The following is a 57,671-nucleotide window of genomic DNA, read 5'->3' on the forward strand; positions in this document are numbered from 1 at the left end:
ACGCCAGGACAACGAGCCGGCCGGCGGCGCACAGCCACGCATCAGGAGTCTCCGGTGACCGACATGACCCAGCGGATCGCCGCGCTTCCCGCACAACGCCGCACACGATTCCTGACGCGGCTGAAAAAGCACGCCCACGACACGGCACAGCGCGGCCCGGCGTCACGCGGCGACACCGGCCCCACACCACTCGCACACGCACAGCAGACCCTGCGCTTCCTCGACCACCCGGTCTCCGGCACCCCGCTGTGCCTGCGCCTTCGGGGCAGGCTCGACGTGGAGGCGCTGCGCGAGGCGCTGGCCTCGATCGTGGCCCGGCACGAGGCGCTGCGGACCACGATCGTCGAGCGCGAGGGCGCACCGATGCAGGTCGTCGTCACCGAGGTTCCGGTCGACCTGCCGCTGACCGAGGCGGAGAACATCGCGGCGGCGCGAGCCCTCGTGAAGCGACGGGCCGCCGAACCGTTCGAGCTGGGCCGTACGCCGATGTGGCGCGCGGCACTGATCAGGGTCGAGCCGGACGACCACCTGTTCCTGTTCGACCTGCCGGCCCTCGTCTGCGACACCCGCTCGCGCGGGGTGCTGATGCGCGAACTCGCGGCGGTCTACTCGGCCTTGGTCGACGGCGATGCGCCCCGCCTGCCCGGTCTGCCGGTGCAGTACCCGGACTACGCCCGGTGGCAGCACGACCGGCTCGGCAGCGCCGACCTGGACAAGATCGCCGCCTACTGGCGCGACAAGCTGGCGGGCGCCGAGGTCCTGGAGTTCCCGACCGACCGGCCGCGCGGCGAGACCCGCACCTTCGCGGGCGACTGCGCCCGCTTCACCGTCGGGCGCGAAGCCCTGCGACGGGCGGATCAGTTGGCCCGGGAGCTGGACGCGACCCCGTACGCCGTCCTCGTCGCCACGTTCTGCACGCTGCTGCGTCGGTACTCCGGCCTCGACGACCTGGTGATCGGTTCGCCGGACGAGAACCGTCGCCACGACACCGTGTCCTCGGTGGTCGGGCGCTTCACCGATCTGCGGGTCCTGCGCGCCGACCTCTCCGGCGATCCGACCTTCCGCGAGCTGGTCCAGCGGATCGCGCGCGTGTCAGCGGAGGCCGACGCGCATGCGGGCCTGCCCTTCGACAAGCTGGTCGAAGCGGTGGACCCGGTCGTCGACCCGTCGCGCTCTCCCGTCTTCCAGATCGTGTTCGGCGTGGCGGACGCGGAGTCTACGGACACCTCTGCCGCCCTGCGCGGCATCGACACCTCGTGCGAGGACACCCCGACCCACACCTCTTGCTTCGACATGAGGTGGAGCCTGATCCGGCAGCCGGAGCCCGGGTCCGACGCGCTCCTCGCCGTCGAGTTCAACACCAGCCTGTTCGACGCCGAGAGCATCGCCCGGCTCGCCCGGCACTACGACGGGCTGCTGCACACCCTGACCGCAGACCCGGACGCCCCGCTGTCCGCGGCCGAGATGCTGAGTCCCGCGGACAAGGCGTTCCTCACCGAAGCCGCCCGGGGCCCGGTGCGGCCCGTTCGTGAGTCCACCGTGGTCGCGGAGTTCGAGGCGCGCGCGGCGGAGACTCCGGACGGCGTGGCCGTCGTCGTCTCCGGTGTCGAGACCAGCTATGCCGAGCTCAATGCCCGGGCGAACCGGCTCGCCGCCCTGCTGCGCGAGCACGGTGTGCAGCCGGGCGCGCGGGTCGGTCTGTGTCTGCGCAGGACCCTGGACCTGCCGACCGCGATCCTCGCGGTGCTCAAGGCCGGCGCGGCCTACGTGCCGCTCGACACGGCGCATCCCTCCGGGCGCGTCGCCGAGATCGCGGCCGACGCTCAGCTGCGGGTGGTGCTCGCGCACGCCGAGGCCGGCAAGGCCGTCAGTGAGGTCGGGGCGCCCGTCGTGATGCTGGACGAGGTCCGCGACGTTCTGGCGGCACTGCCGGACGACAACCCGCCGCTCGCGGCGGATCCGGGCGACATCGCGTACGTCATCTACACCTCCGGCAGCACCGGCAAGCCGAAGGGTGTGCTCCTCGAGCACCGCGGAGTCGTCAACTTCATCGATTCCACGTGCGAGTTGTTCGAGCTGACGCCGGCCGACCGGGTGCTCGGGTTCGCGTCGTCGACCTTTGACGTCTCCGTCTTCGAGACCTTCTCGGCGCTGCTGACCGGGGCCGGCCTGTGCCTCGCGACGGATGAGGAACGGCTGTCGATCGATCGGCTCCAGGCGCTGATGGAGCAGGCTCGTATCACCGTCATCGACCTGCCCCCGACCGTGATGCCGCTGCTGACGCCGGAGAACTTCACCGACCTGCGCATCGCGTTCGTCGGCGGCGAGGCGTTCAGCGGTGAGCTGGTGAACCGGTGGAACCCGGGGCGGCGCCTGTTCAACGGCTACGGTCCGACCGAGTGCACGGTCACGATGATCGTCGAGGAGTGCGGCGGCACCTGGGACGCGTCCCCGCCGATCGGCCTGCCCATGACCAACCACGTGGCGCACGTACTCGACCCCGAGCTGCGCCAGGTCCCCGTCGGCGTGCCGGGTGAACTGGTCATCGGCGGCGCCGGTTTGGCGCGCGGCTACCTCAACCGTGATGAGCTGACCGCCGAGAAGTTCGTCCCCGACCCGTTCGGCACCGCACCCGGCGGCCGCCTCTACCGGACCGGCGACCTGGTGAAGCGGCTTCCCGACGGACGCCTCGTCTTCCTCGGCCGCATCGACCAGCAGGTCAAGATCCGCGGCCTGCGGATCGAACTGGGCGAGGTGGAGTCGGCGTTGACCGGCTTCGAGGGGATCGGGCCGGTCAGCGTCCGGGCGTGGAGCGATGACAACGGGGACAAGCACCTGGTCGGCTATCTGACCGGGGTCACCGAGCAGCAGGTGCCCGCGGTGCGCGAGCATCTGAGCGCGCTCCTGCCCTCGTACATGATCCCGTCGTTCTTCGTGGTCCTCGACGAGCTGCCGCTGACCAGCAGCGGCAAGGTCGACTGGCGCCGACTGCCCGCCCCCGACCTGAGCCGGGCGGACGAGGGGCGCGGCAACGGGTCGCTGACCGAGACCGAACGCAGGCTGCTGCGTGACGTGATCACCCCCCTGCTGCACGACGAGCGGATCGGCGTGCACGACGACTTCTTCCTGGCGGGGGGCAACAGCCTCCAGGCCGTCCAGCTGATGTCGGCGATCAACCGCAGGTTCGGTGTGGAGATCACGCTCGGTGACTTCTTCGCCTCTCCCACGGTCGCGCATCTGGCCTCCACCATCGACACCGTCCGCGCCGCGAGCCGCGATGACGACGGCGATCCGTTCGACGTGCTGACGACCCCGTCCTGGCGGGAGCCCGGCAGGGCGCCGGTGGTGATGCGCGAGGCGGGCCCGGCACAGGTGATCCTGCTGCACCCGTCGGGCGGTGAGCTGTTCTGCTACGTCCCTCTGTCCAGGGCGCTGCGCGGCGACATCGGCGTGACCGGTTTCGCCGCCGACCCGCGGGACACCGAGGTGCCCGCGCAGGAGGCCATGGCGGCGACCGCCGCACGGATCGCGCACTCCCTGATCGAGACCGGCCTGCCCGCGTCGTGCTGCCTGGCCGGCTGGTCGTACGGGGGTGTGCTCGCCTTCGAGGTCGCACGCCAGATCGAGGAGAAGACCGGGGAGAAGCCGCCGGTGGTCCTGCTGGACGCCGCCTACGACGAGGACTCCGTGCCCCTGGACGAGGCGACGGTGCGGCAGCGGTTCGTGCACGACGTCGCACGGCTGACCGGACGCGAGGGCCCCGAGGTGGCCGCGGTCCTCAACGACCCGGCCGCAGGGGTGGCCGACGTCCGGGAGACCCTCACCGGCCTCGGCGTCGAACTGGGGATCACGGAAGAGGAGTTGGCCGGCCGCTTCGCGACGTTCAGGTCCTCCGCCCTGTCCATGCAGGCCTACCGCCCACCGGCCCCGTACGGCGGACCCGTCACCGTGCTCGTCGCCTCCCCGCACATCGCCATGGAAGAGCAGTGGCGGGCGGTATGCACGGGACCGTTCCGGGCCGAGCGCGTGCCCGGCGACCACTACACGCTCTTCACCCAGCCGGCGATCGCCCGGGTCGTCGCGGCGATCGAAGACACGCTCGCCTCTTGAGGAGACACACATGCGGTTCGGCTTCACAGAGGATCAAGAACGGTTCCGGGCGGACGTGCGGAAGACCCTGCGCTCTGCCGAAGTACAGGCCGAGGCGGCCGCGGCCACCGGCGCGTTCGGCGTCGAGCCGGATGCGCGCCCGCTCTATCGGCTGCTCGGCGAGCTGGGTCTGCTCGCCGTGCATTGGCCCGTCGAGTACGGCGGCCGGGGCGGCTCGCCGACCGACGCCGCGATCGTCGCCGAGGAACTGGTGCGCGCAGGTGTGCCGGACACGTTCCACGTCAACACCGTTCAGATCGTGGGCCAGTTCCTGCTGATGGCCGGCAGCGACGAACAGAAGCGGCGGTACCTGCCCCCCATCGCCCGCGGCGAGAGCTTCGCGTCGGTGCTGTACACGGAGCCCGACGCGGGCTCCGACCTGGGCGGGCTGCAGGCGGTGGCCGAGCCGGACGGCGACGGCTACCGGATCACCGGCACCAAGGTGTTCAGTCTCAAGACCCGCTTCGTCGACCTCGGCCTGTGCGCGGCCCGTACGACGCCGGGCGCGGGCAAGTACCAGGGCATCAGCCTGTTCCTGGTCGACATGCGGGCTCCTGGTGTGACGGTGTCGATGATCCCCAGCATCGGCGACGAGCACTTCCACCGCGTAGACCTCAACGCGGTCGCGGTGCCGGGCACGAACCTTCTCGGTCCGCGTGACGAGGGCTGGCCCCTGCTCAACGAGGCCCTGGCCATCGAACGCACCGGTCTGGACTACTACTTGAAGGCGGAGCACTGGTTGGGCGCCGCCCTCGAAGCCCTGGTCGACGACGGCGACCCGGAGGACGTGCCCGGCGACCGCCTCGAGCAGATCGGCCGCTGGCACGGTGCGCTCACCGCCGACCACGTCCTGGCCTGGGAGGTCCTCACCGGTATCGCGGCGGACCAGGTCGACCAGGTCTCGACAGCCGTTGCCAAGTACCACAGCAGCGAGCTCGCCCAGTCGATCGCGGTCTGGGCCGCCGACATACCGAGCCCCGAGCAGCGGGCACACCGCACCAGAGCGGCCGTGACCCTGGAGTCCGCTTACCGGGAGGCTCCCGGACTCACGCTCTCGGCAGGAACCTCCGAGGTGATGCTCCAGATCATGGCCGCCTCGTTCGACTCCATCGGACAGGGAGACTGACATGGACCTCACCCCCGACCCGCTCGCCCTCCAGCTGCGCAAGGCCCTGCGTGCGGGACTCGCCGGCATCCCCGCCCGGATCGAGCTGCACGGCGCCCCGGTAACCGACGGCGCCTGCGGCCCGACCCGTGCGGTGCTCGACGCGCTGGGGGCGGCGGACTTCGAACGCCCGGCCGGCGCCGACGGGCTCGGCCTGGGGCTGAGTGCCGGGGTTCTGGTCAGCGAGGAGCTCGGCCGCGCGGCGCGCGGCAACTCCTACCGGGCCGACGCGTTCGCCGCCGACCTGGGCGTCGACGCGCCGAGCGCGGCTCTGGCGGGCCTCGAAGCCCTGCCCGTCGGCAGCGGGATCACCGCGACGCCGCGCGCCGACGGCTGGGAGCTGACCGGCACGGCCACCGTCGACGACCTGGGCGCCGACCTGTTTCTGGTGGCCACCAGGGTCGACGGCGATCCGGTGCTCGTCGCCGTGGAGCGCGGGGCGGACGGCGTCACCCCGCAGGACGGGAGCTGGCCACCGGTCGTCCGGTTCGAGGCGACGCCCGTCATCGCGGCGGGCGTCGTCGGTGCCCTGGACGATGCGCCCACCGGCCCGCTCGCGCGCGCACGGCTGCGGCAGGCCGCGTACCTGCTGGGCATCGCCGACGGCGCGCACCGCATGGCCGTGGAATACGTCGGCTTTCGCCGGCAGTTCGGTACCCGGCTGCGCGACCTGCCGGCGGTGTCGTTTCCTCTGGCCCGCGCGATGGTGGCGTTGCGTGCGACGAGGGCGGCGGTCCACCGAGGGGCCTGGCTGGTCGACTCCGAACCGGACGCCGTCGGCACTGCGCCCCTCGTAGCACTGGCCATGGCGTCCGAGACCGCGCGTGATGTCGTGCGCCTGAGCATGCAGAGCTGCGGGGTGCGCGCGATGACGTCGGAACTGGGCTTGCACCGGTACTTCCGGCTGGCCGCGGCAGAGGCCACCCGGTACGGAGATCCCGCCGCGCTGTGGCGGATGGTCGGCGCCGACCGCGTCCGTACCGCCCGGCGTGCCGCACCCCGAGCGGAGCTCCGGGCTGCGGCGGCAGCCCCGCCGGGGATCAACTGACCCGCAGGCGTCCCAGCGACAGCTCCTTCTTGTCGTCTCGGGTGTGGGCGGCCGAGTGGATGAGTCCGGTCCGGTAAGCCAGGGACACGAGCTCGGCACGGTCACGGACGCCGAGCTTGGTGCGCACTCGGTAGAGATGGGTTCTGACGGTGGCTTCGCCGATGATCAGTTCGCGAGCCACGTCCTCGGTGGACATGCCCTGGGCCACCATCCGCGTGACCTCCCGTTCCCGCGGAGTCAGTTCGGTCACCTCCGGACACGCCTCGGCCTTCTGAGGCTCAGGCTGCGCACGGAACCAGGAGACCAGACGCTGCGCGATGTTCGGCGCGAGCACGGTCTGGCCGGCAGCCGCCCCGTGGATCGCGGTGATCAGCTCCTGAGGGCTCACGTCCTTGCCGAGCAGACAGCTCGCGCCGGCGTGCAGCACGTCGCTCACCGTCTCGTCGGTGTCAGCCGCGGTGAACACGACGATGTTGGGCGACTCGTCCTCCTGGCCGAGTCTGCGGATCATCTCGAGACCGGAAATGGTCTGGAGGTTCAGATCCGTGACCACGACATCGGGGCGCATGGTGCGCACCATGACGATGGCTTCCATGCCGTTGTGAGTCGTGCCGATCACGTCGATGTCCGGCACCGCGTCGAGGAGGGTCCTGAGACCGTCCGCGATCACGGGCAGCTGGTCACAGACGAGCACCCGAATGGTCATTGTGTTGCCCCCGGCAATGAGTTGGAGAAAAGCCCCGCTGTCATCAATGGTTTGACGCGCACGGAGATCGCGAGCCTCGCCCTCCCAGTGCTCGTTCGCCTTATGGGCGCGACGAGCGTCTACACGTGTGTGGCGAGGACGGGCCGGGCGCGGGCGGTGCGCCGCAATCAGCGCCTACGGCCCATCTGCTCAACCGTTGCCGTGGTCATCCATGGGCGCGGCCACGATCGCGTCCGCCGGGAGGTCGGAGGCGACAGCGCGGTGCTGGACCGTCTGCGCGTCGGCGTCGGCGGCAGCCGTGAGTCCACCCAGAACGGCCCCGAGAGCGATGACGGAGGCGGCGACAGCAGAGGTGAAACGCATGTGGATACTCCTTAGAAGAGACACGCCGTTTCGGCTCCGCTGATCTTCGCAATCGCTCTTCCCCCCCGGTTCCCCTCCGGGCACCCGCCCGGTCCCCGCGCCGGGGAGTGCCGGAGACACGGTGCTCACCGTACGGTCGCCGGCACTTTCATGAGGGAGAAGAGGTTGTCCGCCGCTGAACGGTGCTCGCGTGCCATCTGCACATGGCCCTGGGCCTCGGTGGTACGGGCGAGGTGCCACAGCGCGCAGGCTTCGTCGTAGCGCAGCTCCATCCGGCAGGCGATCTCGTGGGCCAACCGCTGCTGAGCCAGCGCCGTGTCCAGATCCCCCTGCGCGTACCGCACGAGCCCGGCCGAGAGGTGCACCGTGGCGCGGTTGATGTCGTCCGTGCTGCTGGCGGCTTTGGACAGGGCATGGTCGGCGCTGTCCGCCGCCTCGTCCAGCGCTCCCAGGCGCACCAGCACGTCGGCTCTGCGGGCCAGTACGAGCGGCAGCGCCGCGGGCATGCCGATCTGCTGGCACCGTTCCAGCGCCGCGTCGGCCCGGGCGAGTGCCTCCTCGAAGCGGCCCAGGCCTTCGAGCGCCTGGGAGAGATAGCTCAGGGCGGTCACAGAGAGCTGAATCTCATCGATCGAGTCGAAGATGGCCACGGCCCGCTCCGCGGACCGCATGCCCTCCTCGAACCGCCCGAGCCGCACCAGAATCAGGCCGAGCATGCTGAGCGAGGACCCGTCGAGGCGGGTGAAACCCAGCTCCTGGGCGCGTCTGCTGACCTCTTGGCTCAGTCGTAGCGCGTGCTCGAGCTCTCCCAGGCTGCTGTACGCCTGACCCAGCCGGGCCTGGCACTCCGCCTCGCTGTACTTGTCCGCCATCTGCCGGGACAACGACACGGCTTCTTCCAGCAGGCCGACCGCGTCACGCAGCTGCCCGAGGCGCCACTTGCCCATGGCCAAGTTCATCAGGTTCAGCCGGGTCAGCGAGCGGTCCCCGAGCTGCCGTGACGCGCTGACCCCCTTCTCCAGCGCCACGTTGGCACTGGAGTCGTAGCCACGGATGCTGGAGTGGAAGCCCAGCTCACGCGGCAGCCGCGCGGCATGCCACAGCATTCCCCCGTCGTGCGCGGCGTCCACCGCCGCCAGAAGGCTGCCACGGTGGTGGTCGAGCCACCGAAGTGCCTTCTCCTTGTGGTCGAACTCGCTGTCCACCCGGTGTTCGCCGTCGTCCTTGATGCCCCGCCGGCCGGGAAACACCACGTCGCACGCATGTTTCGCCATGCCCAGGTAGTGGTCCAGGAGCCGCCGCATCGCCGGCTCGTCCCCCGGCTCCCGCGATCCCTGTGCGATCCGCTGCACGAAGCTGCGCACGAGATCGTGCAGGGCGTACACGCCCGGTTCCCTGGCCTCCAGCAAACGCGCGTCGACCAGTTCTTCCAGCAGGTCCTCGGCCGTCAAGGCGTCCGTGTCGAACAGGGCGGCGGCTTCGTGGGTGTCGAGATAGCGTCCCGGGTGGTGGCCCAGAAGCCGGAAGGCGGATTGCTGGTCACGGGGCATGGACTGGTACGACAGCAGCAGCGCGCCGGCGACCCCTCGTCCCTCGCTCGTCAGTTCGTCCAGCCGCCGGTTGTGGTCTCGCAGGCGTTCGACGAGTCGCTGCACGGTCCAGTGGGGACGGTTCGCCAGCCGGGCGGAGGCGATCCTGACCGCGAGGGGGAGACCTCCGCACAGCCGCACCAGTTCAGAGGCGGCGTCCGGTTCCCTCTCGACGCGTTCGGCACCGAGGGTGGCGCGCAGGAGCTGGTCGCTGTCTCGTTCCGGAAGAGCGCCCACGGAGAGCCATTCGACTCCGTCGAGCCCGGTCAGCCTCGGGCGGCTGGTGATCAGGACCAGGCTGTCGGAGGAGGCGGGAATCAGCGCGCGCACCTGCTCGGAGGAGGCGGCGTTGTCCAGGATCAGCACCATGCAACGGCCCCGCATGTAGGACTGCCATCGCGCGGCGCGCCCCGCCGATACCGTAGGCACCTCATCGCTCGGGATGCTGGCGGCGGCGAGCAGGTCACCCTGCGCGTGGGACGCGCTGAGCGGCGCCTGTCCCGGTGTGAAGCCGTGCAGGTCGATGAAGAGACTGCCGTCCGGATACTGGTCGGCCAGCTGGTGCGCGGCGCGCACGGCCAGCGCCGTCTTACCACTGCCGCCCATGCCGTCGAGCGCGATGACCGTGGGGGCCCCTTTCGGGGCGCGCCTGGCCACGTCACAGACCCACTCCAGTTCAGAACGGCGGCCCGAGAAGTCGGGCACGTCGAACGGCAGTGTGTGAGGGACCTCGGCCACCGGCGGCGTGACACGTGTAACAAAATGCTCCGGACGGACGAGCGACGGGTCCTGCCGCAACATGCGCTCATGCAGTCTGGTGATCTGCGCGCTGGGGTCTATGCCCAGCTCATCCGCGAGGTGATCGCGTACGCGGGCGAACTCGTCCAGTGCCGCGGCCTGCTGCCCGGAGTGGTAGAGGGCGAGCATCAGCCGGCTGCGCAGCGTCTCGCGCAGGGGATGCTCGTCCACGAGGCCCCGCAGTTCGCCCGTGATCTCGGCCGCCTCGCCCGCATCGATGCGCAGGTCGTAGAGCTGTTCGGCAGCGCTGAGCCGCTGCTCCTCCAAGGCGGTCGAGGCCGCGTCGATCATCTGGCCCCCGGAACCGGCCAGCACCGGCCCCCGCCATAGCGCCAACGCCTCGCGCAGCTGTGCGACGGCGCGCTCCGCCCGCCCCGCGTCCAGCGATTCCCTGGCCTGTCGCATCAGCTGCTGATGGCGGAGCAGGTCGAGCTGCTCGGTCGTGACGACCGCGCGATACCCGGGCCCGTCCGTGACAATGATCTCGGGGCCGTGGGGGATGCGGCTGCGCAGCTTGGCCACGGTCTTGCGCACCTGATGCTCGGCGCTGTCCGGCGGTTGCTCGTCCCAGCCGGCCGTCACCAATCGGGAGACGGGCACCACGCGCCCGGCATCGAGGAGCAGGGTCACGAGGACACGACGTTGCAGTGCCCCGTTGACAGGTATCAGGGCGCTGCCGCTGCGTACCTCCAACGAGCCCAGGACGGCAAATTCCGGGCGGAAGTTCGCATCGTCTTCAGTAGGTCTCGATGTCACCATTCATGCCCCCCGTCCTCCCCCTTGGCCAACGCTCACCCCGACACTAGATGATTCCGGTCCAGGTCAGGCAAGCATGCATAGCATATGCCGACGACATCTCCGGTCGCCCTGAACGGCTACCGGAGGGGTCATCGAGCGGTGTGGCGAATGACGGTGACGAGATCCTTTCGCGCCCTGGCAATCCGGTCGCGGGTGAGTTCCGGTGTGTCACCGTCGACGGCCACATAAGCGCGCCGGGAGCGCGGGTCGCCGATGGGAGCGATCCTGTCGCCGACGTCGTACGGAAAGCGGGCTCCGTGAACCCACGGGGTCACAGCGATGTCCTCCGTGCCCGTGTACGTCTCCAGGCGCCCCTCGGGCAGGAGGAAGAAGCCGGCTTCCGCATACCGGCGCGGGCCCGGCACGACCGGAGGGCCGCCTTCGAGGCCCGTGAAGACCGCTGCCTCCATGTCGAACCCGCGCGCGATCTCGACGAGCAGGGGGATGCGGTCGCCACCCAGGTGTGTTCGGCACGACACGATCCGCGGTCCGTACGGCAGCAGCGCCACCTGCGTGTGGGCCGGGCCGGAGTGGTATCCGATCGACGCCAGTCGCTCTTCGACCACTGCCTCGATCGCCGTTCGCTCCTCGTCGGTCAAGGGCGCCGGGTGAAGGTAGCCCGTGACGAAGAAGTGCGGTGACCCAGTGGTGCGTTGTGCGGTGACCCCCACGATGTGATGGGTCCCGTTCACGGTCAGGGTCTCGACGCTCACCCTGGGAGCCTCTGCGGGGGCCCAGTCGTCCCCTTCACACACCTGGAGCCGTTCGTACACCGCCGGAGGGTTCGCGGACAGGCCCAGCCTCCATGCCTCCCGGACCACCGGCAGGACCGAGTCGCCGTGTCCGCAATGCAGCACGGCGTCGATCCCGTGCTGCCGTGCGGTTCGCTCGATGGCTTCGCGCAACCCGGCTTCGTCGGCGAAGTCGGTGAGCAGCAGCTCCTCTGAGGCTTCCTCGAGCCTCTGCGCAAAGTCGGTCTCAAGCTGCTCCGGATCCCACATCGACCAGATCCGGAACCCCAACTCAACGCCTTTGCTGACCAGTTGATGGCTCGGCATCACCAGGAGCAGTCTGGGCTGGGTACTTCTCGGGGAGTGTGCACGCATATGGCCCACTGTGCAGTGCGGCCTTCCCACCCTGCTCCCCTTCTCTTCCCCCCTCGCCGAGGCCGTAAGCGAGGCGCGCAGACCGGCAGCGGAGCGTCCACGAACCGCGTACGGGCGGCTGAACTTGACGCGGATGCGCAGTGTGCCGATCCGTCCGTAGCGTCCGTCGTACTCGCTGGGACGGTCAGCGCAAGTAGTCCCGATCTCAAGGGTGATGACACGCCAACCGATTTGCCGAGCCTGACGTCGAGATGCCCGAGTACTTGTGCACCCGTGAGATATCCCGAGAACCAACGCGCCGAGCACTGCGCTCTCTTTAATGGCGAACGCACACAAAACAGGGGTACTTCTGTGCACAATGACTGGATAGTTAAGCCGGTACGTCTGCCGCTCATCCGCCGCCGTTGCCAGACGTGCATGTCTGACACTTTCCGGACAACCGGCAAATTTCGCGTCAACGCGAACCATAAACTCCTCGATGTCTGGCTCCTTGCGCTCTGCACCAAATGCGGTGCGACCACAAAGATCACCATTTACGAGCGGACGCACGTGCGCTCGGTAAGGCCCGAGTTTCTGGACCGGGCACACGAGAACGACCCGACCCTGGCGGCCGAGCTGCTCCAGGACGGCCTCATACGGCGGCGCAACCACATTGCCCTCGACTGGAACGACGCCTGGCAACTCGACACCGGCGGGTCGGATCACCTGGACCGTGAAGTGATTGATGTATCGGTCCGATTTGCGGCACACATTCCCGTCAGGCCGGTGCGTCTCATCGCCGATGGATGCGGCCTTTCGCGCGCCGAGGTCGAGCGACTGATCACGGAAGGCAGTCTCGTCTCGGCAGTTCGCCTGAACGGGAAACTCTCCAGCGACTTCACCTTCACGCTCAAGCGCCACTCGGGTTGAGTCCGTGCCGGCGGCCGGCGACCTGCACCCGGGGTCCAGCGCCGCGCGGTGCCCAGGTCCGGCCCCCGGGCGGGTCCGCGGCCGCCGCTCTCGTCCGCGGAGCAGAGCAAGGGCGCCCAGGCGGTGCGCGGTTCAGCCGACGGGGAACAGCCCGGCCGATCAGCAGCCTCACCTGCTCCGGCGTCCGGTCGATACCCGTCATCACACCCGTACGCCGGCGGACCACGCCCCGCCCCCTGTGCATACGGGGCACCGGGACCCCGCCGCTGGACCACTCGACGGCCCGTACGTGGTGCGGCGGCGCATTTCCCCGGACTGCCAATTGGGTAATCATCCTGATGGCGTCTGGATAAGTTGGACTACCCGCCCGTTGCGCCCTGGCGGCGGCGACATCGTGGTACTCCCTCTCGATCTCGATCTCGACCGCGGACCACTTCCCGGATCCGGATTCCACCCCGGTCCGGGTAAACGCGGTGCGCAGGAGCGGCGGAGCGTCGTAATCGCGATGCGTGTCGGCGGATGAACTTGTCGCGGACGCGCCCGGCGACGGAGTGGCCGTAGCTTCCCATGTACGCGGCCGACGGCCTTTCGGAAGGAGTCCGCCCCAAGGCCCGCGGCGTACTGGAGAACAGCCGGCCGAGGCGGTGTTCCCTTTCACGACGTGAGAGGCCGACGCAGCACGGCGGGCATCGCACGCTCCGTCTCCGCGGCCTCGTCCATCGAAGTCGAGCGGATCGATCGGCCTGATTCCCTTTCCACCCCCTTTTCCGAGCCGCTCGCCGCATTGACCATCTGAGTGAGGATCACGATGAGTCTCTCCGAAGTGTTCGACCCCGACATCCTCACCCTGCCGCTGTACGACGACGCCCACCGCGCACTCGCCGGCGAGATCGGGCAGTGGTGCGCGGAGCGGGCCGAGGCGTGGGCGTCGCTGGACACCACCGATCCGGCAGCCGTCGGACGGGCCATGCTCACCGAGCTCGGCCGGTCGGGCTGGCTGCGTCACCTCGACCCCGACCAGCCGGACTCCGACATGAGGGCCCTGTGCCTGAGGCGACAAGCCCTGGCGTACCACGAGGACTTGGCCGACTTCACCTACTCGATCCAGGAGCTCACCGCCGCCGCGATATCCCGCCACGGCACCGAGGAGCAGCGTCGCCGCGAACTGCCGGGTCTGGCCGACGGGACCCGTGCGGGGGCGCTGGCCCTCTCCGAGCCAGGAGCGGGCTCTGACCTCAGTGCCGCGGTGCTCGAGGCGACCCCCGACGGGGACGGGTTCGTCCTCAACGGGACCAAGACCTGGATCGCGCAGGGCGACATCGCCGATGTGTGCGTCGTCCTCGCCCGCACGGGCGACGGCCCGGGACCGCTGGGCCTGACCACCTTCGTCGTCGACGGCAAGGCCCCCGGTCTCAAGGCCGAGCCCATCGGCGCGATCGCGCCGCGCTCCTGGGCCGAACTGACCTTCACCGACGTCCGCGTGGGTCCCGAGGCCGTGCTCGGCGAGCGCGGCCAGGGAATCGTGGTCGCGCTCGACATCCTCGAACGGGCCCGCGCGACCGTGGCCGGCGCCGCGCTCGGCTTCGCCCGGCGCGCCTTTTGGCTCGCCCGCGGCCATGCCCGTACCCGCAAGGCCTACGGCGGACGGCTCGCCGACCTCCAGCTCGTGAGGTCCTCGCTCGCGAACATGGACGTCAAGCTCTCGGCCTCCGCGCTGCTGACCGCCCGCGCCGCTTGGGCGACGGACCTCGACCGCGATCACGCCAAGCACTCCTCGACGGCGAAGCTCTACGCCACCGAGGCCGCAGGCGAGATCGTCGACGGTGCCGTCCAGATCTTCGGCGCTGCCGGCCTCGTCGCGGGCAGCCCGATGGAGCGGCTCTACCGCCAGATCCGTTCCCTGCGGATCTACGAAGGGTCTTCCGAGGTCATCGAGATGACGATCGCCGACGCCCTGTGAAGGACGGCCGGGACGGGTCGCCGTCGCACTGCTCGGTACGTACTCATCCCGGTCCACGGCCGGACACCGATGGTGCCTCGCCAAGACGTCGTGAGACGTGCCAACAACCCGCAGCTCCACAGGAAGGACCTCACGTGGAACCCGTACAGAAGCCGATGACGGCGTCCGGTGCCGCCGAGCAGGCCAGTCATCTCCGGCTCGTCGGCATCGGCGCAGGACCGGCCAACCTGAGTCTGGCCGCGCTGCTGCACGGCGACTCGGGGCAGCCGAACCTCTTCTTCGACCGCAAGCCGAGCTTCACCTGGCACGACAACCAGATGATCAACGGCGCGACCCTCCAGGTGTCGATCTTCAAGGACCTGGTGAGCCTCTCCGACCCGACCAACCGGTTCTCGTTCTTGTCGTATCTGCACGAGCACGGTCGGATCTACCACTTCCTCAACGCCCAGTTCGCCGAGGTGCCGCGCACCGAGTTCCGCAACTACCTGGCCTGGGCGGCCGAGAAGAACGAGAACGTGGTCTTCTCCGAGACCGTCGAACGGATCGACTTCGACGGCGTCTTCCGCGTCACCACCGATCGCCGTCAGGTCACCGCCGACAACATCGCCGTGGGCGTCGGCACCGTGCCGTGGGTGCCCGAGTTCGCCGTCCCGCACCTGGGTGCGGGCCACTTCCACGTCAGTCAGTATCTGAGCCACGCGCAGAAGCTGGCGGGCAAGCGGGTCGCCGTGGTCGGCGGCGGCCAGTCCGGGGCCGAGGCCTTCCTCGACCTCATCTCCCGGCCCGAGTCCGAGCGCCCGGCCTGGGTCTCCTGGGTCTCCAGGCGCCGCAACTACTTCCCGATCGACGACTCGACCTTCACCAACGACTTCTACATGCCGGAGTACTCCGAGTACTTCTACCGGCTGTCGGAGTCCAAGCGCGCCGAGCTCAACTCGGCCCACCTGCTGAGCTCGGACGGGATTTCCGAGTCGACGCTCCGGGCGATCTACCAGCAGCTGTACCGGCTCCAGTTCATCGAGCGGGACGCGCACCGCTTCGGGCTGCTGCCCAACCGGACCGTCGTGTCCGCCGACCGCACGGCCGCCGGTACGTTCGAGGTGGCGCTGCGTCACAACGACGAGTCCGGCCAGAGCCAGTGCCTCCCGGTCGACGCGGTGGTGTGGGCGACCGGCTTCCGTCCCGCCCCCAAGAAGTTCCTCGATCCCTTGAAGGACCGCATCGAGACCGAGAACGGCGAGGTCCGCGTCGACGAGGACTTCGCGGTCTCCTGGGACGGCCCGCCGGACCGGAAGATCTTCGTGCAGAACGCGGTGCGCGGCCAGCGCGGCCTGCCCGACGTGAACCTGAGCCTGAACGCCTGGCGGGCCCAGCGCATCGCCAACCGCCTGCGCGGCTGCAGCGCTCCCGACATGGCGATGTCGTTCATCGACTGGTCGGCCAAGAGCGGACGGGGCACGCAGTGGACCGCGTAGACCTCGCCATCGTCGGCGGCGGGGTCATCGGCGCGCTCATCGCCCGCGAAGCGGTCGCGGCGTTCCCCGACGTGACCGTCGCCGTCCTGGAACGCGGCCTGATCGGCCAGGGCGCCTCCAGCCGCTCGGCCGGTGTTCACTTCCCGCGCGGTGCGACCGAGCGCGTCAGGTCCATGTCCGAGCACTCCCAGCGGGTCTGGGAGCGCCTGGCCGCCGAACTCGGCCTGCCGATACGCACGGTGGATGCGACGGTCGTCGCGTCCGGCGACTTCGACGCGGTTTCCGCCACCTACCTGGGACTCGGTGACGAGACCGCGCCGGCCCGCGGCTGGGCGGTCCCGCCGGGCGCCCGGGCTTGGGACCTGGACGGGTGCAACTACGCCGACGTCCAGGCGGTCGCCGAGCGCGTCCTGTCCGGGCTGCGCCATCAGGTGACCGTTCTGGAGGGGACCGAGGTCACGGAACTCTCCTCCGACGGCGCGTACCACCGCCTCACCCTCGGCACGGGGCAGGAGGTGCTCGCCCGCCGGGTCGTCCTGGCCCCCGGTCCGTGGATCGCGCACCCCGCCTGGGCCGATCTCGTCGCTCCGCTCGGGCTGCGCGTCAAGAAGGTCGTCGCTGCCCATCTCGCATGGTCTCCCGCACCCGGCGATCCACTCACGGTCTTCCACGACGAGGACGCCTTCCTCCTGCCGCTCCACGAGCGCGGCCACTACCTGTTCAGCTACACCAGCAACCGCTGGGACGTCTCCCCCGGTGACGTCGACCTCGTCCTGGAGCCGTCGGACCTCGACGACGCCCGGGAGGTCCTGAGCCGCTTCGCGCCCGGCCTGGTGGCCCGGTGCACCTCGGGCCGGGTGTTCTGCGACGCGTACAGCCCCCACCGCGAACCCGTCGTCGCCGAGCTGCTGCCCGGCCTGGTCTTCGCCGGAGCCGCGAACGGCTCCGGCTACCGCCTGGCCCCGGCCATCGCCGCCGAGACCGTCGCCGCCCTGGACTTCCCCCCGACGGGAACCATCTCTCAGCTACTACAGAGGCAGTCATGATCCTCAACCACTACAGCGAATCCGAACTGTCCGAAGAGTTCGGCATCGAGATGTCCCCGGTCGAGGGTCTCGGTGTCGGTGCCGGCTGGGGCCGTGTCACCCCCGGTGCCTCCTCGCACGCCGACCGGCACGACGAGACGGAGTTCTTCGTCATCGTCGCCGGTACGGGCGAGTTGACCGTGGAGGGCCGCAACTACCCGGTCCGATCGGGCACCGTGGTGCTCTTCGAGCCGTTCGAGTCGCACATCATCACCAACACCGGTGAGACGGACCTGGTCTTCTTGACCCAGTACTGGCGTGACTCGGCCCGCACCCGGGCATCGGCGACGTCGCGCGTCCGCGCGAACCACACCGACCGTCCCCAGTTCGTGTTCTCCACGCCGCCGACCCCGAACGGCGACCTGCATCTCGGTCACCTCTCCGGCCCCTACCTCGGCGCCGACGTCTACGTCCGCTACCAGCGGCTCATCGGCAACCAGGCATGGCACCTGACCGGCAGTGACGACTTCCAGAGCTACGTCACGGCCGTCGCCGCCCGCCAGGACTCCACGTCCGCCGAGGTCGCCGCGCACTTCTCGGCCGAGATCGCCGCGACGCTCAAGGCCATGGACATCAGCGTCGACGAGTACTACGTCACGAGCACGGACGACGGCTACCGCGAGGGCCTGCAGCGCTACTTCACCCGGCTCGTCGACTCCGGGCACGTCAGTCCCAAGGCGACGCCCGCCCTGCTCGACGCCGAGACCGGCGACTACCTCTACGAGGTCAACGTCGGCGGCACCTGCCCCGGTTGCTCGCACGGCGCGGGCGGCAACATCTGCGAGGAGTGCGGCGAGCCCAACCTCGTCGCCGACCTCGTCGACCCGACCTCACGCCTGAGCGATGCCGCGCCGAAGACCGCCGAAGTCGAGCGCTACACCCTGCCGTTGCACGAGTTCGCGGACGCCGTGGCCGACCACCACAAGCTGGGCCGGGTCCCGGTTCGGCTGCGCGAACTGGCCGAGAGGGTCTTCGCCCGCACGACGTTCGACCTGCCGGTCTCGCACCCCTCCGACTGGGGCGTGCGGCCTGCCGAGGACGACCTGGACGGACAGGTCATCTGGGTCTGGCCGGAGATGAGCCACGGCTTCCTGCACGGCATCGAGCGACTCGGCGCCGGGATGGGGCAGCAGTGGTCGAAGGAGGAGCCTTCCAAGGACTGGAAGATCGTCCATTTCTTCGGGTACGACAACAGCTTCTACCACGCGATCCTCTACCCGGTCCTGTACGGGCTCGCCCACCCCGAGTGGAACCCGGACATCGACTACCACGTCAACGAGTTCTATCTGCTGGAGGGGCGCAAGTTCTCCACCAGCCGGCGGCACGCGATCTGGGGCAAGGAGATCCTCACGCCCGACACCGTCGATGCGGTGCGCTATTACCTCTCCCGCACCCGGCCCGAGGGCGAGCGCACCGACTTCCGTCGTGCCGAGTTCGACAGCGCCTGCGCGGACACCCTCGTCGGCGAGTGGCAGGAGTGGCTCACCGGCCTCGGCGAGCGCGTCGAGAAGCACTTCGACGGCCTGGCCCCCGACGCGGGCACCTGGACGACCGAGCACACCGCGTTCCTGGCCCGCCTGTCGATACGGCTCGACGAGGTCACCGCCGGCCTCAACCCGGAGGGGTTCTCGCTGACGGCCGCCGCGGCCGCGCTCGACGCCATCGTCACCGACGTCCGCGCCTTCTCCCGTCAGCAGGCGGCCCTGGTGCACAACGGCCGGTGGAGCTCCGAGGCCCGTACCGCCCTCTCGCTCGAACTGGCCGCGGCCCGCCTGCTCGCCACCACCTCGGCGCCGCTGATGCCGCGCTTCTCGGCCAAGCTCGCCGCCGCCCTCGGCATCCCGGCCGTCGACGCCTGGCCCGACGCGGTCGACCTGGTCGAGCCCGGCAGCCGCTGCACCCTCGCGGGCACCCGCTTCTTCGGCGCCGGCGAGCAGCGATGACCGCATCGATCATCAACCGCATCATCGCCGGGCGTCCCGCGCACGACGGCTCCCTCACCGTCACCGGCCTCGGCCACCGCACCACGTTGCCGCTGGCCGAGTTCTACGACCGGGCCCGGGCCGTCGCCGCGGCGCTGGGGCGCCGGGGCATCGGCGCGGGCGACCGGATCGGCATCCTCTCGGCCAATCGGCTCGAATGGGTGCTGCTCGACGTCGCCGCCCTCATGCTCAAGGCGCAGACCGCCGGCTTCGAGCCCGGCAAGTTCAGCCCCGACGCCGCACTGGTCGAGCGCTACGGCCTCGACGCCCTCTACACCGACGTACGGCTGACCGACGACGCTCCGTCCCGGGTCGTGCCGATCTCGGCCGTCGCCGACTACGCCGTGGAGGCCGCCGACGGGTTCGAGCCGGGGCAGTGGGCCGCGACGGAGTGCACGACGGTCAAGTTCACGTCCGGATCCACCGGTGTTCCCAAGGGTCTCGAGGCCACCGTCGGCAGCATCGACTCCTCGCTGCACGCCGTACAGAGCCTGTTCGAGCACAAGCCGGGCGACGACATCCTGACGTTCCTGCCGCTCTCGCTCCTCCAGCAGCGCTACTGGCTGTATTCGGCGCTCCATTGGGGCCACGACATCACGATCACGACGTACCAGTCCGTCTTCGCCGTGCTGCCGTCCGTCCGTCCCACCGTCGTCATGGGCGTCCCCGCCTTCTTCGACACGGCCAAGCGGCACATGGAAGGCATCGTCGCCGGGGGCGTCGAACCGGCCAAGGCCGCCGCCGAACTCTTCGGCGACCGCATCCGCTACCTGTGGACGGGCTCGGCCCCCGCCGACCCCGCGACGCTCAGGTTCTACGGTGAGGCCGGTCTCGCGCTCTTCGAGGGCTACGGCCTCAACGAGACCTGCATCGCCACCAAGAACCACCCCGGTGCCCACCGCGAGGGCAGCGTCGGCCGGGCGCTGCCCGGTAAAGAGATCGTCATCGACGACGAGGGCGTGGTCTGCGTCCGCAGCGACCATCCGGTCAACACCGCGTACACGTACGCCGTTGCGGGCGACAGCGAGCGCATGTTCCGCCCGGGCGGCATCGTGCGCACCGGGGATCTCGGCCGCCTCGACGAGGACGGATTCCTCTACATCCTCGGCCGCGGCGACGACGTCATCGTCCTCGACAACGCCAAGAAGATCATCGTCAGGCCGATCGAGACGCGTTTCCGCGACACCGGCGCGGTGGCCGAATGCGTCGTGTACTGCCCTAGCCCGGCCGGACTGGTCGCCGTCGTCTCCCCCCACCCGGGACCGGTCGACACGGCCGCGATCGGCGAGGCCCTGGCCGCGGTCAATGCCGCGTCGGAGCGCGACGAGCGGATCATCCGCGTGATCGTCGCCGACGAGCCGTTCACCGTCGAGGCCGGGCTCCTCACGTCGCAGTTCAAACCGATCCGCAAGCGCATCGCGGACCGCTACAGAGACCGGATCGACAACCCGAAGGCAGGCATCCATGTCCACTGACCTCGACACGCTGGCCCGCACGAAACTCTCCCAGGTGCTGCGCGACCATCCGGACCCCGCGAGCTTCGACCTCGGCGAGAACCTGGTGGAGACGTACGGAATCACCTCGCTCAACAAGGTCCTGTTCCTGACCTCCCTGTGCAAGGCCGCCGATGTCGGTCTCGACAACTTCACCGAGGACGACCTGGCCGGGATGCGCACCCTCGGCAATGTCGTCGACGCCCTCCGCCCCCATGCCCCTCTGAAGGGATGAGTTCCTTGACCCACACCACCTGGAGCCGGCACGCCTCCGCGCTCCTCGAGAACGAGCACGTCGAACTTCACCCGATCTCGGAGGAGGACCGTGAACCCCTGCGAAAGATCGCTTACGACGACCGGATCTGGACGTACTTCGTTTCCCGTGTCGAGGGCGACGCTGATTTTGAACAGTTTTTCGACGCCATGCTCGCTGACCAGGCCAGCGGCAAGCGCGCGGTCTACATCATCGTCGACAAGGGCACAGGACAGGTCGCCGGAAGCTCCAGCTACGGCAACCTGAGCGAAGCCGACCGGCGACTGGAAATCGGCTGGTCCTGGCTCGGCGTCGACTTCCAGGGCAGGGGCATCAACCGCTGGGCCAAGTACCTGCTGCTCCAGCACGCGTTCGACGTCCTGGGCGCCGAGCGCGTCGAGTTCAAGACCGACGTCCTCAACCTCCAGGCCCGCGCCGGACTGCGCAAGATCGGTGCGTACGAGGAAGGCGTCATGCGCAGCTTCAACCCGATGCCCGAGGGACGCAGGCGCGACGCGATCTACTACTCGGTGCTCCGCGCCGAATGGCCCTCGGTCGAGGAGCAGCTCCGCGGCGTCGGCAGGGCGGTCAACCCGTGCGCGTGACCGACGCGCCGCTGCTGGAGCTGTCCGGCTCGCCGCACGCCCGTGGCCTCGGCCACGGGCGCGCGCTGGCCGGGCGGCTCCGCGGCTTTCTCGACGACTCGCTCGCCCGCCTCGGCCACCTCACCGGCCGACCGGCCGACCTCGACGCGCTGCGGCCCGAGATCGCAGCCCACCGTGTGGTGATCGCCGAAGCGCTGCCGGACCTTGCCGCCGAGATCGACGGCCTCGCGGCCGGCGCCGGGATCGACCGCGACGAGGCCTGGCTGCTGCAGTTGCGCCGCGAGCTGATCGGCTACAGCCGAGTCACCGCAGGGGACTGCACCACGTACGCCTCGGTCGGTGTCGAGCCGGTGCTCGCCCAGACGGTCGACCTGAACGGCAACCTCGACGACCAGATCGCCGTGCTGTCGGTCTCCGGGCCGCGGCACCGCTCCCTGGTGCTCAGCTTCGCCGGTCTCCTCGGCTACCTCGGTGTCAACGACGCCGGGATCGCCGTGGGCATCAACCTCGTCCTCGGCGGTGAATGGCAGCCGGGCGTGCCGCCGTACCTGGCGATCCGGCACGTCCTCGACACCGCCGACACGGTCGAGCAGGCCGTCGAGATCCTCCGGGAGCTGCCGCTGGCCAGCTCGCGGGCGTTCACGATCTGCGGCGTGGACCGGACCGTGTGCGTCGAGGCGACGGTCGCGCGGCAACGCGTCCTCGAAGGCGACGAACTGGTTCACACGAACCACTTCCTGGACGCCGAGCTCGCCGAGCAGGACGAGATCAACGTCTTCGCCAAGAACTCCTCCAAGCGGCGCCTTCAGACGGTCCTTGACGCGGGCATCCCGAAGGCCGGCGACACCGAGAACCATCACCGGCTCCTCGCGACGCCCCCGATCCTGGTGCCGGACAACGGCGACATCCGGCGCGAGCGCACCGTCGCGGCGGTGATCCTGCGCCCGGACGTGGGCGAGATGCGGCTGTGGCCGGGCGACCCGTCGACCGTGCCGGCGCAAGTGCACCGCCTGCGGTAGAAGTCGGTGCCACCCAAACGAATCCGGCCCCGAGACCATGGACATGGTCTCGGGGCCGAATGCTCGGTGCGGCTCAGCGCCCGATGAGGTGCTGCTGGTCCTGCGGCCGCAGGCGCAGGCTGTGCTGGCCGCCGTCCACGGCGAGCATCATGCCGACGGAGGCGCTCGACAGCGGGCTCGCCAGGTAGGCGATCGCGCCCGCCACCTCGTCGGCCGTCACCAGACGGCCCGGCGCGAGGAACTTGAGCAGCGACTCCCGGGCGGCCTCCGGGTCCGCCGTCCCCTGGAGCTGGTTCTCCACCCACGGGGTGTCCGCCGTGCCGGGCGCGACACAGTTGACGCGGATTCCCTCGCGGGCGTGGTCCGCCGCCATGGCCAGGGTCAGCGAGTACACGGCGCCCTTGCTGGCCGAGTACAGCGTGCGCGTCTGGTGTCCGGCCCACGCCACGATCGAGCACGTGTTGACGATCGCCGCGGCGGGCGAGCGGCGCAGGTGCGGCAGGGCGTACCGGGCGACCCTGACCATGCCGACCACGTTGACGTTCAGGACGTTCAGCCACTCCTCGGAGCTGTTCGTGGCGACATCGCCGACCGCCGGTATGCCGGCGTTGTTCACCACGATGTCGAGGCGGCCGAACCGCTCGATCACGGCCTCCACCGCCGCCTCGACCTGGGCGTCGTCGCCGACGTCGGCCTGGACGCCGAAGACGTCGTCCGGCAGGCCCTCCGTTTTGAGATCGAGGACGGCGACCTTCGCGCCCCTGCTGGTCAGCAGTTTCGCCGTGGCCAGACCGATTCCCTGGGCGCCACCCGTAACGATGGCCACGAGTCCTTCGAAGTCACTCACTGGTTCTCTCCTGTCACATGTCGAACTATCAGGAATGCGCGGCGGCCACCACGTCGTCCGGGCGGCGCAAGGGCAGGCCGAGGAGGACGCTATGGCGGCGGCGATTCCCCGGCATCCGCGGCAAGTTCATTGGAGGGAGGCATCGCGTTGACCCATTCCCGCCGCGGCTCATCGCCTCGCTTACCCCGGTGCGGTCCGGGCCTGTGCCACTCTCGATGTTGGTTCGGATTTTCTTGATGTAGTCCTGGGAGCTGAGGGATTTTTCATGCCGCTTGATCCGCTCTACGCGGGAATCAGGGACTATCGGGTCGCCACCGGATTCACGCCGCTGTACACGATGTCGGTGGACCGGGCCCGAATAGCGGATCGGGAGACCGAAGCCGAGATCTGGGATTGGGTGAAAGAACCCGAAGAGGTATCCGACTTCGACATCGACGGTCCGGCGGGTCCGCTGACGCTGCGGGTGTACCGCCCGCATCGCGAGAACGACGGCCCGCTCCCCGTGGTGGTCTACTTCTTCGGCGGCGGCTGGGTCGTCGGCTCCCTGGACACGTCCGAGGCGATCTGCCGCGCGGTGGCCAGCCTGACGCCCTGTGTGGTCGTGTCCGTCGGCTACCGGCTCGCGCCCGAGGACCCGTTCCCGGCCGCCATCGACGACTGCTACGCCGCCGTGCGGTGGGTGGGGGAGCACGCGGCCGAACTCGGCGCCGACCCCGCCCGCATGGCCGTCGCCGGAGACAGCTCCGGCGGCAATCTCGCCGCGGTCATGGCCCTGATGGCCCGGGACAAGGGCGGGCCGAAGCTCTCCGCCCAGGTGCTCGTCTATCCGCCGACGCGCAATGACGCCACGACGCGGTCCATGAGGGACCACGTCGATCCGATGTTCTTCAACGCGAAGTCGTCGGCCTGGTTCTGGGAGCACTACCTCGCCGATCCCGCCGACGGCGAATCGCCGTATGCCTCACCGGCCAAGGCGGCCGACCACAGCGGACTTCCGCCGACTCTGCTGCTGACCGCCGAGTACTGCCCGCTGTACGACGAGGGCGAGGAATACGCGAGGATGCTCTCCAGCGCGGATGTGCCGGTGGAGTTCCACCCGCACAAGGATCTTCCGCACGGCTTTCTCCAGCTTTCGGCCGTGCTCGAGACGTCCAGGAACGCGATGCGTCTGATCGCCGACTTCCTCCACAGGCGGCTGGGCTGACATGAAGACGACGGAAATCCGGCGCGTGATGCTGCGCGCGCCCAGGTACGTGCTCGGCGAGGTCGCGACAGATCACTCCGATATCAAGGGGTTCGCCGAATTCGTGGACAGTCGGCGCATGCTGCCCGATGCCGAGATGTGGGGCTGGGGCGCCGTGCGCCGTACGGAACTCGACACGGCCACGCTCGCCGTACGGGCCGGCCGGCAGACCCTCGACGCGGCGGGCGTCGCGCCGGACGAGATCGATGCGCTCGTGCTGTGCTCCACCACGTTCCCCAGTGAGGTCGGGGAGCACGGTGACCTGATCGCCACGGTCCTGCGCGGCCTCGAACTCAGCGACGTTCCGGTCACCGGGATCACCCTGAACCGGTGCGCGACCCTGCTCACCGGTCTGCAGACGGCCGCCACGATGGTCGCCGCGGGCCGGCACCGGACCGTGCTGGTGATCACCACCGACGCGGTGCCCGACGAGTCCGCGCGGCTGGCCGACTTCGCCCTGTTCAGCGACGGCGCGGCCGCCTGCCTGGTCTCGCAGCGGGTGGACGGCGCTCCCGAGTCCTACGAGTGGGTCGCCGACGCGCACGCCCAGGACCCGGCCTCCATGCTCCGGGGCACCGAGATCAGCGCCGACTTGGCCAAGACGGCCAACCAGCGGCTGCTCGCCGAGTCCGGCATCCGCGTCGAGGAGATCGACGGCCTGCTGCACAACAACGTCTTTCTGCCGATCGTGCTGATGAAGGAGATCCAGGCCGGGTTCCACCCGTCCCAGCTGGACACCTCGAACATCACCAGGGTCGGACACTGCTTCGCCGCGGACCCGCTGATCAACCTCGTCGACCGGCAGTCGTCCGGGCGCGTCCGCCCGGACGGGCTCTACCTGCTGGCGTCGAGCGTGTCGGGGCTGCGGATGTGCGTCCTGCTGAGGGCCGTATGAGCGGCCCTCGCCTCCAGTCACCCAACGAAGGAGTCACCGAAGTGCACAAGACCGTCAGCGCCGAGCCCACCACTTTGTCGTGGCTGCAGACCACGGTCCGGGAGGTGCTGCAGCTGGCCGAGTCCGAGGAGGTCGCTGCGCGGACCCTGCGCGAACTCAACGCGACCTCGCTGCAGACGGTCGGCGTGCAGTACCGCATCCTCCGGGACCGCTCGGTCCAGGTGGAGATGAGCGATTTGATCGGCGACGCGAGCATCGCGGAGCTCGCCGCGCTGATCGACGGACGCATGCAGAGCGCCGCGTAGACACACGGCTGATGACAGCTTGATGCCGCCCCCGTCGAACGACGGGGGCGGCATCAAGCTGTGCGGCGTCACCCGCGTAAGCGAAAGCGTGTACACGGACACAGAAGGGTCAACGCGATGCGTCCTCGCACATGAACTTGACGCGGACGCGCAGTGCTCGAATGCGCACTAATATCGCATTTGAGTTTTCGCCATTCGATGGATTCGCCGTACTGCTGCATGCGACATGACCCCACCCTGATCGAGGCGTAGGAACGGATTATGACCAGTACACTCGCCGTGGCAATCATTGGTGCCGGCCCGCGCGGGACCTCTCTTCTCGAGCGTCTCATCGCCAACGCCGCCGAGTGTGCGCCGAACCGGACGATCGCCGTCCACGTCATCGATCCTTACCCACCAGGGGGCGGCCGCATCTGGCGGTCCCAGCAGTCACCGCTGCTGTGGATGAACACCACGGCCGGCAGCTGCACCATGTTCACCGACGAGACCGTCGAATGCGAAGGCCCGATCGTCCCCGGTCCCACGCTCAGCGAATGGGCCCAGGAGCTGGCGACGGGTAGCCTGTCGTCGCCCTCGGAATTCCGGCCCGTTCCCTCCACGCCGACCGAGGCGAGGAGGATGCACGACGGCTGGTTCACTACGCGTCAGACGCAGAGCGACTATCTGTCGTGGGTGTTCTGGAAGTTGGCCAAGAACGGCATGCCTCAGGTGCAGGTCCATTCGCACGTAGGCCGGGCCGTCGACGTGTACGACCTTCCTTTCGGCCGGCAGCGCGTTGTCATGGCGGACGACCTTCCCCCGCTGGACGTCGACATCGTACTGTTGGCGCAAGGCAACGCCGATGTCGAGCCGACCGCGGAAGAGGTGCGTCTGACGGAATACGCGGCCGCCCATGACCTGTGTTATCTGCCGGCGGGATCGATCGCAGATCATTTCTTTGACCGGATACCCGCCGGCGAACCGGTGATCGTGCGTGGGCTTGGATTGTGTTTCATCGACACCGCCGTGCTGCTCACCTCCGGACGGGGTGGCACATTTCATCGTGATGACTCAGGTGAGCTGCAGTACGAGCCGTCCGGTAATGAACCCGTCCTCTTCGTGGGCTCGCGGCGCGGGGTGCCGTACTGGTCGAAGACGCACTACAGCCTGCCCGGATCACCACCGGAATCGTTCGGTCACCTCAACGCCGAGGCCGTGGCCGCCCTCGGTGACCGCCCGCTGGACTTCGCCATGGACATCTGGCCGTTGATGGCCCGCGAAGTCACCCACGCGGGCTATCGCGAGCTTGCCGAATCACACCCGGAGCTCCTTGACGTCGACGCCCGTCAGTTTATCGACCGCCTCGATGCCCTTGATTGGGACGGACCGGAACTCAAGGAGCTGGTCGATCAGGCAGTGCGGTTCGACGTGGACCGGATCGATCTGGAGGAAACAGCCCATCCGCTGGCCGGTCGCCGCTTCCCCGATCTGGATGCCCTGCGAAACTGGATGATCGATTACATCGATACAGGGGTTCGACGCGGGCGCGATCCTCGTTACAGTGCCGACCTGGCGATGGTGCACGGTCTCGTCTCCGCCTTCTCCAGGCTGGTCGCACTCATCGACGAGAAGAGAATCTCTCCCACGTCATGGGAGCGAGATCTTCCCGCGTTTCTTGACTTCTGTCGATTTCGCACCAGTGGGCCGCCTGGACCGCGGCTGGAGGAACTCCTCGCCCTGACCCGTGCGGGTATCGTCAGATTCCTCGGTTCGGAGATGGCGGTGGCCGCCCGCGAGGGTCTCTTCCATGCGCGGTCAGGCAACGTGGACGAATCGATCACAGCCCGATTCCTCGTCGAGGCCCGGCTCCCGGAGCGGACAATGCTTCGCGTGAGTGACCCGTTGCTGCGCAAGCTGGTCCAGCGCAACGAGATCAGAGAAGAGACCCAATCGCCCCCCGACGGCGGCGACCGGTATCCCACTGGGGTCATCGATACCGCGGGTCTCATCGATACCGATTCTCTTAATCGCCTCAAGCGTGCTGACGGCACCCCCCACGAGAGTCGCTTCGGGGTAGGAGCCATGTTTTCGGGAAGTGTGGCATCCGGCCGGTTCCCGTCTCCGCGGAGCAATGATGAATTCTTCCGGCAGAACGACACGATCGCCCGTGCTGCGCTCCACGAACTCTGTCGGCGCGAGCTGATCGGCGTAAGCGAAGTGTGCAGGAGCGGCGAGGACAGGTAAGCGTCACGTGTCCTCGCACATGAACGTGCCGTGGATACGCGCAGCGACGGAATGGAAGTACCGTCTCGATACCTAGAGCGCTGTCGCAAACCAACCAGGATCTCTCGAATGCGAGAAATTGGTTTCGGTTGCCGAATGCCATCGCTTTTGATCGTCAGCTGATCGAGAGCGATGGCCTCTGTGAAGGAGTCATACGTGGTGCAGTCCGAGTCTCATGTTTCCGGCGACGATACCGCCATCATGTCGGCCTCGCCATTTTCCCTCGTGGAAGACGTCTCCTCTTACGCCGCTGCCGTTGACGAGTTCCTGGCGGATGCGACCAGCGCGAAAGTCCCGGTCTGGACCGACGGGCGAGCCGATCTCGCGGCTTCCGCCGAATGCGCAGCCGACGTGTACGGGAACGTGCGCCGGCCGTCCGCCTGTTCGTACGGTGTCGTGCTGGAGCCCGAAGCCCTGCCTGCCGGTCTTCTCGCACTCATCGATCCCTTCGCCGACATATGGCTCGACAAGGGAGAGCTCGGAGCCGGCTTGCTCGACACGCTCTTCCCGCAGGAGCCGCAGACCGAGTACCGAAAGCGGGAGGCCGGTGAGGACGGCGACCGCGTCGAAGTGCACTCCCTGCTGATCGCCGGTCTCTACGAGCACCTCACGGTGGACACCATCTGGCCGTTGGTGCGCGCCGCCGAACGCCGGCCCGATGTGCGTCTGAGGATCCTCACCGGCCGGGATGCGGCTTCCCTGGCCTGGTTCACGGCCAAGCAGTACGTTCGTCCGGCCCCGGACGTACGGGAAATCGGCATGTTCACCTCCGTCGACAGCGGACTTGCGCGCAGCGGCATCCACCTGCTCGACGAGCAGGACATGAAGACCGCGGACGTCAGGTCCGAGATCCTCGGCACCCGCTGGAGCCGCCTCCTCTTGCAGGGCCACGGCAAGGACGACTCACTCAATCTCGCCGACTACACCATCTGCGGCCTGAACTCGGTCGTTCCCCGCAAGGAGAACGTCATCGGCCCCATCTGCGCCTACGCCACCGAGCCCACCTGCTACAAACCCGTGGACAAGCTGATCCAGCTGCGTGACATCCGCGCGGCCGAGGTCGTCTTGAGCTCCTGCAACAACGGCCCTTTCGCCGACGCGGCCATCTACGACCCCAAGTACCAACTGATGCTCAACGCGATCGACGGCACCGCCAGGGACGTCGTGGCCGCGATCACGGCACACGAGGCCGGGCACGCCGAGAACCTTTCCTGGATGGAGACCGTCCTCGCGCACGGTTCCTCCGCCGCGGCCTTCAACTCCAGCATCCGCACCGCGGGCCCCTCTCCCGCTTACGTCCACTTCGGCATGGGCGACGAGGAAGAGGGCACCACGCCGGAGCCGCCGTCGTTCGTGCCGGAACCGCTGCTGCTGACCACCTCCGCCCGCCTCACCGCCTATCTGGCGGGCGGACTCCTGCGACTCAACAACCCCCTGCGATCAGGCCTCGAGAACCTGGCCACCAGGGTCGACAACCAGGTCGCCCGGCAGTCCCAAGCGGTTCGTGACCCGGCCGAGACGACCCGCAGCCTCCTCAACGACCTGCAGTCGCTGGACCTCGCCATCGCCGACCAGTTCGTGAGCGATCCGGACAACGAACTCAGCACCTCCTTCGCCCACTTCGGAGAGCGCAGCCGTGTCGACTCCTCTTCGCTCGCGAACGTGCGCTGCCAGTGCGGGCGACCTGCCGAGCGCTACGTTCGACGTGCCCTGGTACCCACCGCACTCGACACCGAAGGTGTCATCTGCACGCGCTGCGGCGACGTGGCCCTCCGTCTGCCCGGCGCACCGTCACTGCTGATCCACGCCGAGGAAGATCTTCTCCAAGGGAGCGTCCAGCAAGTGCGGGTGGTGGTGCGCGATGCCCGCCCGGGCACGATCCACCTCGGCCTTTTCGTCGCCAAATACGGGCGGGAATACTGCACGGTCGCACCGGGTCTGCAAAAGGTCGAAATCGGCCCGGACGGAGACGGAGAGACCGAGTTCACCCTGGACGTGGTCCCTTACGCGGCCCCCATGGCCTATTACATGACGGCATACGCCATCCAGGACCTCGCCGTAACGCTCGCTCGGCGCCCGTATGGCGTCTTCCCCACCCCCGAAGGAAGCGAGTAACCCCGGCCTGTGCCCGGTCGATGTGTTCATCTCCGTAGTGCCGGGACGCGTTGGCGGTCGGTTTGTCTGAGGCACTCACCGTAAGCAACCTTTCCTGAAGTGTGAGACACCATGGCGAATTACCCTCCGTCCGACACCGAGATCCCCAGCGACCCCGATTCCTCCCCGGAAACATCGTCCGGAGAGAACCGGATCATCGCCGCCGTGCGGAGCAGAACCATGCGCGCCCCGCTGTTCTGGAGCGTCATCGGGCGATTTCCCTTCTACCTGGTCGGCCTCGCCCTGGTGGTCTTCACCACCTCGAACGACCTCGGCTACCTCTCAGCCGGCCTGTTCCTGGGCGCGTACAGCCTGGGCACCGCGCTGTTCGCGCCGCTCGTCGCCCGCCGCGTCGACAGGTACGGGCAGACGATCGTGCTGATCGTGACCGGTGTCGTGTACCCGGTGTCGCTGATCGGCTTCGTCGCCTTCGAATCCGGGTCGCTGGCCTCGCAGTTGGTGTGCGTGGCCATCGCGGGCGCCACGGTTCCGCCGATCAGCGGCTGCATCCGCTCCCTGTGGCGCGCGACAGACGGGATGGAGCCGGCGGGCATCTCTCTCGAGACGGTGCTGTTCAACGTCTTTCTCATAGGCGGGCCCCTCCTGCTCAGCGTCGTGCTGCTCCTGGGCAGCCCGGGCACGGCCATCGTCCTCGGCGGCCTGCTCGCCTCCGCAGGCGCCATCGGGTTCGCGACGACCCGGGCTTCGCGCACCATGCCCGCTACCCCGAGCGAGCGTGACCCCCTCGGCGCTCTCCGCTCGACGGGTCTGCTCCTGGTGCTGGCCCTGGTTGCCTGTACGGCCATCAGGACGGGGATCTACAACGTCGCGCTGCCCGCCTTCGCCGACGCTCACGGCTCGGCCAGCGGCGTCGGCCTGTTCTATGCGGCGTGGGGAGTCGGCGGGATCCTCGGCGGACTCTGGTACGGAAGCCGCCGTCGGCTCTGGTCCGTCCAGTTCTCACTCAGGGTGGGTCTGCTGGTCGTCACCGCGGGCGCCTTCCTGCCCGTACTCGTCTGGGACAACTGGTCGATGGGCTTGGTCCTCGTCGTCCTCGGCTCGTTCGAGGCGCCCATGACGGTGATCTTGTTCGAGATCATTTCGCGGACCGCACGCGCGACCCATGTCACCGAGGCGTTCACCTGGTCCTCCACGATCAGTCTCGGCGGCTCCGCGCTCGGCGCACAGTTCGGCGGCCTGCTCATCAGTTCCCCCGGCACCCAAACGGCCTTCCTCTGCGCGTTCGCCGTCATGCTGGTCGCCGTCGCGATCGCCTTCGCAACACGCCACCGGCTCGCGAAGGCCCTCTGACCTCGGGCGTTCCGTCACCCGCTCCTCGTGTGCCGGCCGCGTTCGTCGATGCTGAGGAGATCGAGCGGAAGCCCCAGGACTCACCCACCGTGACCTGGGGCTTTTGCGAGCAGTGGCAGGGGCGCTCACCATCGCTGAAGACGGGAAGCAGCCTCGCGCAGGACGTCCTCCCGCTTGCAGAAGGCGAAGCGGACCTGGCTGCGGCCGGCCTCCGGGTCGTCGTAGAAGACCGCGTTGGGGACGGCGACCACACCGCATCGCTCCGGCAGGCTCCGGCAGAAGGACAGGCCGTCCTTCTCGCCGAGGGCGGCGATGTCGGTGGTGACGAAGTACGTGCCCTGGGGGCGGAAGACCTCGAAGCCCGCCGCCGTCAGCCCGTCGGCGAGGATGCCGCGCTTGGCGCGCAGGTCCTCGCGGAAGCCGGTGAAGTAGTCGTCCGAGAGGCGCAGTGCCTCCGCGACCGCGTACTGGAACGGACCCGACGACACGTACGTCAGGAACTGCTTGGCCGTGCGGATGGCCGTGACCAGCGGTGCGGACGCGGTGACCCAGCCGACTTTCCAACCCGTGAAGGAGAAGGTCTTCCCGGCGGAGGAGATCGAGACGGTGCGGTCGCGCATCCCCGGCAGGGAGATGAGCGGGATGTGCTCGCCCTCGAAGACCAGGTGCTCGTACACCTCGTCGGTCACCACGATCAGGTCTCGTTCGACCGCCAGCTCGGCGATCGCCATCAGCTCCTCCCGGTTCAGCACCATGCCCGTCGGGTTGTGCGGGGAATTGAGCAGGAGCAGGCGGGTGCGGTCGGTCACCGCGTCCCGGAGCGCGTCGAGGTCCGGGCGGAAGTCGGGGGCGCGGAGGGTCAGGGGCACGCGGGTGGCGCCGGCCATGCTGATGCAGGCCGCGTACGAGTCGTAGTACGGCTCGAAGGCGATGACCTCGTCGCCCGGCTCCAGCAGCGCGAGCATCGTGGCGGCGATCGCCTCGGTCGCGCCGGCCGTGACCAGGACCTCCGTGTCGGGGTCGAAGGCCAGGCCGTAGAAGCGCTGCTGGTGGTCGGCGACGGCCGTGCGCAGTTCGGGGATGCCGGGGCCGGGCGGGTACTGGTTGCCGCGGCCGTCGCGCAGGGCCCGGACCGCTGCCTCCCGGACGGCTTCGGGACCGTCGGTGTCGGGGAAGCCTTGGCCAAGGTTGATGGCCCCCGTCTTCACCGCCAGTGCCGACATCTCCGCGAAGATCGTCGTGCCGAAGCCGTCCAGCCTGCGGTTCAGCAGTGGCCTGTCGCCCATGTCCCCACCATCTCTCTTCGCGCCTGATGCCGATCGTCTGCGGCCATCCTGTCGGAGGCAAGAGGGCGTGATCATGCGCAGGAGGAAATGGACAGGCGACGAAGGCTTGAATCAGTCGGCCTTCCGGCCCGTGGGCGGGGTGGAATCGGGGGCGCGCAGGGTCAGCGGCACCCGGACGGCCCAGGCCGTTGCGATGCGGGCGGCGGAGGAGGTAGAGCGCTGCTGGTGGCGCTCATGGGCGCCGTCCCGCGGGGAAGCTCTGGACTTGCTCAAGTGTGCTTTGGGCCGCGTACGGCGCGGGCATCCCCCCAGCACGCGGGACGAAGGGGATCCCGCACCCCGGGGAACCGGGGGAGCAGAGAGGGGTCGGGGGATGATCCTCGGAATAGTGATCTTCGTGGTGGTGGCCGTGGTGGTCGTCGCGCTGGTGGTCAAGGCCAGCCGCGCCGGTGGCTGGAGCAGCAGTGGCAGCGGCAGTGGCAGCAGTAGCGGTAGCAGCAGCAGTGGGGGCTGGTGGTCCGGTGGCGACTCGGGGGGCTCCTCCTCGTGCGGCTCCTCGTCGTCCTCGTGCAGCTCCTCGTCGTCCTCCTGCGGCGGCGGCGGAGGATGCGGTTCCAGCTGACACGGGGCAGCATGGATCCATGGCTTCCGCCGTCGGACCACCTTCCTACCGCGTCCCGCATGCGTGAGGCGCCCGCCGGGCACAACTTCCGTCGGGCGTCTTCTTGTTCGGACGTCACGGCCGCGCATTACGGCGTACGGGCGGCATGTTGCTGAACACGTGAACTGTGTTGCCCCCGAGGGGATGTAAACCCCTGCAACTTGGGTAAAAACGCTGTGAGTGCCGTGCCTTTCATGATTCCCTCGGTTGAGTAGACCAGTCCTCGGACCTCCCTGGACTTCCTGTGGACCCGTGCCGGTGTCCCCCCACCCGTTGACTACCGCTGGCGGGCCCCGGCCCATCTCCCTCGCGCGTTTGCGGAGCCGACTCATGCTCACGACCCTCCAGACCACCTATACCGACACGCGTGCCGCCGACCTCGCCTGGGCCCTGGGTCGGGAGCGGCTGCCCGCCCTGGCCGTACTGAACCTCGAACTGGATGGCGCGAAAGTGGAGTTGCGCCTGCTCGGGGCCTCCCACCAGGTGCTTCTGGAGGAGGGCGACGTGCTCTGCTCAGAGACCGTCGCCTGTATGCCCGGCAGCAGCACCCCGCTTCCGCTCGGCGTGGCCAAGCGCGTCGGCGACTGGGAGTACGAGTTCGCCGCGCGGGTCGAGAACCTCTCGCGCGGCTCCTTCGCCGGGCGGGCGCAGGAGCTGCTCGCGCTGGTCGCGGATCACCCGAACGGGCTCGCCGGGACCTTCCCCGGAAGCCCGCACGCCTTCACCGCCATGCTCGCGCAGCGCTACGAGGGTCAGGTGCGGTGGCGGACCTGGCACGCGTACCCGCAGGAAGGGCAGTTGGTGGCCACCCGCACCCGGGTCGGCGTACGAGCGGCCGGCTCGACGGCGGCTACGGGGGCGGCCGCGGGCGCCGCCGCCTCCGCGGGGGCCCCCGCGGAGGCGGCCATGGAGTCGCCGGTGCTGATCTAGCGGGTGCTGCCGGGTCTCGAGCCACGGGGCGCGTGCCCCGCGCCTGCCGGGCGCCGGGTCTCGCGCCGTCCCCGCTCCGCGGGACCGCCGGAGCCGCTCCGCGGGCCCGGGGGCACGGGGTCGCGGAGTTGCCGGGCGGTTACGCCAACTGCCGCAGCCAGTGCGCCACTTACACCCATGTGGGTGACGGGGTGCGAGCGGGCGGTGACGTACGGTTCGCTTCATGATCGACCGTTCCGCCCCGCGCGGGGTGCTCCGCACCCGGTGGCGCCGCCCCCCGGCTCCGGAGCCGCGCGGTGTGGCCCGCGTCCCGGCCGCCCTGCCCGTACGGCCCAGGACCGGCCGACTCCTCGTCCTGGCCACCGTGTTCGTCTGCGCCGCCTGCGGGCTCGTATACGAACTGGAACTGCTCGCCCTCGGCTCGTACCTCATCGGCGACTCCGTCACCCAGGCGTCGGTCGTGCTGTCCGTCATGGTCTTCGCGATGGGCGTCGGATCCCTGCTCGCCAAGGCCCTGCGCGCCCGCCCCGCCTTCGGCTTCGCCCTCGTGGAAGCGGCCCTCGCCCTGCTCGGCGGGCTCTCCGCCATAGCGCTGTACGCCAGCTTCGCCTGGCTGGGGGAGTCCCGGACCGCGCTCGTCGCCTTCGCCTTCACCATCGGCGTCCTCATCGGGGCCGAGATCCCGCTCCTCATGGTCCTCATCCAGCGCATCCGCAGACAGGACGCGGGCGGCGCCGTCGCCGACCTGTTCGCCGCCGACTACGTCGGCGCCCTCGTCGGCGGCCTCGCCTTCCCCTTCCTGCTGCTGCCCGTCCTCGGCCAGCTCACCGGCGCCGTGTTCACCGGCGCCGTCAACGTCATCGCCGGCGGCGGCCTCGTCCTGTGGCTGTTCCGCCGGGACCTGAGCCGCCGCGCCCGCTGGCTGCTCGTCGCCGTCAACGTCACCGTCCTCACCGTCCTGGGCTGCGCCACCGTCCTCGCCGACGACTTCGAACGCGTCGCCCGCCGCGCCGTCTACGGCGGGGAGGTCCGCGTCGCCGTCCAGACCGGCGTGCAGGAACTCGTCCTCACCGGCCCCCCGACCGGCTCCCCGCGCTCCCTCGACCTCTTCCTCGACGGCCGCCTGCGGGTCAGCGGCTACGACGAGTACCGCTACCACGAGGCCCTCGTGCACCCCGCGATGACCGGCCCGCACACCCGGGTCCTGGTCCTCGGCGGCGGCGACGGCCTCGCCGCCCGCGAGGTGCTGCGCTACCGCGACGTCGCCTCCGTCACCGTCGTCGAACTCGACCCCGGAGTCGTGCGGCTCGCCCGGACCGACCCGATGCTCTCCGCGCTGAACGAGAAGGCCTACGGGGACCCGCGGCTCGGCGTCGTCACCGACGACGCCTTCCGGTGGCTGCGCGCACCGGCCGCCCGGGGCCGCTTCGACGTCATCGTCTCCGACCTGCCCGACCCCGGGATCACCCCCAGCACGAAGCTGTACTCGCAGGAGTTCTACGGGCTGGCCGCGCGCGCCCTGCGCCCCGGCGGGCGGCTCGCCGTCCACGCGGGGCCGCCGGGCACCAGGCCCCGTACCTACTGGACCGTCGAGGCCACCCTGCGCGCGGCCGGCCTGCGCACCGCCCCCTACAGCGCGGGCGGCCGCCTCTCGGGCTTCGCCGCCGGCCCCGACCGGGCGCTCGGCGCGGACTCCGCCTCCGCCGCGAAGCTCCCGCACGACTGGGGCTTCGTCCTGGCGGCCCGCGAGGGCGTGCCCCTGCTGCGGGTGGACCGGGAGACGCCCGCCCTGCGCTCCCTGTCCACCCAGTCCCTGGCCGACGCGGCCCGGGACGCGGAGCGCACCAGGGTGGCGGGGCTGCCGCCGTCGACGCTGCCGCACCCGAGGTACTCGTAGCCGAGGTACGCGTGGCCGAGGTACTCGTGGCCGGGCTGCCGCGTCGGTAGGCTCGTCCGCATGGAGCATCAGGTGTTCGTACCGGTCCCCTCCGACGACGTCCGCGCCGTGCTGCGCGACCCCGCCCGGCTGGCGCGCTGCGTGCCGGGGCTCCAGCAGGACGCCGATACCGAGGCAGGGCCGCTGTCCGGCCGGCTGAAGGTGCGGGTCGGCGGGCACACCGTCACCTACCGCGGCGCCCTCTCCGTCACCGAGCAGGACCCGGACCGCTTCACCCTCGCCGGCGAGGGCACCGAAGTGCGGGGGAGCGGGACCGTGAAGCTCTCCCTCGTGCTGCGCCTGACCGAGGCGGACGGCGGCACGCTGCTGGAGTTCACCGCCGAGTCCGCCGCCGACGGCCGCGCCGCCGCCTTCGCCCCGGGCGCGGCCGCCACGGCCGCACACCGCCTCCTGGACCGCGCCGCCGGGCACCTCGCGGCCCTGGCGGTCGACGGCGCGGCCGGGCCCGCCGACGTGGCGGTGGAGGCCGACGCCGAAGTGGAGGCGGGCACCGAGGTGGAGGCGGGCACCGAGGTGGAGGCGGGCACCGAGGTGGACTCGGACCAGGATGACCACGAGGGCCCCGGGCCGGGGTTCACCGAGGTCACCGCGTCGGTGTTCGACACCGAGGTCCCGCCCCCGTCCCTGGACCCCTTCCTGGAGGGCACCTTCGAGGGCATGGCCGACCTCGGGGACCTCGGCGGCCCCCCGCGCCCGCCGGCCGAGGCCGCGCACGCCCGCCGCACGATGATCGGCCGCAGCGCGGAGGAGGTCGACCACGCGCCCCCGCGCGGCCGCTACGCTCCGGTCCCGGCCCCCGCGTCGGCCTCCGCCAACGCCAACCTCCGCTGGATCGCCCCGGCCGCCGCAGTGGCCGTGGCCTCGGCGGTCCTCCTGGGCCGCGCCCTGCGCCGCCGCCGCTGACCCGGAAACCCGCCCGTCTGCCCGCACGGCCCTGATCACCCCGTCGGGCTGGCTAAGGTCAGGGCATGAGTACGCAACTGCGCGCCGGCGGCGCCGAGGTGACCATCGACCAGGAGAACGGCTGCCGGATCAGCAGTCTGCGCATCGACGGGACGGAGCTGCTGCGGCAGGGGGACCACTACGGGTCCTTCCCCATGGTCCCGTGGTGCGGCCGGACCAGGGACGGTCAGTTCCAGGACGGGGCGACCCTGCACCAGCTGCCGCTCAACCACCCGCCGCACGCCATCCACGGCTTCGGCCGCGACGCCGCCTGGCGCCGCGCCCGGGCCACCGGCACCGAGGCCGCCTTCACGTACCCGCTCGCCGATCCGTGGCCGTACGAGGGCCTCGTCACCCAGATCTTCGAGCTCGGCGAGAACGCGCTGACCCTGACGATGGGCATCGAGACCTACCAGGACTCCTTCCCGGCGCAGGCCGGCTGGCACCCCTGGTTCCGGCGCAACCTCACCGCCGGCGGGGCAGACGTCCGCATCGACTTCGAGGCCGCCTGGCAGGAGGAGCGCGGCGCCGACCACCTGCCCACCGGCAAGCGCATCGACCCCGAGCCCGGCCCCTGGGACGACTGCTTCGGCATGCCGTACGGGGTCGACGTCACCCTCACGTGGCCCGACGCCCTGGAGCTGAAGGTCACCAGCCGCTCCGAATGGGTGGTCGTCTACGACCAGGAGCCCGAGGCCGTCTGCGTGGAACCGCAGTCGGGCCCGCCGAACGGTTTGAACAGCCTCCCGCAGTTGGTCACTCCCGTGGACCCGCTGGAGATCTCCACGACGTGGACGTGGCGGCGGCTCGGGTAGCGCCCAATTAAGCTCGGGGCCATGAGTGACGTACGCGATGCGCTTCTGCAGCAGATCAAGGACAAGGCCGTCGTGCACGGCAAGGTGGTCCTCTCCTCCGGCCGCGAGGCCGACTACTACATCGACCTCCGCCGGATCACCCTGGACGGCGAAGCCGCCCCGCTGGTCGGCCAGGTCATGCTCGACCTCACCGCAGACCTGGAGTTCGACTGCGTCGGCGGCCTGACCCTGGGCGCCGACCCGGTCGCCACCTCGATGCTGCACGCCTCCGCCGCGCGCGGCGCGCGCCTGGACGCCTTCGTCGTCCGCAAGGCGCAGAAGGCGCACGGCATGCAGCGCCGCATCGAGGGCACCGACGTGAAGGGCAAGCGCTGCCTGGTGGTCGAGGACACCTCGACCACCGGCGGTTCCCCGCTCACCGCCGTCGAGGCGGTCCGTGAGGCCGGCGGTGAGGTCGTCGCCGTCGCGACGATCGTCGACCGCGGCGCGGCCGACGCCATCGCGGCCGCGGGCCTGCCCTACCTCACGGGCTACGAGCTGGACGACCTCGGTTTGTCCTGATCCCCCCAACTGCGCGGACGTCGGGCCGTGCTTCCGCACAACTGGTGACTTAGGTCCCCGGGAATCGGTAAGTAGGCCCTGACCTGCGTCTTTTCGGCCGGGTGGAGTGTTTCACGTGAAACACTCCGGCCGGATCGGCCCACGAGGCGCCGTCACGGAGGTGGAGTGTGCCCCCGAGTCTGGAAAGATGGGGACGACGGCAACGTCGCCCCCAGGTCAGGGCCCGCAATAAGCACACTCCCCGCACATCCAAGGAGCGGACAGATGCCCATCGCAACCCCCGAGGTCTACAACGAGATGCTCGACCGGGCGAAGGCAGGCAAGTTTGCCTACCCGGCGATCAACGTGACCTCGACCCAGACCCTGCACGCTGCACTGCGCGGCTTCGCGGAGGCCGAGAGCGACGGCATCATTCAGATCTCCACCGGTGGTGCGGAGTTCCTGGGTGGCCAGTACAACAAGGACATGGTCACGGGCGCCGCCGCCCTGGCCGAGTTCGCGCACATCGTGGCCGCCAAGTACGACATCACCGTCGCGCTGCACACGGACCACTGCCCCAAGGACAAGCTGGACGGCTACGTCCGCCCGCTCCTCGACATCTCCGCCGAGCGCGTGGCCCGCGGACTCAACCCGCTCTTCCAGTCGCACATGTGGGACGGCTCCGCCGAGACCCTGGCCGACAACCTGGCCATCGGCCAGGAGCTGCTCGCCAAGGCCGCCGCCGCGAAGATCATCCTCGAGGTCGAGATCACCCCGACCGGTGGCGAGGAAGACGGCGTCAGCCACGAGATCAACGACGAGCTGTACACCACCGTCGACGACGCGCTGCGCACCGCCGAGGCCCTGGGCCTGGGCGAGAAGGGCCGCTACCTGCTGGCCGCCTCCTTCGGCAACGTGCACGGCGTCTACAAGCCGGGCAACGTCGTCCTGCGCCCCGAGCTCCTCAAGGACCTCCAGGCCGGCGTCGGCGAGAAGTACGGCAAGTCCTCGCCGTTCGACTTCGTCTTCCACGGCGGCTCGGGCTCCACGGCCGAGGAGATCGCCACCGCGCTGGAGAACGGCGTCGTGAAGATGAACCTCGACACCGACACCCAGTACGCCTTCACCCGCCCGGTCGTGGACCACATGTTCCGCAACTACGACGCGGTCCTGAAGGTCGACGGCGAGGTCGGCACCAAGTCGAAGTACGACCCCCGCACGTGGGGCAAGGCCGCCGAGGCCGGCATGGCCGCGCGCGTCACCGAGGCCTGCGCGAACCTGCGTTCCACGGGCACGAAGCTCAAGTAGCAGCGGCTCACGCGGCAGCGGTTTCCCGGAAGGGCCCGGCTCCACCGTCCACGGACGGCGGGGCCGGGCCCTTCCCGCGCGTGCCCGCTCTCCCATCCGACAGACTGGGGCCATGTCTCTTCACCAGAACCTCCTCGGGGGCCCCGCCCCCACCCACCTCCCCGACGAGCCGTGCCGCGCGGCCATCGCCGCCGGCACCCCCGCCGTAGAGGTGGCCGCCGCGCACCCGACCTCCTCCCTCGCCTGGGCCCTCCTCGCCGACGAGGCCTTCGCGGCCGGCCGCACGGTCGAGTCGTACGCGTACGCCCGTACGGGCTACCACCGCGGCCTGGACGCGCTGCGCCGCGCCGGCTGGAAGGGCCACGGCCCGGTGCCGTGGGAGCACGAGCCGAACCGCGGCTTCCTGCGCGCCCTGAACGCCCTGGCCCGCGCGGCCGGCGCGATCGACGAGAAGGAGGAGCACGAGCGCTGCTCGACCTTCCTGCGCGACTCCTCCGAGACGGCCGCGGACGTCCTCGGCGCCTGAGGTCAGGGGCCTTCCGTGCCCGGAATCGGGCGGGCTCCCACCCGGGGCCCGCCCGGTCGCGGAAGGTGACGTGCGCCACTGACTATTGAAGCCCTGCGGCACGACGGTCTTATGATGCGGACAGGGGACCGGAGCTCCACTCACCTCACCGGAAGGAGCGGACCGCTACCCGGAAGCACGTATCGAGGAGACAGCGATGTCTAACGCCCTTGATGCCTCCGGAGACGGCGGTTCGGACACCCCGAACCTCGACTTCGCCGGCACGACCCCCTACGAGGACTACGTCCAGGCGGACGTCCTCACCCACCTCCAGCACCTCCGCTCGGACGACCCCGGCGAGATGGTCTTCCTGGTCACGACCCAGGTCATGGAGCTGTGGTTCACGGTCATCGTCCACGAGTGGGAGACTGCCGCGCGGGCGCTCCGCGAGGACGATCTCCCCGTCGCGATGGATGCGCTGAAACGATCCCTCCGCGAGCTGGAGGCCCTCAATTCCTCCTGGCGCCCCCTCGCCCAGCTGACCCCGGGCCAGTTCAACGCGTACCGCTCCGCCCTCGGCGAGGGCTCCGGCTTCCAGTCGGCGATGTACCGCCGGATGGAGTTCCTGCTCGGCGACAAGGCCGCCTCCATGCTGGTCCCGCACCGCGGCGCCCCGCGCGTCCACGCGGAGCTGGAGAAGGCCCTCCAGGAGCCCAGCCTCTACGACGAGGTGCTGCGCCTCCTCGCCCGCCGGGGCCTCCCGGTCCCGCCGTCCGTCCTGGACCGGGACCTCTCCCAGCGCTACGAGCCCTCGTCCGAGGTCGAGGCCGTCTGGACGGCCCTCTACGCCGCCCCGGACACCCACCCGGACCTGCACCGCCTCGGCGAGGTCCTGACGGACGTCGCCGAACTCGTCTGGCGCTGGCGCAACGACCACCTGGTCGCGACCCGGCGCGCGATGGGCGCGAAGACGGGCACGGGCGGCTCGGCCGGCGTGACCTGGCTGGAGAAGCGGGCGACGAAGAACGTCTTCCCGGAGCTCTGGACGGCGCGCAGCCATGTCTGAGCCGACCACGGGCCCGGGTCCCGACCTGGCGGCCCGCGCCGAGGCCCTGGACGCGGCCGACCCCCTGGGCAAGCTCCGCGACCGCTTCACCCTCCCCGAGGGCGTGGTCTACCTCGACGGCAACAGCCTCGGCGCGCTCCCCGCAGGGGTGGCCGCCCGGCTCGCCGAGGTCGTCACGGAGCAGTGGGGCACCCGCCTGATCCGCTCCTGGACCGAGGGCGAAGCCAACTGGTGGAACGCCCCCGAGCGCATCGGCGACCGGATAGCCCCGCTGGTGGGCGCCGCCGCCGGCCAGGTGGTCGTCGGCGACTCCACCAGTGTCAACCTCTTCAAGGCGCTGGTCGGCGCCGCCCGGCTGGCCGCGCCCGGCCGGACCGAGCTGCTCGTGGACGCCGCCACGTTCCCCACCGACGGCTACATCGCCGAATCGGCGGCCCGGATGACGGGGCTGCGCGTCGTCCCGGTCGACCCGGCGGACGCCGCGGGGGCGATGGGCCCGGACACCGCCGTGGTCCTCCTCAACCACGCCGACTACCGCACGGGCCGCCTGCACGACCTCCCCGCCCTCAGCGCGGCGGCGCACGCCGCCGGGGCGCTCGTCGTCTGGGACCTGTGCCACACCGCCGGGGCCCTGCCCGTGGGCCTCGACGCGCACGCAGTGGACCTCGCGGTCGGCTGTACGTACAAGTACCTCAACGGCGGCCCCGGCGCCCCCGCGTACCTGTACGTCGCGGCCCGCCACCAGGCCGCCTTCGATTCCCCGCTGCCGGGCTGGAACGGGCACGCGGACCCGTTCGCGATGACCCCCTCGTACGAGGCCGCACAGGGCGTGGCGCGGGCCCGCGTGGGCACCCCGGACATCCTGTCCATGCTCGCGCTGGAGGCGGCCCTGGACGTCTGGGACGGGGTCGCGGTCGAGGACGTCCGCGCGAAGTCCCTCGCGCTGACGGACTTCTTCCTCGACTGCGTGGCGGCGTACGTCCCTGCGGGCAAGGTCGAGCTGGTCACGCCCACCGGGCACGAACAGCGCGCCAGCCAGGTGTCCCTCCGCACGGAGAACGCGGACGCGGTCATGCGCGAGCTCATCGCGCGGGGGGTGATCGGGGACTTCCGAGCCCCCGACGTCCTGCGCTTCGGATTCACCCCGCTGTACGTCGGCTTCGCGGACGCGGAGCGTGCGGCGCGCGTACTGGGTCACATTTTCGGGTGAACCGGTAGCGAAACGTCACATCACCGCGCGGGCGGGGCTATGGCCCCGCCCGCGCCGGTATCTCCTCGGCCCGCCACGGAGGGGACCGTTCCGGCCTGATACGGTCCCGCTCTGCCGGAACACCAGTCCCCCTTGTCCCACGCGTTACCGGAGGTTGAGCCGATGACGGACCCCGCAGTCGAACGGGACGCCGCCGAGGCCGCCTCGGCCTTCTCCCACCCGCCCGTGGCCCCCGACGCCACGGCCGCCTACGGTGAACACCCCGACCAGCTGGTCGACTTCTACGCCCCGCGCGGGGACCGGGCCCAGCCGGGTACCGCGCGTTCCGCGCCGCTGGTCGTCGTCCTGCACGGCGGGGCCTGGCGCGCCCCGTACGACCGGCAGCACATCACCCCCTTCGCGGACTTCCTGGCCCGGCAGGGATTCGCCGTCGCCAACGTCGAGTACCGGCGCGGCCGGTCCCGGGCATCGCAGCCCCTGCCCCATCAGGACGCCGGGGGCCCGGTGGCCGGCCGCTGGCCCGAGACCTTCGACGACGTGGCCGCCGCCCTGGACGCCCTGCCGGAGCTGGCCGCCGGCCGTCTGCCGGAGGCGGACCCGCGCCGCACCGTGCTGACCGGCCACTCGGCCGGAGGCCACCTCGCGCTGTGGGCCGCGGCCCGGCACGTGCTGCCGGCCGACGCCCCGGCCGGCTGGAGGCTGCCTTCGCCCCCCCTGCTGCGCGGGGTGGTGGCGCTGGCCCCGATCGCGGACTTCACGGTGGCGGAGGAGCTCGGGGTGTGCGGGGGCGCCTCGGCGCAGCTCCTGGGCGGCCCCGACGGCTTCGCGGCGCGGCGACCGTACGCCGACCCGGCGGCGCTGCTCCCGACCGGCATCGCGACGGCGGTGGTCCAGGGGCGGAGCGACATCGTGGTCCCGGAGTCGGTGTCGGAGGCGTACGTCGCGGCGGCCGCGCTGGCGGGGGAGATGGTGGGGCTGACCCTGCTGGACGGGGTCGGTCATTTCCCTCTCATCGATCCGGCGGCGGATGGTTGTGCTGTGGTGGCAGAAGAAATCTCACAGTTGGCTTGGTAGGCCCGCCGTATAAGCTGATCGATTCGGGTTTTTTCGCGTGGCAAACAAATAGGGCGGGCCGGTATCGAAATTCTCGGCCCGTCATTGCAATTGCGGACCGGGTGACGCCCCCGGGGGCGGATTCGCCGGAAGTTCGAAGACGAGCTCGATCCCGTCGTCCGCGTTTCCCCGCTCCGCGACGCGCGTGAAGCCGAAGCCCGCGAGGGTGGCCAGGGAGGCGGTGTTGTCGGCCCTGATCGTGGCCCGCACGGTCCTCACATCGGGTTCTTCGGCGGCCCTGGCCAGCAGCGCGGTCAGCATGGCGCGGGCGTAGCCCCGGCGGCGGTAGGCGGACACGACGCTGTAGCCGACCTCGACTACGCCGTCCCCGTCCGGCGGGCCGTGGAACCCGGCGTCGCCGATGACGACCCCGTCCGGCTCGGACACCGCGGCCCGGGTGGTCCAGGGTGCGGCGGACGGGTCGCCGGCGAGCTGGTCGGCGCGGTAGCCGAAGATCCAGCGGGCCCGGTCGGACACGAAGTAGGGGTCGAGGGCCACGCCGGCCTCGGTGCTGCCACCTGCGAGGTCACCGTCGGCAAGGGCCCGCAGGGCCTTCGCGTTGAGCGTGACGAAGCGGACGCGTCTGGGGGGAGGTTCGTTGGTCATCGCGGAGATGCTCACCCCGCGGGCGGCGCACTGTCCACCGCTTTACGGCCCGGCGCTCACGGCAGCGTCTTGGCGCCCGTGTCGCCCTCGTCGCCCTCGTCGCCCTTGTCGTTCTTCCGGCGCACCAGCTCGGTGATCCAGACGGGCGCGTACGGAGAGGTGCAGCCGGGGGGCGTCGGATAGTTCTTGAGGACCCCCAGGCGTTCGCCGATGGCGAGTGCGCGGGCACGGTGTTCGGCGTGCTCGATGCCGATCTGGGCCAGGCAGTGGTTCATCGCCCACTGCAGGCGGTCGGGGGCGTCCTTCATCTGCGCCTCGATGACGTCGAGCAGTCCTGCGAGGTCCAGGCCGTCGGACTGCTTCGCCACCCGCTCCGTGGTGAGCGCCCACCCGGCGCTCGCGACCACGGGATCAGGGTCGGCGAACCATGCGAGACGCAGCTCTTCGGCGTGCGGGCCCTTCTTCACCACGTAGTTCACGAGCCAGTCGTGCACCTTGGGCCTGCGGGCCTCGCGCAGCATGGCGTCCAGCTCCTGCCGCCCGAAGGCCTTCGGGCGGCAGATCAGGATCGCCAGCAGGCGCGCGGCGGTGTCACCCGTCTCCCAGAGTTCGAGGGCGAGCTCCTGCTGCGTCTTCAACCGCTTCGCGAGCGCGCGCAGCTTGCCGAGGTTCACACCGTGATCGTCGCCGTGCTTCTCGTTCACGGCCCGCGCCTTCGGGTCCTCCAGCGCGGCCAGCTCGGCCAGCACCTCGGCCACCACCGTCTCGGCCACCACGGCCTCCTCTCCCTCACGCAGGAGATTCACCCTACGAGGGAAGGTCCCGCCCCGTCGTCAGACCGGGCGGGACCTTCGCGTCGTACCGCAGCGTCGTGCTGCTGGGCCTCAGGAGGTGAAGTAGCCGTTCAGGTCGGCGATCACGTCCACGCCGCCGGAGTTGTTGAAGAACGTCACCCGGCCGTTCACGACGGGGACCACCACCAGGTTGGAGACGGTCTTGCCGGCCGTGAAGTTGAGGTTCGACACGTTCGGGCGGGCCGCCCCGTGCGGGTACACGATGAGGTGGCTGTCGGACGTGGGGTTGGTGACCGTGACGTTCAGGACGACCGCGGTCACCCCCTGCGCCGGTACGCCTTCCACCCCGGCCACCTGGAGGCTGACCAGCCCACCGGGTCCCACGGCTCCGGCGCGGGCGCCGGTGCCGTCGCGGGTGTCCAGGAGCCGGACCGGCGTACCCGAGGAGAACGTCGAACCGGTCGCCGAGTAGTAGCCGGTGACGTCGGCGATCAGGTCGACCGAGCCGGAGTTGTTGCGCAGGTCCACCTTCCCGTTGACCACCGGGACGACCACGAGGTTGGGCACGATCTGCCCGGGCGTGAAGTTGAGGTTCGAGACCCCGGGCACCGTCCGGCCGTTCGGGTAGACCGTGACGTGGCCCGCCTCGGAGGGCTGGACGGCCGTCACGTTCATGACGACGGCGGTGACCCCGGTGGCCGGGACGCCCTTGACGCCCGCGACCTGGAGGGTGACCACGCCGCCCGAACCGACGCGCTGCTTGGTGGCGCCGGTGCCGTCACGGGTGTCCAGGAACCGGGACGGGGTGATCGGGGTGAGCGAGGAACCCGTACCGGCCTTGTCGGTGTAGTAGCCGGTGACGTCGGCGATCAGGTCGACGGTGCCGGCGCTGTTGCGCAGGTCCACCTTCCCGTTCACCACCGGCACCGTCACGAGGTTGGGCACGATCTGCCCGGCCGCGTAGTTGATGTTCGACACCCCCGGCAGCGGGCGGCTGTTGGGGTAGACCGTGATGTGGCCCGGCTGCGTCGGCAGGACGGCCGTGACGTTCATGACGACGGCGGTCACTCCGGTGGCCGGGACGCCCTTGACGCCCGCGACCTGGAGGGTGACCACGCCGCCCGAACCGACGCGCTGCTTGGTGGCGCCGGTGCCGTCACGGGTGTCCAGGAACCGGGACGGGGTCAGCGGCACGTACCGGGACTTGCCCGGAGTCGTGGCGGTCGTGACCGTGTACGCCTTCGGGAGGTAGCCCGGGGAGGGCACCCCGCTGGTGTAGGAGGCGCCCTCGCGGACGAGGTCGTAGACGGCCGGGGGCAGCGCGGTGGTGTCCACCTGGACGTTGAGGGCGGTGCCCGCGGCGTTGACGGAGACCGGGGTCAGCGCACGCTCGTGGCCGCCGCCCACCAGCTCGAGCTTCGTGCCCAGGGTGAGGCCCGTACCGCTGACGACGGCCTGGGACCGCGTACCGGTGATGCTGGTGGCGGGACTGATCCCGGTCGGGAGCTGGGCCGAGGCGGGGGTGCAGCCGGTTCGGCAGACGCCCTGCAGGGTGAACTCGACGGGCGTGGCGGCCTTGCGGGGGCTCATGAGCAGGACCGCCTGTGCGGCCGGGGTGTCAAAAGCGGCCGAGCAACGCGTGCCGAACTGGCCCACCGAGCCCATGCAGTCGTACGTGCCGGGGAGCTCGTTGTTCCAGTCGGAGAAGCCGAGCAGGTCCGTCCACGGGTGCTCACCGTTGGTGGCACTGCTGGTTCCGACGACGTCGAACGCCTGGCCGCCCTTCATGTCGAGCACGGCGCAGTAGGCCGTGGAGGACTCGGAGAGCACCCCGCTGCGGCCCGGGAAGCCTTCGGCGGACACCCGGTTCGCGGTGCACTCGGGTACCCATCCGGCCGCCGTGCCCACCTTCCAGGTGTCCACGTTGGTGTGGATCGGCTTGTCCGCGTAGCCGGTGGCGAGCATGACCATGAGGTACGAGGTCGAGCCGGTCACCTGGCAGGACACCCCGTGCTGCCAGCAGACGATCTTGCCGGTGGGGTCGAGGACCATCGTCGTGGTGGTGGGGTCGTACCGCCCGCCGAGCGTCCGCGCGCTCAGCCACATCTTGTCCGTGGCGGCGGCGGGCACCCGCAGGCAGCGGGCGTCGAGGGCCGAGTTCAGGTCGAAGGGGGTGGAGGGGCCGCCCACCTTCGTCGAGGCGGGCGCGGCGCAGTTCGCCGTCGGCGAGACGTCGCGCCGCACCAGCGTGTACGTGTCCGCTCCGCCCCAGCCGGCCAGCAGGGCCGTGTAGGCGGTGCCGGGCGTGAGGAGGCAGGTGGTGGTGGTGCTCGCGTAGCCCGTCTCGCACGCCACGTTGCCCCGCGGGTCGACGACCCGGACCGTGGCGTTCAGCTTGTTCTGGTTGTTGGTGTAGTCGACCAGTTCGGCGGCCGCGTGCTTGTCGCCGGGCACGCTCAGGCAGGCCTGGCGTACGCCGGCGGGCAGGTCGACCCGGGCGCCGGTGGAGGCGCCGAAGCCGGTCTGCGGCCAGAGGGTGCAGCCCGCGGCCTCACCGGTGCGGTGGACCACCAGGCCGTATGCCTTCGAGGCCTCGCCGCTCAGCACCACCCGGAACGGGGCGGTCCCGGTCAGCTTGCAGACGACTTCCGCGGAGCCTTCGCACTGCTGGGCGCCGGACGCGTCGTAGACGGCCGTGCGGGCGTAGCCGCCGTCGGCCGGGGGCCGGCCCAGCAGGTAGACGCCTTGGCCGGTGGCTGTCGGCAGGGTCAGGCAGAACTGCTGCCCGGGACCGGTGAAGGTGCCGTTGACCGGGCCGGACACCAGGCCGTCGTCCCGGGTCGCGGTGCAGCCCCGGGTCTCCTTGGCGGAGTGGAAGGCCATCCCGAAGGCGCCGGAGCCGGCGGTACGGGGGTCGACCGCCCAGGTGTAGTCGCCGGCGGCCAGGGTGCAGCCCGTCGCGCAGTCCGTGACCTGGGTGCCCGCGGCGGTGAACAGCGCGCCGTAGGGAAGGGATCCGGCGGAGACCGGGGCATAGGTGTACGGGCCCGCCGACGGGACGCGCAGCACGCGGCAGCGCACCGTGGAGGTCAGGTCCGGGGAGACCCCGTAGGCCTGGGGTGCCACGACCGGGCAGCCCTCGGGCCGGGAGAACCGGGCGGCGGTGAAGGTGTAGGGCTCGGCCGCGCCGTAGGACTGCAGCACCGAGACCCGGTACGGGGCGGGGCCGGTGAGCGTGCAGTCGAGCGCGTCGCCCTCACGGTTCAGGGAGGAGCAGATCTCCTTGCCCGCGGCGTCGACGATGCTCTCCTGCACCCGGTACGAGGTGGCGTGGCTGCGCACCACGTCGTTCGCGGCCAGGCCCAGCGTGTAGCAGTCACCGGCGGAGCCGGCGGGCAGCGAGCGCTCGAACACGGTCGGGGCGCCGAGCTTGGAGTCGGCGGCACCGACCGGCGTGCAGGCGGTGGTGGAGAGCAGCGGGGTGTACGCGACGGAGGCGCCGGTGTCGTTGCTGCTGTTGTTCAGCACCGTCAGCGTGTACGTGCCCGCGGTGGTAGTGGGGCAGCGCAGGGCGCCGTCGGAGGACGGGCGCACCGACTCACAGGTGACCGACGAGCCGTCGGGTGCGGCGAGCCGGGGATAGACCGATCCCTGGGCGGCGACGGCCTGGATCAGGACCAGGTCCTTCTCCTGCGGCAGGGTCAGCGCGATCCGGGCCGCCGTGGACGACGGAACGACGCAGGTGACGATCTCGTGCGGCTTCAGCGCCGCCGGGCACGGCCCGGACGGGTCGCTCTCGGCGAGCGCCCCGGCGGCGGCCGCCGCGGCCGCCTTCGGGTCGGGCTTCGGCGCCGACTCGGGGCCGGCGGCCCGGGGCGCGGCGGCGGAGGCGCCCGCGGCCGGATCGGTGGTGGTGGTGCCGGGTGACGGGGCCGCGAGGGCGGATCCGCTCTGGCCGGTGAACGCCGTCAGTACGGCGAGCAGAAGAGCGCCGGAGGCGAGGGCCGTACGGCCTCTCCCCCTGGTCGCGGACATACCTCTGCCAAGCGGCAGCAAACTCATGAACCCCCCAGTTCAAGCAGACCCGGTTCCGTTTTCGGATGTCGGCATCGGAATGCGCGGGCAGGCGGAGCATATCCCCTTGCCGAACTTGATTGAAAAGGGGTTGTGTACGCTGCGAAAGCAAAAATTTGATCATGGTCAAGAGAAAATGGGGGGCCGGTGCGCAATCGCCGACTCGTAATGACCGCTGCCCTCGTGGCGGCGGGCGTGGGGCTCGTACCGTGGACGGCTCAGGCAGCGGGTTCCGCCGCTCCCGCCGCCAACCCGGTGGCCACGCCGGACACCGTGCCGGACACCACGCCGGACCGGGGCGGGGGGCCCAAGTCCGAGACCTTCAGCAGCCCTGCCGACCGTACGGTCGTCACGGCCCCGCCCACGGCCCCGTCCACGGCTCCGTCCGCGGCGCCGCAGACGCGGGCTGCGGCGGCCGCTCTGGTCCCTGAGATCAGCCTGAGCGTGTCCTCTGTCTCGGCGCACAAGATCAGCCTGACGGCGCGCATGACGAGGGTGAGCGATGACACTGAAGTCGTCGTCGACTGGGGAGACGATGCGACGGACACGTTCAACCCGGGCATGCACAAGGCGGTGTTCAAGGGACACACCTATACCGAGGTCGGCACGTACGCGGTCAAGGTCACGGTCACGGACAGGACGACCAACGTCACGGCCACGAACGTGGTCAACGTCGCCACGGACGGCACCGAGTTCACCGCGCACGAACCCACCCGGCTCCTGGACACCCGTGCGGGCGTCGGAGCCGCGAAGGCCAAGGTCGCGGGACGCGGCTCGGTGGCCCTGAAGGTCGCGGGCGCCGCCAAGGTGCCCGCCGGGGTCCGCGCGGTGGTCCTCAACGTCACCGTCACCAACACCAAGGCGCCGGGCCACATCTCGGTCCAGTCCGACAAGAGCCTGGCCGAGACCGGCCAGACGTCGAACGTGAACTACCTGGCGGGCCAGAGCGTCCCGAACCTGGTGATCGCGAACGTCGGCCAGGACGGGACCGTCCACCTGTTCAACGGCGGCTGGGACTCGGTCGACCTGATCGCCGACGTCACCGGGTACTTCACGTCTTCGGCGGCCGCCGGCTACACCGCACTGACCTCGGCCCGCGCCGTGGACACGCGTGAGGGCCTCGGTACGTCCAAGGGCCAGGTCCCCGGCTACGGCACCTTCGACGTCGAGCTGGCCGGGCAGGGGCGCGTGTCGAAGCGGGCCACCGCCGTGGCGCTCAACCTGACCGTCACCAACCCGCGGGACCACGGCCACCTGACCGCTTACCCCAGCGGTCAGCAGGCTCCGGCCACGTCGAGCGTGAACTTCGCCCCCGGCCAGACGGTGGCCAACTCGGTGATCGTGCCGGTCGGCCCCGACGGGAAGATCACCATCCGCAACGGGAGCTGGATGCCGACCGACGTGGTCATCGACGTCGTCGGCTACTACAGCGTCGAGAGCCCGGCCGCCTATGTGCCCGCGCGGGTTCCGTACCGGCACGTGGACACCCGCAAGGACAAGTGGTTGGACTTGGACGGCGTGCGCTCCGGACCGGTGCCGGCCCGTTCGTACATGGCGAATTGGCTGCCGCGCATGGTGATAATCGAGGAGACCGCCTACGACCCGCCGCCCAGCGTCGGTTGGGCGCTGAACGTCACGGTGACCAACACCACCGGTGTGGGCTTCCTGTCGGTCGCCCCCGACCACAACGAGTGGAGTGACTACTACTACGGCGGAGCGACCGAGCCGGCGCGCCCCGTCCCCTCGTCGCTGAACTGGACGGCGGGTGCGACCGTTCCGAACCTGGTGCAGACCGCCACGGGCGACAGCCAGATGGCCGACTTCTGGAACCAGGGCTGGTCGAGCGTCGACATGATCGTCGACGTGCAGGGCTGGTACCAGCTGGACTGATCCGCCGCCGGGTACGCGGGAGGGGCGGTGCGCACCGTACGGTGCGCACCGCCCCTCCCGTTTCCGTCAGCGTGCTGGGCCGCTCCTAGAGGAACGAGTTGATCTCGATCGTCTCGGTGCGGCCGGGGCCGACGCCGATCGCGGAGATCGGGGCGCCCGACATCTCCTCCAGGGCCTTGACGTACGCCTGGGCGTTCTTCGGGAGGTCCGCGAAGGTCTTGGCCTTGGTGATGTCCTCGGACCAGCCGGGGAAGTTTTCGTAGATCGGCTTCGCGTGGTGGAAGTCCGTCTGCGAGTACGGGAGCTCCTCGACGCGCTTGCCGTCGATCTCGTACGCGACACAGACCGGGATCTCCTCCCAGCCGGTCAGCACGTCCAGCTTGGTGAGGAAGAAGTCGGTCAGGCCGTTGACGCGGGTCGCGTAGCGCGCGATCGGGGCGTCGAACCAGCCGCAGCGGCGGTCACGGCCGGTGGTCACGCCGCGCTCGCCACCGATGCGGCGCAGGGCCTCGCCGTCCGCGTCGAACAGCTCGGTCGGGAACGGGCCGGCGCCGACGCGGGTCGTGTACGCCTTCAGGATGCCGATGACGCGGCTGATCTTCGTCGGGCCGACGCCCGCACCGGTGCAGGCGCCGCCGGCGGTCGGGTTCGAGGAGGTGACGAAGGGGTACGTGCCGTGGTCCACGTCGAGCAGGGTGCCCTGGCCGCCCTCGAAGAGCACGACCTTGTCCTGGTCGAGCGCCTTGTTGATGATCAGGGTGGTGTCGGCGACGTACTGCTTGATCTGCTCCGCGTAGCCGAGCAGCTCTTCGACGATCTGCGCCGACTCGATCGCACGGCGGTTGTACAGCTTCGTGAGGAGCTGGTTCTTGCCCTCCAGCGCCGCTTCGACCTTCTGGGTGAGGATCGACTCGTCGTAGAGGTCCTGGATCCGGATGCCGACGCGGTTGATCTTGTCCGCGTAGGTCGGTCCGATGCCGCGGCCGGTCGTACCGATCTTGCGCTTGCCGAGGAAGCGCTCGCCGACCTTGTCGAGGGTGACGTTGTACGGCGTGATCACGTGCGCGTTACCGCTGACCAGCAGCTTCGAGGTGTCGATGCCGCGCTCGTTCAGGCCGCGCAGCTCGGAGAGCAGGACGGCCGGGTCGATGACGACACCGTTGCCGATGACCGGGGTGCATCCGGGGGAGAGGATGCCGGAAGGGAGAAGGTGAAGCGCGTACTTCTGGTCGCCTACGACGACCGTGTGGCCGGCGTTGTTGCCACCCTGGTAACGCACTACATAGTCAACGGATCCACCGAGCAGGTCGGTGGCCTTTCCCTTGCCCTCGTCACCCCACTGAGCTCCGAGCAGCACAAGAGCGGGCACAGGCGTACACCTCTTCCGGATGGGGCATGTCCAAGGTCAGGGGGCGTACGACGATGTACACCGCAGGCTGAGCCGTCGGACCGGTGCCCCGGAATAGACGAAGGCCCTGGCGCAATAGCGCAAGGGCCTCTTGCACAAAGATGCTACCCGAGGAAGGACCGAGGTGTCGGCTCCAGAGCCCACCATGAGCCATGCGGGCGCGCCGGTAGGCGGCCTGCTCGTGCTCGTCGACCCGGTCGCCCGCCGTCTTGACGGCGAGTCCGTGCGAATCGCGAAAGATGTGTTGTCAGCGGGTGCGGCGGCGAAAATTTGCCTCCCGGCCTCACAGGAGGAGTTTGCGCGGGCCCTCGCCCGCCGGGGTCATCGGCAGCCGGTGATCGTCGGTGACGACCGCGCGCTCGTACGGGCCGTCGGGCTCCTGCACCGTGAGCGGGCGCTGTCGGAGGGGGCCGTTTCGCTGATTCCGGTGGGGCCGGCGGGGTCGCTGGTCTTGGCTGTGCAGCTCGGCGTGCCGCTGTCGGCCGTGTCGGCCGCGCGGGCGGTCCTGGACGGGGCCGTCGGCATGCGGGACCTGCTGGTCGACGACAGCGACGGGGTGGTGCTGGGCGGGATCGGCATCCCGCCGCCGCCCGTACGGGCCGGGTCCGGGTCCGGGTCCGGGTCCCGGGGTGTGCCGCGGCCGGGCGGGCCGTCGGTGTGGAACGCGTACCGCTCGCTGGTCCGTACGTTCGTCCGGCCGCCGGCGGGGGCTTCCGCCAACGGGTCGTTCGGGGGCCACCGGCTGCGGGTGGAGGCCGACGGGGTGGTCCTGGCGGACGTGGACCGGATGGTGGAGGACGTCGCGGTGTCGGCCCGGGAGGGCGACGGGCTGGCGGACGTGCTGGTCCGGCTGGGAGCGGAGGCGGGACCGGGCCTCGGCTCGGGTTCGGGCTCCGGGTCCGGTTCCGGGTCCGGCCGGGTGGTGCGGGCCAGGGCGTCGGCCGTGACCGTGTCGGGGGAGGATTTCCGCTACAGGTCGGACGTCGGCATCACCGGCCCGGTCCGACGCCGTACGTGGACCTTGCACCCGGGCGCCTGGGGGCTGACACTGCCGCTGCAGCGCTGACGAGGGAGGCGGGCCCACTGGCCGGAATCGGGGTCGGGGTCGGGATCGCGGTCGGGATCACGGGCGTGCCCGGGCGTGTGAGGCCCGACGGGGGCGACCCGTTCCTCGGCGTGTGCGCGACCTTCGTACGGTGACCGGGGATCCGGTAGCGGGGCCGGGCCCGGAGCCGTCACCCGAGCCCGGGGCGGGGCCGGGGGCGGCGGTCCGGGGGCCCGGGCCTCCCGGTGAGACGGCCGTCCGGGACGCGCTCCGCGACTGGCGGCAGGACGCGGTGCTGGTCTGCCTGCTGCCGGTGATGTGCTGGCCCGCGCTGATCGGGGCGCTGATCACCCGCCCGGCGCTGTTGCAGGGGGTGCTCCTGGCGCTGCTGTGCCTGCCGGTCCTCGTCGGGCTCCGGGAGCTGTACGCGGCCCAGCGCGTGCGGAGCCTCCTGCGGGACCCGGAGCCGCGCTGGACCCCGTACGACGTGGAGGTGGTGGGCAGCCGTGGGCTGCCGCCGCTGCTCGTCCTGGGCGGTGATGGCGCGGGCCAGGTGGTGTCCCTGGGGCCGCTGGGGCGGCGGGTGCTGGCGCCCGCGATGTGGCCCCGCAGGGACCCGGCGCTCCCGCCCCCGACCGCGGAGCCCGACGCCTCCGACCCGCGGCCGGAGCGGTTCCTCTGGCTGGCCGGGGCCCCGGGGCCGGGGGCCGTGGTGTGGGCGCCGCACGCCCGGGAACTGGGCCGGGCACGCAGGCCGTGGCGGCGGGGCGCGCTCAGGCGGGGGCGGCCGCCTCGATGAGGTCGCAGACCGGGCCGGGGAGCGAGGCGAGGGAGGCGTGGCTCGCGTCGAGCTCGATGGTCTTGCGGGGGTTCATGCGGGCGGCCATGCGGCGCTCGTTGTCGGGGTGGATCATGCGGTCGGCGGTGGAGACCTGGTACCAGGACGGCTTCGCACGCCAGGCGGGCGCGGTGACGGCGTCGCCGAAGGTGGAGGCGAGGGGCGCCTTCTGGGTCACCGCCATGACCAGGGCTTCCTCGGGGGTGAGGTCCTGGGCGAAGCTCTCGTGGAACTTGTCCCGCGCGACCCACAGATAGCCGTCGGAGTCGGGGACGATGTTCTCGAACGCTGCCGGCGGCTTCTCCTGGGTGATCCCGCCGGGGCTCTCGCCCGCGTCGGGCGCGAAGGTGGCGACGTAGACCAGACCGGTGACGTTGGGGAGGTCCCCGGCTTCGGTGATGACGGCTCCGCCGTACGAGTGGCCGACGAGGAGCACCGGCCCGTCCGATCTGCCGGACCATCTTGCGGGTCCGCTCGGCGTCGTCGGCGAGGGAGGTCAGCGGATTCTCGACGGCGTGCAGGTCGGTGTACCCGCGGCGGTGGAGCTCGCCGATGACCTTGGCCCAGTGGGCGGCGCCGCCCCAGAAGCCGTGGACGAGCACGATGGCGGGGGTGCGGAGGGGGCTGTCGGCCATGGGGGTTCTTCTCCTGAGTCCGGTGTCCGGCTGTCGTCCCGTGTCCCGTGTCCCGTGTCCCGTGTCCCGTGTCCGTGTGGGGTCGGGTCGGAGTCCCCCCGGTCCACGCTAGGCGGATCGTCTGCCGGCCGCCATGGCGCGGCGCCGAGCTCGCCGGACCGCCCCACGTGCTCGCACACCTGCCGGGCGTCCACGACATGGAGGTCCGGGAGCACCGGACCGGCTCCGGTCCGACACGGACGAGCTGGACGCACGCCGTATTGCGCTCACCGGCCGGCTCGGCGGTGCGGTGCCTCACCGCGACCCGCGCGAAGTGAGGAGACGATCCGTCAGGACCGGTTGTCGGCAGTGTTGGTGGGGTGCCGGGCCCTGCTGACACCGGCCGCCGTCACGGCGCAGCTCACCGAAGCGCACGGCTCGCCGAAGCGCACGGCTCGCCAAGGGCTCTCCGGCGGACGGAGCCGGCCGTGTCTCCTGGCAGCTGCCCTGACCGCCAGAATCCTCCGTGATCCACTCTCTTGCGAAAAGTTGTCCACAGCTGTGGACAACTTTTCGGAACCGCCTAAGCCGGGGTCACCAGCCGGGTCTCGTACGCGAACACCGCCGCCTGCGTGCGGTCACGCAGTCCCAGCTTCACCAGGATCCGGCTCACGTGCGTCTTGATGGTGGACTCGGCGATGATCAGGCGATCCGCTATCTCCGCGTTGGACAGCCCCTGTGCGATCAGCACCAGCACCTCGGTCTCCCGCTCCGTCAGCTCCGAGACTCCCGTGGACCCCACCTGTGTCCGGGTCTCCGACAGCTTCGAGAACTCCGTGATCAGCCGCTTGGTCACGGAAGGGGCCAGCAGTGCCTCCCCGGCGGCCACCACCCTGACGCCATCGGCCAGTTGGCGGGCCGAGGCGTCCTTGAGGAGGAACCCGGAGGCGCCGGCCCGCAGCGCCTGGTACACGTACTCGTCGAGGTCGAAGGTCGTCAGGACCAGCACCTTCGCGTCCGTGTCGGCGGCCACGATCTCCCGTGTCGCCTCCAGGCCGTTCATCTCCGGCATCCGGATGTCCATCAGCACCACATCCGGCCTCAACGCCGCCACCTGGGCGACGGCCTCCCGCCCGTTCACCGCCTCCCCGGCCACTTCGATGCCGTCCATCGCGTTCAGCAGGACGGAGAAGCCCTCCCGGACCATCATCTGGTCGTCGACGATGAGGACCCTGATCGTCATGCCGGATCCTTCGCCGGTTCCGGGCGGCTGGTGGCCACGGGTATGAACACCGCCACCTCGAATCCCCCGGAGGCCCGCTCCCCGGCGGTCATCTCCCCTTCCAGCATGGCCACTCGCTCGCGCATCCCGGTGACCCCCTGCCCGGCCCCCGGCGAGGGCCGCACGTCCCCGGTGCCGGCGTCGTTGACGATGCGCAGGCCCAGCCCGCCCAGCACGTACGAGACCTCGACCGCCGCGGCGGCGCCCGGCGCGTGCCGCAGGGTGTTGCTCAGCGCCTCCTGGATGATCCGGTAGGCCGACAGCTCCACGCCCGGCGGCAGTTCGCGCACCGCGCCCGTCACGGTCTTGTCCACGCGCAGCCCAGCCTCCCGCACATTGGCCAGCAGCCCGTCCAGCGAGGCCAGCGTCGGCTGTGGAGCGTCCGGCGCCTCGTAGTCCGCGGAGCGGACGACACCCAGTACACGGCGCAGCTCGGTCAGGGCCGCGACCGCGTTCTCCCGGATGGTGACGAACGCCGCCTCCAGCTCCGGCGGCGGATTCTTCACCCGGTAGGGCGCGGCCTCCGCCTGGATGGCCACCACCGACATGTGGTGGGCGACCACGTCGTGGAGCTCCCGCGCGATCGTGGTCCGCTCCTCCAGCAGGGTGCGCCGGTCCCGCTCGACGGCCGTGACCTCCTGCTGCGCGGTGACTTCCCGCTCCGCCTGCTTGCGGATCGTGCGGATGCTCACCGCCAGCAGGGCGATCGCCGAAGCGAAGGCCATCGGGCCGACGTTGATGGCCTGGCCGTGGCCCTGTCCGAGCACGATGGACGTCCCGATGCCGATCGCCAGCGTGACCACCCACATCCAGCCGGCCGTCCGGGGACTGGTCCGCATCGCCACCAGGGTGACCGTCGCGAGGTACGAGAAGAAGGTGGCGGGGATCCATGGCCAGTTGGGATCGGAGCCGTTGACGACCGAGAAGACCAGGGTGACCGCCACCGCGACCCAGAAGGCCCCCAGCGGCCGCACCAGGGTCATCGCGATCGGGGTGGCCGCGAGCAGACCCATCACCAGGGAACCGGCCTGGGACAGGCCGGTGGTGATCGAGGTGAAGACCACCACGAGGAACGCGATCAGGCATATGGCCGCGTGCGGCAGGTGTGCGGCCTCCAGCCGTATCCGCTTCGGGAGCCGCCGGGTCAGCGGCCCGTCCGTGCGCATCGGAGGCAGTGGGCGGTAGGCGAAGGCGTCGGTGATCAGAGCCTGGCGCAGGCTCTGGATGAAGCCCGAAGCCAGCCGGATCTCTGGTGCCCGGGGGGTCG

46 protein-coding genes (1 of these 46 running past the window's edge) are annotated in these 57,671 nt (G+C 70.3%); 32 read left to right on the plus strand and 14 right to left on the minus strand.

What is annotated here, in order from left to right:
- Positions 1-63: 63 nt before the first annotated feature.
- The 3 genes from AC6CKD_RS25210 to AC6CKD_RS25220 are packed head-to-tail and all read left to right on the plus strand — an operon-like array spanning position 64 to position 6,362.
- Positions 64-4,110, plus strand: coding sequence for a non-ribosomal peptide synthetase (locus tag AC6CKD_RS25210; RefSeq protein WP_498330485.1), 4,047 nt, complete (start codon positions 64-66; stop codon positions 4,108-4,110).
- 10 nt (positions 4,111-4,120) lie between these two features.
- A complete protein-coding gene (locus AC6CKD_RS25215) occupies positions 4,121-5,275 on the plus strand; it encodes an acyl-CoA dehydrogenase family protein (protein ID WP_498330130.1) in 1,155 nt (384 codons plus the stop codon).
- Between the two features lies 1 nt (position 5,276).
- On the plus strand, positions 5,277-6,362 hold the full coding sequence (locus tag AC6CKD_RS25220) for an acyl-CoA dehydrogenase family protein (RefSeq protein ID WP_498330132.1): 1,086 nt from the start codon (positions 5,277-5,279) through the stop codon (positions 6,360-6,362).
- Here the strand turns inward: AC6CKD_RS25220 and AC6CKD_RS25225 are convergent.
- The 4 genes from AC6CKD_RS25225 to AC6CKD_RS25240 form a co-directional block, all read right to left on the minus strand.
- Positions 6,355-7,068: a response regulator gene (locus AC6CKD_RS25225; RefSeq protein WP_498330134.1), complete on the minus strand. Its 714-nt coding sequence runs from the start codon at positions 7,066-7,068 to the stop codon at positions 6,355-6,357. The genes AC6CKD_RS25220 and AC6CKD_RS25225 overlap by 8 nt on opposite strands.
- Positions 7,069-7,257: 189 nt before the next feature.
- Positions 7,258-7,431: a hypothetical protein gene (locus tag AC6CKD_RS25230; RefSeq protein ID WP_498330136.1), complete on the minus strand. Its 174-nt coding sequence runs from the start codon at positions 7,429-7,431 to the stop codon at positions 7,258-7,260.
- A 125-nt stretch (positions 7,432-7,556) separates the two neighbouring features.
- A complete protein-coding gene (locus AC6CKD_RS25235) occupies positions 7,557-10,577 on the minus strand; it encodes an AfsR/SARP family transcriptional regulator (RefSeq protein WP_498330138.1) in 3,021 nt (1,006 codons plus the stop codon).
- 128 nt (positions 10,578-10,705) lie between these two features.
- The gene (locus AC6CKD_RS25240; protein ID WP_498330486.1) at positions 10,706-11,674 is read right to left on the minus strand and encodes a phosphoribosylglycinamide synthetase; all 969 of its coding nucleotides are present in this window, start codon (positions 11,672-11,674) and stop codon (positions 10,706-10,708) included.
- Positions 11,675-12,073: 399 nt separating this feature from the next.
- On the opposite strand from AC6CKD_RS25240, the gene AC6CKD_RS25245 reads away from it, so the two are divergent.
- From AC6CKD_RS25245 to AC6CKD_RS25285, 9 genes are all read left to right on the plus strand, one after another.
- Positions 12,074-12,631 (plus strand): DUF1062 domain-containing protein, encoded by a 558-nt coding sequence (locus tag AC6CKD_RS25245; RefSeq protein ID WP_498330140.1) that lies wholly within the window; start codon positions 12,074-12,076, stop codon positions 12,629-12,631.
- An 808-nt stretch (positions 12,632-13,439) separates the two neighbouring features.
- Positions 13,440-14,591: an acyl-CoA dehydrogenase family protein gene (locus AC6CKD_RS25250; protein ID WP_498330142.1), complete on the plus strand. Its 1,152-nt coding sequence runs from the start codon at positions 13,440-13,442 to the stop codon at positions 14,589-14,591.
- Between the two features lie 155 nt (positions 14,592-14,746).
- Complete coding sequence (locus AC6CKD_RS25255; protein WP_498330488.1) at positions 14,747-16,066, plus strand: lysine N(6)-hydroxylase/L-ornithine N(5)-oxygenase family protein; 1,320 nt, start codon at positions 14,747-14,749, stop codon at positions 16,064-16,066.
- Positions 16,054-17,112 carry an NAD(P)/FAD-dependent oxidoreductase gene (locus AC6CKD_RS25260; protein ID WP_498330144.1) on the plus strand — a complete coding sequence of 353 codons (1,059 nt, stop codon included), beginning with the start codon at positions 16,054-16,056 and terminating at the stop codon, positions 17,110-17,112. Before AC6CKD_RS25255 ends, AC6CKD_RS25260 begins: the two co-directional genes overlap by 13 nt.
- Complete coding sequence (locus tag AC6CKD_RS25265; RefSeq protein ID WP_498330146.1) at positions 17,109-19,094, plus strand: class I tRNA ligase family protein; 1,986 nt, start codon at positions 17,109-17,111, stop codon at positions 19,092-19,094. The genes AC6CKD_RS25260 and AC6CKD_RS25265 overlap by 4 nt, the downstream gene beginning before the upstream one ends.
- Positions 19,091-20,608 (plus strand): AMP-binding protein, encoded by a 1,518-nt coding sequence (locus tag AC6CKD_RS25270; protein ID WP_498330148.1) that lies wholly within the window; start codon positions 19,091-19,093, stop codon positions 20,606-20,608. Before AC6CKD_RS25265 ends, AC6CKD_RS25270 begins: the two co-directional genes overlap by 4 nt.
- Positions 20,598-20,861 (plus strand): acyl carrier protein, encoded by a 264-nt coding sequence (locus AC6CKD_RS25275; RefSeq protein ID WP_498330150.1) that lies wholly within the window; start codon positions 20,598-20,600, stop codon positions 20,859-20,861. Before AC6CKD_RS25270 ends, AC6CKD_RS25275 begins: the two co-directional genes overlap by 11 nt.
- Positions 20,858-21,484, plus strand: a complete 627-nt coding sequence (locus AC6CKD_RS25280) for a GNAT family N-acetyltransferase (protein WP_498330152.1) — start codon at positions 20,858-20,860, stop codon at positions 21,482-21,484. Before AC6CKD_RS25275 ends, AC6CKD_RS25280 begins: the two co-directional genes overlap by 4 nt.
- Positions 21,481-22,503 carry a C45 family autoproteolytic acyltransferase/hydrolase gene (locus tag AC6CKD_RS25285; protein ID WP_498330154.1) on the plus strand — a complete coding sequence of 341 codons (1,023 nt, stop codon included), beginning with the start codon at positions 21,481-21,483 and terminating at the stop codon, positions 22,501-22,503. Before AC6CKD_RS25280 ends, AC6CKD_RS25285 begins: the two co-directional genes overlap by 4 nt.
- A 73-nt stretch (positions 22,504-22,576) precedes the next feature.
- On the opposite strand, the gene AC6CKD_RS25290 is transcribed toward AC6CKD_RS25285, so the two are convergent.
- On the minus strand, positions 22,577-23,350 hold the full coding sequence (locus tag AC6CKD_RS25290; protein ID WP_498330156.1) for an SDR family NAD(P)-dependent oxidoreductase: 774 nt from the start codon (positions 23,348-23,350) through the stop codon (positions 22,577-22,579).
- Positions 23,351-23,615: 265 nt separating this feature from the next.
- On the opposite strand from AC6CKD_RS25290, the gene lipP1 reads away from it, so the two are divergent.
- From lipP1 to AC6CKD_RS25320, 6 genes are all read left to right on the plus strand, one after another.
- A complete protein-coding gene (gene lipP1, locus AC6CKD_RS25295; protein ID WP_498330157.1) occupies positions 23,616-24,554 on the plus strand; it encodes a LipP1 family hormone-sensitive lipase in 939 nt (312 codons plus the stop codon).
- A gap of 1 nt (position 24,555) precedes the next feature.
- Positions 24,556-25,488: a ketoacyl-ACP synthase III family protein gene (locus AC6CKD_RS25300; protein WP_498330159.1), complete on the plus strand. Its 933-nt coding sequence runs from the start codon at positions 24,556-24,558 to the stop codon at positions 25,486-25,488.
- A gap of 41 nt (positions 25,489-25,529) precedes the next feature.
- The gene (locus tag AC6CKD_RS25305; protein ID WP_498330161.1) at positions 25,530-25,793 is read left to right on the plus strand and encodes a phosphopantetheine-binding protein; all 264 of its coding nucleotides are present in this window, start codon (positions 25,530-25,532) and stop codon (positions 25,791-25,793) included.
- Positions 25,794-26,054: 261 nt separating this feature from the next.
- Positions 26,055-28,016, plus strand: a complete 1,962-nt coding sequence (locus AC6CKD_RS25310) for an FAD/NAD(P)-binding protein (protein ID WP_498330163.1) — start codon at positions 26,055-26,057, stop codon at positions 28,014-28,016.
- Positions 28,017-28,211: 195 nt separating this feature from the next.
- Entirely contained in the window at positions 28,212-30,170 is a 1,959-nt protein-coding gene (locus tag AC6CKD_RS25315) for a hypothetical protein (protein WP_498330165.1), read from the plus strand.
- A gap of 111 nt (positions 30,171-30,281) precedes the next feature.
- A complete protein-coding gene (locus AC6CKD_RS25320; protein WP_498330167.1) occupies positions 30,282-31,520 on the plus strand; it encodes an MFS transporter in 1,239 nt (412 codons plus the stop codon).
- A 125-nt stretch (positions 31,521-31,645) separates the two neighbouring features.
- Here AC6CKD_RS25320 and AC6CKD_RS25325 read toward each other — a convergent pair whose 3' ends face one another.
- The gene (locus tag AC6CKD_RS25325; protein ID WP_498330168.1) at positions 31,646-32,806 is read right to left on the minus strand and encodes a pyridoxal phosphate-dependent aminotransferase; all 1,161 of its coding nucleotides are present in this window, start codon (positions 32,804-32,806) and stop codon (positions 31,646-31,648) included.
- 111 nt (positions 32,807-32,917) lie between these two features.
- The gene (locus tag AC6CKD_RS25330) at positions 32,918-33,079 is read right to left on the minus strand and encodes a hypothetical protein (RefSeq protein ID WP_498330170.1); all 162 of its coding nucleotides are present in this window, start codon (positions 33,077-33,079) and stop codon (positions 32,918-32,920) included.
- A 100-nt stretch (positions 33,080-33,179) separates the two neighbouring features.
- On the opposite strand from AC6CKD_RS25330, the gene AC6CKD_RS25335 reads away from it, so the two are divergent.
- From AC6CKD_RS25335 to AC6CKD_RS25385, 11 genes are all read left to right on the plus strand, one after another.
- On the plus strand, positions 33,180-33,428 hold the full coding sequence (locus tag AC6CKD_RS25335; protein ID WP_498330172.1) for a hypothetical protein: 249 nt from the start codon (positions 33,180-33,182) through the stop codon (positions 33,426-33,428).
- 369 nt (positions 33,429-33,797) lie between these two features.
- The gene (locus AC6CKD_RS25340) at positions 33,798-34,397 is read left to right on the plus strand and encodes a DUF2617 family protein (protein ID WP_498330174.1); all 600 of its coding nucleotides are present in this window, start codon (positions 33,798-33,800) and stop codon (positions 34,395-34,397) included.
- A gap of 223 nt (positions 34,398-34,620) precedes the next feature.
- Positions 34,621-36,294 (plus strand): polyamine aminopropyltransferase, encoded by a 1,674-nt coding sequence (locus tag AC6CKD_RS25345; protein ID WP_498330176.1) that lies wholly within the window; start codon positions 34,621-34,623, stop codon positions 36,292-36,294.
- Positions 36,295-36,354: 60 nt separating this feature from the next.
- Complete coding sequence (locus AC6CKD_RS25350) at positions 36,355-37,257, plus strand: SRPBCC family protein (RefSeq protein ID WP_498330177.1); 903 nt, start codon at positions 36,355-36,357, stop codon at positions 37,255-37,257.
- Positions 37,258-37,322: 65 nt separating this feature from the next.
- Positions 37,323-38,111 carry an aldose epimerase family protein gene (locus AC6CKD_RS25355; protein ID WP_498330179.1) on the plus strand — a complete coding sequence of 263 codons (789 nt, stop codon included), beginning with the start codon at positions 37,323-37,325 and terminating at the stop codon, positions 38,109-38,111.
- Between the two features lie 21 nt (positions 38,112-38,132).
- On the plus strand, positions 38,133-38,672 hold the full coding sequence (gene pyrE, locus AC6CKD_RS25360) for an orotate phosphoribosyltransferase (protein ID WP_498330181.1): 540 nt from the start codon (positions 38,133-38,135) through the stop codon (positions 38,670-38,672).
- 264 nt (positions 38,673-38,936) lie between these two features.
- Positions 38,937-39,959, plus strand: coding sequence for a class II fructose-bisphosphate aldolase (fbaA, locus tag AC6CKD_RS25365; protein ID WP_215031220.1), 1,023 nt, complete (start codon positions 38,937-38,939; stop codon positions 39,957-39,959).
- A 112-nt stretch (positions 39,960-40,071) separates the two neighbouring features.
- Complete coding sequence (locus tag AC6CKD_RS25370) at positions 40,072-40,485, plus strand: DUF3151 domain-containing protein (protein WP_498330183.1); 414 nt, start codon at positions 40,072-40,074, stop codon at positions 40,483-40,485.
- Positions 40,486-40,681: 196 nt separating this feature from the next.
- Positions 40,682-41,530, plus strand: a complete 849-nt coding sequence (locus AC6CKD_RS25375) for a tryptophan 2,3-dioxygenase family protein (RefSeq protein WP_498330185.1) — start codon at positions 40,682-40,684, stop codon at positions 41,528-41,530.
- Positions 41,523-42,740 carry a kynureninase gene (gene kynU / locus AC6CKD_RS25380; protein ID WP_498330187.1) on the plus strand — a complete coding sequence of 406 codons (1,218 nt, stop codon included), beginning with the start codon at positions 41,523-41,525 and terminating at the stop codon, positions 42,738-42,740. The genes AC6CKD_RS25375 and kynU overlap by 8 nt, the downstream gene beginning before the upstream one ends.
- 162 nt (positions 42,741-42,902) lie before the next feature.
- On the plus strand, positions 42,903-43,814 hold the full coding sequence (locus AC6CKD_RS25385) for an alpha/beta hydrolase family protein (RefSeq protein WP_498330189.1): 912 nt from the start codon (positions 42,903-42,905) through the stop codon (positions 43,812-43,814).
- Between the two features lie 81 nt (positions 43,815-43,895).
- Here the strand turns inward: AC6CKD_RS25385 and AC6CKD_RS25390 are convergent, their stop codons facing one another.
- From AC6CKD_RS25390 to AC6CKD_RS25400, 3 genes are all read right to left on the minus strand, one after another.
- Positions 43,896-44,459 carry a GNAT family N-acetyltransferase gene (locus tag AC6CKD_RS25390; protein ID WP_498330191.1) on the minus strand — a complete coding sequence of 188 codons (564 nt, stop codon included), beginning with the start codon at positions 44,457-44,459 and terminating at the stop codon, positions 43,896-43,898.
- 56 nt (positions 44,460-44,515) lie between these two features.
- On the minus strand, positions 44,516-45,232 hold the full coding sequence (locus tag AC6CKD_RS25395) for a DNA alkylation repair protein (protein WP_498330490.1): 717 nt from the start codon (positions 45,230-45,232) through the stop codon (positions 44,516-44,518).
- A 111-nt stretch (positions 45,233-45,343) separates the two neighbouring features.
- Entirely contained in the window at positions 45,344-49,288 is a 3,945-nt protein-coding gene (locus AC6CKD_RS25400; protein WP_498330192.1) for a hypothetical protein, read from the minus strand.
- Positions 49,289-49,495: 207 nt separating this feature from the next.
- On the opposite strand from AC6CKD_RS25400, the gene AC6CKD_RS25405 reads away from it, so the two are divergent.
- The gene (locus tag AC6CKD_RS25405) at positions 49,496-51,217 is read left to right on the plus strand and encodes a hypothetical protein (protein ID WP_498330193.1); all 1,722 of its coding nucleotides are present in this window, start codon (positions 49,496-49,498) and stop codon (positions 51,215-51,217) included.
- An 85-nt stretch (positions 51,218-51,302) separates the two neighbouring features.
- On the opposite strand, the gene AC6CKD_RS25410 is transcribed toward AC6CKD_RS25405, so the two are convergent.
- Complete coding sequence (locus AC6CKD_RS25410; protein ID WP_327305424.1) at positions 51,303-52,586, minus strand: adenylosuccinate synthase; 1,284 nt, start codon at positions 52,584-52,586, stop codon at positions 51,303-51,305.
- A gap of 184 nt (positions 52,587-52,770) precedes the next feature.
- Here AC6CKD_RS25410 and AC6CKD_RS25415 point away from each other — a divergent pair, with 184 nt between their 5' ends.
- Positions 52,771-53,691, plus strand: a complete 921-nt coding sequence (locus AC6CKD_RS25415; protein WP_498330491.1) for a diacylglycerol kinase — start codon at positions 52,771-52,773, stop codon at positions 53,689-53,691.
- Between the two features lie 130 nt (positions 53,692-53,821).
- Complete coding sequence (locus tag AC6CKD_RS25420; RefSeq protein WP_498330194.1) at positions 53,822-54,469, plus strand: hypothetical protein; 648 nt, start codon at positions 53,822-53,824, stop codon at positions 54,467-54,469.
- Here AC6CKD_RS25420 and AC6CKD_RS25425 read toward each other — a convergent pair.
- From AC6CKD_RS25425 to AC6CKD_RS25435, 3 genes are all read right to left on the minus strand, one after another.
- Entirely contained in the window at positions 54,444-54,944 is a 501-nt protein-coding gene (locus AC6CKD_RS25425) for an alpha/beta hydrolase (protein WP_498330195.1), read from the minus strand. The genes AC6CKD_RS25420 and AC6CKD_RS25425 overlap by 26 nt on opposite strands.
- 761 nt (positions 54,945-55,705) lie before the next feature.
- The gene (locus AC6CKD_RS25430) at positions 55,706-56,365 is read right to left on the minus strand and encodes a response regulator (protein WP_498330196.1); all 660 of its coding nucleotides are present in this window, start codon (positions 56,363-56,365) and stop codon (positions 55,706-55,708) included.
- Positions 56,362-57,671, minus strand: the 3' portion of a protein-coding gene (locus AC6CKD_RS25435) for a sensor histidine kinase (RefSeq protein WP_498330197.1). The gene runs 22 nt beyond the window's last position; 1,310 of the gene's 1,332 nt are visible here — the last part of the coding sequence; its start codon lies off the right edge, out of view — the gene reads right to left on this strand; it ends in the stop codon at positions 56,362-56,364. Before AC6CKD_RS25435 ends, AC6CKD_RS25430 begins: the two co-directional genes overlap by 4 nt.

The sequence above is a fragment of the Streptomyces sp. GQ60 genome (genome assembly GCF_059758875.1).

Coding starts and splice junctions, on each gene's coding strand:
- AC6CKD_RS25210 (WP_498330485.1), top strand. CDS start 64: ATGACCCAGCGGATCGCCGCGCTTCCCGCACAACGCCGCACACGATTC.
- AC6CKD_RS25215 (WP_498330130.1), top strand. CDS start 4,121: ATGCGGTTCGGCTTCACAGAGGATCAAGAACGGTTCCGGGCGGACGTG.
- AC6CKD_RS25220 (WP_498330132.1), top strand. CDS start 5,277: ATGGACCTCACCCCCGACCCGCTCGCCCTCCAGCTGCGCAAGGCCCTG.
- AC6CKD_RS25225 (WP_498330134.1), bottom strand. CDS start 7,068: ATGACCATTCGGGTGCTCGTCTGTGACCAGCTGCCCGTGATCGCGGAC.
- AC6CKD_RS25230 (WP_498330136.1), bottom strand. CDS start 7,431: ATGCGTTTCACCTCTGCTGTCGCCGCCTCCGTCATCGCTCTCGGGGCC.
- AC6CKD_RS25235 (WP_498330138.1), bottom strand. CDS start 10,577: ATGGTGACATCGAGACCTACTGAAGACGATGCGAACTTCCGCCCGGAA.
- AC6CKD_RS25240 (WP_498330486.1), bottom strand. CDS start 11,674: ATGCCGAGCCATCAACTGGTCAGCAAAGGCGTTGAGTTGGGGTTCCGG.
- AC6CKD_RS25250 (WP_498330142.1), top strand. CDS start 13,440: ATGAGTCTCTCCGAAGTGTTCGACCCCGACATCCTCACCCTGCCGCTG.
- AC6CKD_RS25255 (WP_498330488.1), top strand. CDS start 14,747: ATGACGGCGTCCGGTGCCGCCGAGCAGGCCAGTCATCTCCGGCTCGTC.
- AC6CKD_RS25265 (WP_498330146.1), top strand. CDS start 17,109: ATGATCCTCAACCACTACAGCGAATCCGAACTGTCCGAAGAGTTCGGC.
- AC6CKD_RS25270 (WP_498330148.1), top strand. CDS start 19,091: ATGACCGCATCGATCATCAACCGCATCATCGCCGGGCGTCCCGCGCAC.
- AC6CKD_RS25275 (WP_498330150.1), top strand. CDS start 20,598: ATGTCCACTGACCTCGACACGCTGGCCCGCACGAAACTCTCCCAGGTG.
- AC6CKD_RS25280 (WP_498330152.1), top strand. CDS start 20,858: ATGAGTTCCTTGACCCACACCACCTGGAGCCGGCACGCCTCCGCGCTC.
- lipP1 (WP_498330157.1), top strand. CDS start 23,616: ATGCCGCTTGATCCGCTCTACGCGGGAATCAGGGACTATCGGGTCGCC.
- AC6CKD_RS25300 (WP_498330159.1), top strand. CDS start 24,556: ATGAAGACGACGGAAATCCGGCGCGTGATGCTGCGCGCGCCCAGGTAC.
- AC6CKD_RS25310 (WP_498330163.1), top strand. CDS start 26,055: ATGACCAGTACACTCGCCGTGGCAATCATTGGTGCCGGCCCGCGCGGG.
- AC6CKD_RS25320 (WP_498330167.1), top strand. CDS start 30,282: ATGGCGAATTACCCTCCGTCCGACACCGAGATCCCCAGCGACCCCGAT.
- AC6CKD_RS25325 (WP_498330168.1), bottom strand. CDS start 32,806: ATGGGCGACAGGCCACTGCTGAACCGCAGGCTGGACGGCTTCGGCACG.
- AC6CKD_RS25335 (WP_498330172.1), top strand. CDS start 33,180: ATGATCCTCGGAATAGTGATCTTCGTGGTGGTGGCCGTGGTGGTCGTC.
- AC6CKD_RS25340 (WP_498330174.1), top strand. CDS start 33,798: ATGCTCACGACCCTCCAGACCACCTATACCGACACGCGTGCCGCCGAC.
- AC6CKD_RS25345 (WP_498330176.1), top strand. CDS start 34,621: ATGATCGACCGTTCCGCCCCGCGCGGGGTGCTCCGCACCCGGTGGCGC.
- AC6CKD_RS25350 (WP_498330177.1), top strand. CDS start 36,355: ATGGAGCATCAGGTGTTCGTACCGGTCCCCTCCGACGACGTCCGCGCC.
- AC6CKD_RS25355 (WP_498330179.1), top strand. CDS start 37,323: ATGAGTACGCAACTGCGCGCCGGCGGCGCCGAGGTGACCATCGACCAG.
- pyrE (WP_498330181.1), top strand. CDS start 38,133: ATGAGTGACGTACGCGATGCGCTTCTGCAGCAGATCAAGGACAAGGCC.
- fbaA (WP_215031220.1), top strand. CDS start 38,937: ATGCCCATCGCAACCCCCGAGGTCTACAACGAGATGCTCGACCGGGCG.
- AC6CKD_RS25370 (WP_498330183.1), top strand. CDS start 40,072: ATGTCTCTTCACCAGAACCTCCTCGGGGGCCCCGCCCCCACCCACCTC.
- AC6CKD_RS25375 (WP_498330185.1), top strand. CDS start 40,682: ATGTCTAACGCCCTTGATGCCTCCGGAGACGGCGGTTCGGACACCCCG.
- kynU (WP_498330187.1), top strand. CDS start 41,523: ATGTCTGAGCCGACCACGGGCCCGGGTCCCGACCTGGCGGCCCGCGCC.
- AC6CKD_RS25385 (WP_498330189.1), top strand. CDS start 42,903: ATGACGGACCCCGCAGTCGAACGGGACGCCGCCGAGGCCGCCTCGGCC.
- AC6CKD_RS25390 (WP_498330191.1), bottom strand. CDS start 44,459: ATGACCAACGAACCTCCCCCCAGACGCGTCCGCTTCGTCACGCTCAAC.
- AC6CKD_RS25400 (WP_498330192.1), bottom strand. CDS start 49,288: ATGTCCGCGACCAGGGGGAGAGGCCGTACGGCCCTCGCCTCCGGCGCT.
- AC6CKD_RS25405 (WP_498330193.1), top strand. CDS start 49,496: ATGACCGCTGCCCTCGTGGCGGCGGGCGTGGGGCTCGTACCGTGGACG.
- AC6CKD_RS25415 (WP_498330491.1), top strand. CDS start 52,771: ATGAGCCATGCGGGCGCGCCGGTAGGCGGCCTGCTCGTGCTCGTCGAC.
- AC6CKD_RS25430 (WP_498330196.1), bottom strand. CDS start 56,365: ATGACGATCAGGGTCCTCATCGTCGACGACCAGATGATGGTCCGGGAG.